At 72.5% G+C, this 55,453-nt stretch carries 58 protein-coding genes (1 of these 58 running past the window's edge); 18 read left to right on the top strand and 40 right to left on the bottom strand.

Annotated features, from left to right (window positions below):
* Both ASD06_RS10220 and ASD06_RS10215 read left to right on the top strand, forming a co-directional pair.
* On the top strand, positions 1–312 hold the 3' portion of the coding sequence (locus tag ASD06_RS10220; RefSeq protein WP_235502301.1) for an ATP-binding protein. The gene continues 132 nt to the left of window position 1, outside the view; the window shows 312 of its 444 coding nt (coding positions 133–444); its start codon lies off the left edge, out of view; the stop codon is at positions 310–312.
* Positions 303–1,061, top strand: a complete 759-nt coding sequence (locus ASD06_RS10215; RefSeq protein WP_056676704.1) for a SigB/SigF/SigG family RNA polymerase sigma factor — start codon at positions 303–305, stop codon at positions 1,059–1,061. Before ASD06_RS10220 ends, ASD06_RS10215 begins: the two co-directional genes overlap by 10 nt.
* 74 nt (positions 1,062–1,135) lie before the next feature.
* Here the strand turns inward: ASD06_RS10215 and ASD06_RS10210 are convergent, their stop codons facing one another.
* Both ASD06_RS10210 and ASD06_RS18880 read right to left on the bottom strand, forming a co-directional pair.
* Positions 1,136–1,621: a hypothetical protein gene (locus tag ASD06_RS10210; protein ID WP_157371641.1), complete on the bottom strand. Its 486-nt coding sequence runs from the start codon at positions 1,619–1,621 to the stop codon at positions 1,136–1,138.
* Between the two features lie 87 nt (positions 1,622–1,708).
* A complete protein-coding gene (locus tag ASD06_RS18880; protein WP_157371640.1) occupies positions 1,709–1,918 on the bottom strand; it encodes a hypothetical protein in 210 nt (69 codons plus the stop codon).
* Between the two features lie 96 nt (positions 1,919–2,014).
* On the opposite strand from ASD06_RS18880, the gene ASD06_RS10205 reads away from it, so the two are divergent.
* Entirely contained in the window at positions 2,015–2,263 is a 249-nt protein-coding gene (locus ASD06_RS10205; RefSeq protein ID WP_056676699.1) for a WhiB family transcriptional regulator, read from the top strand.
* 77 nt (positions 2,264–2,340) lie between these two features.
* Here the strand turns inward: ASD06_RS10205 and ASD06_RS10200 are convergent, their stop codons facing one another.
* Positions 2,341–3,807, bottom strand: coding sequence for a sensor histidine kinase (locus ASD06_RS10200; RefSeq protein WP_056676696.1), 1,467 nt, complete (start codon positions 3,805–3,807; stop codon positions 2,341–2,343).
* A 29-nt stretch (positions 3,808–3,836) separates the two neighbouring features.
* Positions 3,837–4,409, bottom strand: a complete 573-nt coding sequence (locus ASD06_RS10195) for a hypothetical protein (RefSeq protein ID WP_157371639.1) — start codon at positions 4,407–4,409, stop codon at positions 3,837–3,839.
* A gap of 89 nt (positions 4,410–4,498) precedes the next feature.
* On the opposite strand from ASD06_RS10195, the gene ASD06_RS10190 reads away from it, so the two are divergent.
* Complete coding sequence (locus ASD06_RS10190) at positions 4,499–4,822, top strand: multidrug efflux SMR transporter (protein WP_056676689.1); 324 nt, start codon at positions 4,499–4,501, stop codon at positions 4,820–4,822.
* 108 nt (positions 4,823–4,930) lie between these two features.
* On the opposite strand, the gene ASD06_RS10185 is transcribed toward ASD06_RS10190, so the two are convergent.
* Positions 4,931–9,847: an NAD-glutamate dehydrogenase gene (locus tag ASD06_RS10185; protein ID WP_056676684.1), complete on the bottom strand. Its 4,917-nt coding sequence runs from the start codon at positions 9,845–9,847 to the stop codon at positions 4,931–4,933.
* A 168-nt stretch (positions 9,848–10,015) separates the two neighbouring features.
* Between ASD06_RS10185 and ASD06_RS10180 the strand changes: the two genes are divergently transcribed.
* A complete protein-coding gene (locus tag ASD06_RS10180) occupies positions 10,016–10,504 on the top strand; it encodes a DUF2505 domain-containing protein (protein ID WP_056676682.1) in 489 nt (162 codons plus the stop codon).
* Positions 10,505–10,517: 13 nt separating this feature from the next.
* Here ASD06_RS10180 and ASD06_RS10175 read toward each other — a convergent pair whose 3' ends face one another.
* Entirely contained in the window at positions 10,518–11,585 is a 1,068-nt protein-coding gene (locus tag ASD06_RS10175) for a DUF2332 domain-containing protein (protein ID WP_162248066.1), read from the bottom strand.
* An 86-nt stretch (positions 11,586–11,671) separates the two neighbouring features.
* Between ASD06_RS10175 and ASD06_RS10170 the strand changes: the two genes are divergently transcribed.
* Both ASD06_RS10170 and ASD06_RS10165 read left to right on the top strand, forming a co-directional pair.
* Positions 11,672–13,156 carry an aminopeptidase P family protein gene (locus tag ASD06_RS10170; protein WP_056677140.1) on the top strand — a complete coding sequence of 495 codons (1,485 nt, stop codon included), beginning with the start codon at positions 11,672–11,674 and terminating at the stop codon, positions 13,154–13,156.
* Positions 13,153–13,737 carry a hypothetical protein gene (locus ASD06_RS10165; protein ID WP_056676674.1) on the top strand — a complete coding sequence of 195 codons (585 nt, stop codon included), beginning with the start codon at positions 13,153–13,155 and terminating at the stop codon, positions 13,735–13,737. The genes ASD06_RS10170 and ASD06_RS10165 overlap by 4 nt, the downstream gene beginning before the upstream one ends.
* Before the next feature lie 12 nt (positions 13,738–13,749).
* Here the strand turns inward: ASD06_RS10165 and ASD06_RS10160 are convergent, their stop codons facing one another.
* On the bottom strand, positions 13,750–14,262 hold the full coding sequence (locus tag ASD06_RS10160) for a general stress protein (protein WP_056676672.1): 513 nt from the start codon (positions 14,260–14,262) through the stop codon (positions 13,750–13,752).
* Between the two features lie 52 nt (positions 14,263–14,314).
* On the bottom strand, positions 14,315–15,514 hold the full coding sequence (locus tag ASD06_RS10155; RefSeq protein ID WP_056676669.1) for an acyl-CoA dehydrogenase family protein: 1,200 nt from the start codon (positions 15,512–15,514) through the stop codon (positions 14,315–14,317).
* 138 nt (positions 15,515–15,652) lie between these two features.
* On the opposite strand from ASD06_RS10155, the gene ASD06_RS10150 reads away from it, so the two are divergent.
* On the top strand, positions 15,653–16,018 hold the full coding sequence (locus ASD06_RS10150; protein WP_056676667.1) for a hypothetical protein: 366 nt from the start codon (positions 15,653–15,655) through the stop codon (positions 16,016–16,018).
* 78 nt (positions 16,019–16,096) lie between these two features.
* On the opposite strand, the gene ASD06_RS10145 is transcribed toward ASD06_RS10150, so the two are convergent.
* The 3 genes from ASD06_RS10145 to ASD06_RS10135 form a co-directional block, all read right to left on the bottom strand.
* A complete protein-coding gene (locus tag ASD06_RS10145) occupies positions 16,097–16,648 on the bottom strand; it encodes a Dps family protein (protein ID WP_056676664.1) in 552 nt (183 codons plus the stop codon).
* A gap of 143 nt (positions 16,649–16,791) precedes the next feature.
* Positions 16,792–17,823 carry a CoA ester lyase gene (locus tag ASD06_RS10140; RefSeq protein ID WP_082537921.1) on the bottom strand — a complete coding sequence of 344 codons (1,032 nt, stop codon included), beginning with the start codon at positions 17,821–17,823 and terminating at the stop codon, positions 16,792–16,794.
* Between the two features lie 82 nt (positions 17,824–17,905).
* On the bottom strand, positions 17,906–18,844 hold the full coding sequence (locus tag ASD06_RS10135; RefSeq protein WP_056676661.1) for a DMT family transporter: 939 nt from the start codon (positions 18,842–18,844) through the stop codon (positions 17,906–17,908).
* Positions 18,845–18,899: 55 nt separating this feature from the next.
* Between ASD06_RS10135 and ASD06_RS19365 the strand changes: the two genes are divergently transcribed.
* A complete protein-coding gene (locus tag ASD06_RS19365; RefSeq protein ID WP_200942035.1) occupies positions 18,900–19,430 on the top strand; it encodes a hypothetical protein in 531 nt (176 codons plus the stop codon).
* A gap of 106 nt (positions 19,431–19,536) precedes the next feature.
* On the opposite strand, the gene ASD06_RS10125 is transcribed toward ASD06_RS19365, so the two are convergent.
* Entirely contained in the window at positions 19,537–20,445 is a 909-nt protein-coding gene (locus ASD06_RS10125) for a PhzF family phenazine biosynthesis protein (RefSeq protein WP_056676658.1), read from the bottom strand.
* A 34-nt stretch (positions 20,446–20,479) separates the two neighbouring features.
* Between ASD06_RS10125 and ASD06_RS10120 the strand changes: the two genes are divergently transcribed.
* From ASD06_RS10120 to ASD06_RS10110, 3 genes are read left to right on the top strand one after another with little or no spacing between them, the layout of a single operon-like run.
* Positions 20,480–21,772 carry a magnesium transporter MgtE N-terminal domain-containing protein gene (locus ASD06_RS10120; RefSeq protein WP_235502300.1) on the top strand — a complete coding sequence of 431 codons (1,293 nt, stop codon included), beginning with the start codon at positions 20,480–20,482 and terminating at the stop codon, positions 21,770–21,772.
* Positions 21,762–22,328, top strand: coding sequence for a DUF1003 domain-containing protein (locus ASD06_RS10115; protein ID WP_056676651.1), 567 nt, complete (start codon positions 21,762–21,764; stop codon positions 22,326–22,328). The genes ASD06_RS10120 and ASD06_RS10115 overlap by 11 nt, the downstream gene beginning before the upstream one ends.
* Positions 22,329–22,367: 39 nt before the next feature.
* Positions 22,368–24,329, top strand: coding sequence for an ATPase, T2SS/T4P/T4SS family (locus tag ASD06_RS10110; protein ID WP_082537920.1), 1,962 nt, complete (start codon positions 22,368–22,370; stop codon positions 24,327–24,329).
* A gap of 28 nt (positions 24,330–24,357) precedes the next feature.
* Here the strand turns inward: ASD06_RS10110 and ASD06_RS10105 are convergent, their stop codons facing one another.
* Positions 24,358–24,882 (bottom strand): MarR family winged helix-turn-helix transcriptional regulator, encoded by a 525-nt coding sequence (locus ASD06_RS10105; RefSeq protein WP_056677133.1) that lies wholly within the window; start codon positions 24,880–24,882, stop codon positions 24,358–24,360.
* A 173-nt stretch (positions 24,883–25,055) separates the two neighbouring features.
* Here ASD06_RS10105 and ASD06_RS10100 point away from each other — a divergent pair, with 173 nt between their 5' ends.
* Positions 25,056–26,189, top strand: a complete 1,134-nt coding sequence (locus ASD06_RS10100) for an Mrp/NBP35 family ATP-binding protein (RefSeq protein WP_056676647.1) — start codon at positions 25,056–25,058, stop codon at positions 26,187–26,189.
* Positions 26,190–26,210: 21 nt separating this feature from the next.
* Here the strand turns inward: ASD06_RS10100 and ASD06_RS10095 are convergent, their stop codons facing one another.
* From ASD06_RS10095 to sigE, 4 genes are all read right to left on the bottom strand, one after another.
* Positions 26,211–26,612, bottom strand: a complete 402-nt coding sequence (locus ASD06_RS10095; protein ID WP_056676644.1) for a twin-arginine translocase TatA/TatE family subunit — start codon at positions 26,610–26,612, stop codon at positions 26,211–26,213.
* Positions 26,613–26,639: 27 nt separating this feature from the next.
* Positions 26,640–28,082: a S1C family serine protease gene (locus tag ASD06_RS10090; protein WP_082537919.1), complete on the bottom strand. Its 1,443-nt coding sequence runs from the start codon at positions 28,080–28,082 to the stop codon at positions 26,640–26,642.
* Between the two features lie 102 nt (positions 28,083–28,184).
* Positions 28,185–28,913, bottom strand: coding sequence for a zf-HC2 domain-containing protein (locus tag ASD06_RS10085; RefSeq protein ID WP_056676641.1), 729 nt, complete (start codon positions 28,911–28,913; stop codon positions 28,185–28,187).
* Positions 28,910–29,509, bottom strand: coding sequence for an RNA polymerase sigma factor SigE (gene sigE / locus ASD06_RS10080; RefSeq protein WP_235502299.1), 600 nt, complete (start codon positions 29,507–29,509; stop codon positions 28,910–28,912). The genes ASD06_RS10085 and sigE overlap by 4 nt, the downstream gene beginning before the upstream one ends.
* A 184-nt stretch (positions 29,510–29,693) precedes the next feature.
* Here sigE and ASD06_RS10075 point away from each other — a divergent pair, with 184 nt between their 5' ends.
* On the top strand, positions 29,694–30,326 hold the full coding sequence (locus ASD06_RS10075; RefSeq protein ID WP_056676634.1) for an O-methyltransferase: 633 nt from the start codon (positions 29,694–29,696) through the stop codon (positions 30,324–30,326).
* A 91-nt stretch (positions 30,327–30,417) separates the two neighbouring features.
* Here ASD06_RS10075 and ASD06_RS10070 read toward each other — a convergent pair whose 3' ends face one another.
* From ASD06_RS10070 to ASD06_RS18525, 3 genes are all read right to left on the bottom strand, one after another.
* Positions 30,418–30,765: a hypothetical protein gene (locus ASD06_RS10070; protein WP_056676632.1), complete on the bottom strand. Its 348-nt coding sequence runs from the start codon at positions 30,763–30,765 to the stop codon at positions 30,418–30,420.
* A 26-nt stretch (positions 30,766–30,791) separates the two neighbouring features.
* Positions 30,792–32,297: a M17 family metallopeptidase gene (locus ASD06_RS10065; protein WP_200942034.1), complete on the bottom strand. Its 1,506-nt coding sequence runs from the start codon at positions 32,295–32,297 to the stop codon at positions 30,792–30,794.
* 186 nt (positions 32,298–32,483) lie between these two features.
* Positions 32,484–32,651 (bottom strand): DUF3117 domain-containing protein, encoded by a 168-nt coding sequence (locus ASD06_RS18525; RefSeq protein WP_082537918.1) that lies wholly within the window; start codon positions 32,649–32,651, stop codon positions 32,484–32,486.
* Positions 32,652–32,831: 180 nt separating this feature from the next.
* Here ASD06_RS18525 and ASD06_RS10060 point away from each other — a divergent pair, with 180 nt between their 5' ends.
* A complete protein-coding gene (locus tag ASD06_RS10060) occupies positions 32,832–33,680 on the top strand; it encodes an enoyl-CoA hydratase-related protein (RefSeq protein ID WP_200942032.1) in 849 nt (282 codons plus the stop codon).
* A gap of 3 nt (positions 33,681–33,683) precedes the next feature.
* Here ASD06_RS10060 and ASD06_RS10055 read toward each other — a convergent pair whose 3' ends face one another.
* The 7 genes from ASD06_RS10055 to dapE are packed head-to-tail and all read right to left on the bottom strand — an operon-like array spanning position 33,684 to position 38,369.
* Positions 33,684–34,889, bottom strand: a complete 1,206-nt coding sequence (locus ASD06_RS10055) for a hypothetical protein (RefSeq protein WP_056676629.1) — start codon at positions 34,887–34,889, stop codon at positions 33,684–33,686.
* Positions 34,886–35,464, bottom strand: coding sequence for a DNA-3-methyladenine glycosylase I (locus ASD06_RS10050; RefSeq protein ID WP_056676626.1), 579 nt, complete (start codon positions 35,462–35,464; stop codon positions 34,886–34,888). The genes ASD06_RS10055 and ASD06_RS10050 overlap by 4 nt, the downstream gene beginning before the upstream one ends.
* The gene (locus tag ASD06_RS10045; protein WP_056676623.1) at positions 35,461–35,916 is read right to left on the bottom strand and encodes an SRPBCC family protein; all 456 of its coding nucleotides are present in this window, start codon (positions 35,914–35,916) and stop codon (positions 35,461–35,463) included. Before ASD06_RS10045 ends, ASD06_RS10050 begins: the two co-directional genes overlap by 4 nt.
* The gene (locus ASD06_RS10040; protein WP_056676620.1) at positions 35,916–36,191 is read right to left on the bottom strand and encodes a DivIVA domain-containing protein; all 276 of its coding nucleotides are present in this window, start codon (positions 36,189–36,191) and stop codon (positions 35,916–35,918) included. Before ASD06_RS10040 ends, ASD06_RS10045 begins: the two co-directional genes overlap by 1 nt.
* A gap of 59 nt (positions 36,192–36,250) precedes the next feature.
* Entirely contained in the window at positions 36,251–36,484 is a 234-nt protein-coding gene (locus tag ASD06_RS10035; RefSeq protein WP_056676618.1) for a hypothetical protein, read from the bottom strand.
* Between the two features lie 9 nt (positions 36,485–36,493).
* Positions 36,494–37,279: a TIGR00730 family Rossman fold protein gene (locus ASD06_RS10030; RefSeq protein ID WP_056676615.1), complete on the bottom strand. Its 786-nt coding sequence runs from the start codon at positions 37,277–37,279 to the stop codon at positions 36,494–36,496.
* A 10-nt stretch (positions 37,280–37,289) separates the two neighbouring features.
* Complete coding sequence (gene dapE / locus ASD06_RS10025) at positions 37,290–38,369, bottom strand: succinyl-diaminopimelate desuccinylase (RefSeq protein WP_056676611.1); 1,080 nt, start codon at positions 38,367–38,369, stop codon at positions 37,290–37,292.
* 57 nt (positions 38,370–38,426) lie between these two features.
* Here dapE and dapD point away from each other — a divergent pair, with 57 nt between their 5' ends.
* Together dapD and ASD06_RS10015 are read left to right on the top strand one after the other, a co-directional pair.
* The gene (dapD, locus tag ASD06_RS10020) at positions 38,427–39,380 is read left to right on the top strand and encodes a 2,3,4,5-tetrahydropyridine-2,6-dicarboxylate N-succinyltransferase (RefSeq protein WP_056676609.1); all 954 of its coding nucleotides are present in this window, start codon (positions 38,427–38,429) and stop codon (positions 39,378–39,380) included.
* A gap of 9 nt (positions 39,381–39,389) precedes the next feature.
* The gene (locus tag ASD06_RS10015; RefSeq protein WP_082537942.1) at positions 39,390–40,262 is read left to right on the top strand and encodes a hypothetical protein; all 873 of its coding nucleotides are present in this window, start codon (positions 39,390–39,392) and stop codon (positions 40,260–40,262) included.
* 98 nt (positions 40,263–40,360) lie between these two features.
* On the opposite strand, the gene ASD06_RS10010 is transcribed toward ASD06_RS10015, so the two are convergent.
* The 4 genes from ASD06_RS10010 to fdxA all read right to left on the bottom strand — a co-directional run bounded on the left by ASD06_RS10010 (position 40,361) and on the right by fdxA (position 44,132).
* Entirely contained in the window at positions 40,361–41,275 is a 915-nt protein-coding gene (locus ASD06_RS10010; protein WP_056676603.1) for an aldose 1-epimerase family protein, read from the bottom strand.
* Positions 41,276–41,282: 7 nt separating this feature from the next.
* Entirely contained in the window at positions 41,283–42,569 is a 1,287-nt protein-coding gene (locus ASD06_RS10005) for a citrate synthase (protein WP_056676598.1), read from the bottom strand.
* 118 nt (positions 42,570–42,687) lie between these two features.
* A complete protein-coding gene (dapC, locus tag ASD06_RS10000) occupies positions 42,688–43,806 on the bottom strand; it encodes a succinyldiaminopimelate transaminase (protein ID WP_056676594.1) in 1,119 nt (372 codons plus the stop codon).
* On the bottom strand, positions 43,803–44,132 hold the full coding sequence (fdxA, locus tag ASD06_RS09995) for a ferredoxin (protein ID WP_056676592.1): 330 nt from the start codon (positions 44,130–44,132) through the stop codon (positions 43,803–43,805). The genes dapC and fdxA overlap by 4 nt, the downstream gene beginning before the upstream one ends.
* 119 nt (positions 44,133–44,251) lie before the next feature.
* Between fdxA and ASD06_RS09990 the strand changes: the two genes are divergently transcribed.
* Positions 44,252–45,337: a GNAT family N-acetyltransferase gene (locus ASD06_RS09990; RefSeq protein ID WP_056676589.1), complete on the top strand. Its 1,086-nt coding sequence runs from the start codon at positions 44,252–44,254 to the stop codon at positions 45,335–45,337.
* Here the strand turns inward: ASD06_RS09990 and ASD06_RS09985 are convergent.
* From ASD06_RS09985 to ASD06_RS09945, 9 genes are all read right to left on the bottom strand, one after another.
* Positions 45,304–46,998 carry a VanW family protein gene (locus ASD06_RS09985; RefSeq protein ID WP_056676586.1) on the bottom strand — a complete coding sequence of 565 codons (1,695 nt, stop codon included), beginning with the start codon at positions 46,996–46,998 and terminating at the stop codon, positions 45,304–45,306. The two genes, ASD06_RS09990 and ASD06_RS09985, sit on opposite strands and share 34 nt — an antisense overlap.
* 10 nt (positions 46,999–47,008) lie before the next feature.
* Positions 47,009–47,536 carry a flavin reductase family protein gene (locus tag ASD06_RS09980; protein WP_200942030.1) on the bottom strand — a complete coding sequence of 176 codons (528 nt, stop codon included), beginning with the start codon at positions 47,534–47,536 and terminating at the stop codon, positions 47,009–47,011.
* Between the two features lie 9 nt (positions 47,537–47,545).
* Positions 47,546–47,920 (bottom strand): hypothetical protein, encoded by a 375-nt coding sequence (locus ASD06_RS09975; protein WP_056676580.1) that lies wholly within the window; start codon positions 47,918–47,920, stop codon positions 47,546–47,548.
* Between the two features lie 4 nt (positions 47,921–47,924).
* Positions 47,925–49,895, bottom strand: coding sequence for an AAA family ATPase (locus ASD06_RS09970; RefSeq protein WP_235502297.1), 1,971 nt, complete (start codon positions 49,893–49,895; stop codon positions 47,925–47,927).
* Positions 49,896–50,076: 181 nt separating this feature from the next.
* Positions 50,077–51,051, bottom strand: coding sequence for an N-acetyl-1-D-myo-inositol-2-amino-2-deoxy-alpha-D-glucopyranoside deacetylase (gene mshB, locus ASD06_RS09965; protein ID WP_056676577.1), 975 nt, complete (start codon positions 51,049–51,051; stop codon positions 50,077–50,079).
* Positions 51,048–52,070 (bottom strand): ABC transporter ATP-binding protein, encoded by a 1,023-nt coding sequence (locus tag ASD06_RS09960; RefSeq protein ID WP_056676574.1) that lies wholly within the window; start codon positions 52,068–52,070, stop codon positions 51,048–51,050. The genes mshB and ASD06_RS09960 overlap by 4 nt, the downstream gene beginning before the upstream one ends.
* Positions 52,067–53,116 carry an ABC transporter ATP-binding protein gene (locus ASD06_RS09955; protein WP_056676571.1) on the bottom strand — a complete coding sequence of 350 codons (1,050 nt, stop codon included), beginning with the start codon at positions 53,114–53,116 and terminating at the stop codon, positions 52,067–52,069. Before ASD06_RS09955 ends, ASD06_RS09960 begins: the two co-directional genes overlap by 4 nt.
* On the bottom strand, positions 53,113–54,102 hold the full coding sequence (locus tag ASD06_RS09950; RefSeq protein ID WP_157371636.1) for an ABC transporter permease: 990 nt from the start codon (positions 54,100–54,102) through the stop codon (positions 53,113–53,115). Before ASD06_RS09950 ends, ASD06_RS09955 begins: the two co-directional genes overlap by 4 nt.
* Before the next feature lie 139 nt (positions 54,103–54,241).
* Positions 54,242–55,453 (bottom strand): ABC transporter substrate-binding protein (locus tag ASD06_RS09945; protein WP_082537940.1); only part of this gene is annotated, 1,212 nt, incomplete at its 5' end.

Genomic DNA, 55,453 nt, shown 5'->3' with positions numbered 1-55,453 from the left:
CTCGACCTCACCCTCGACCGGATCGAGGACCTGCGGATCGCCGTCGACGAAGCCTGCACCTTGCTCGTCCACGCCCCCGGCTCGGTGCAGGCCACCGAGCAGATCAGCTGCGTGTTCCGCCTCGACGACACCGCGCTCACCGTCGACGTCACCGGCCCGCGCGCCGACCTGCCGGAGCGCACCGGCTACGCGTGGGCGGTGCTGTCAGCTCTCGTCGACTCGCTGGAGTCGGGCTACGAGGACGACGCCGCGGGTCGCCCTCGCACCTGGCTGCGCCTCGTGGTGCGGGCCGGTGCAGGGCAGTGGGCGTAAGCGAGGCGCTGCCTGACCTCGCCGCCGCGGCCGACGCCCTGGAGGAGCTGCACCGCCTGCCCGCCGACGACCCGCGGCGGGGGCCGCTGCGCGACAGGATCGTCGAGGCCCACCTGCCGCTCGTGCACTACCTCGCCGGCCGCTACCGCCACCTCGGCGAGCCGCTCGACGACCTCGTCCAGGTCGGCACCATCGGTCTGATCAACGCCGTCGACCGCTTCGACCCCTCGCGTGGCGCGACGCTCGCGACGTACGCGACGCCGACCATCGTCGGCGAGATCAAGCGCTACTTCCGCGACCGGGTGTGGTCGGTGCGGGTGCCGCGCCGGCTGCAGGTGCTGCACGCCAAGCTCGGCGGTGCCCGCGCGACCCTGGCGCAGGAGCTGGGCCGCCAGCCGACTGTGCGCGAGATCGCCGAGCGGCTCGGCGTCGACGAGGAGGACGCGCTCGAGGCGCTCGAGGCCCTGCACACGAGCTCGACGGTGCCGCTCACCGACGAGCCCGGTGACCAGGCAGTCGTCGCCGAGCTCGACCAGGCGCTCGAGGACGTGGTCGAGCGCGAGTCGCTGCGGCCGCTGCTGCACCGCCTGCCCGAGCGCGAGAAGCGCATCCTCGCGCTGCGGTTCTTCCGCGGGCTCAGCCAGCGCGAGATCGCCGACGAGCTCGGCATCTCGCAGATGCACGTGTCGCGGCTGCTCGCTCGCACGGTCGACGACCTGCGCCGCGGCGTCGACGACGCCCAGCCCTGACCGGCCCGACCCAGGCCTGCGCTCTGGATCCGCAGTGCACGAGCTGCACGCCGGGGGGTTGGGGAGCGCGGGGGTCAGAGGTCGGACGTCGCCCGCACCGTCGCGTAGCCGGTGACCACGGCGAGGATCAGGACGCCGAGACCGAGCGCCTGCTGACCCGCACCCCACATCGCCGGCACGAGCGCGAGCACGAGCAGCGCCTGCCACAGCAGGGTCGCGGTGCGCACGGCCTTGCGCCCGTGCCCGACGGCGTAGGCGACGTACAGCAACGCCAGCCCGACGACGGCCAGCAGCACGACCAGCATGGTCTCGTTGCGCTGCACGACCGAGCCGCCGGTGAGCAGCTGCACCAAGCCGAAGAGCGCGAAGGCGAGCGGCGCGATCGCCTCGAGCCCCACCAGCACCCGGGCGAGCAGCCGCCACGGCGCGCGCGGGTCCGGCCCGCCCGCGCCACCGGCTGAAACGATCCGGGAGCCGTCGCCACCGTCGTCCGCACGGCCGTTCGGGTGGTCGGGCGCTGCGGACGGCGGGTCGAGGGGGTCGTCGGCAGCCATGGGCACCACGACACGCTAGCGTGTCCAATCGCACCGTGCGTGACCGGATGAGCCCTGATCACCTACGCTGTGTGATGCATGCCTCGGTGTCCATCACAGAACGATCACGGATACCCCTTGTGCGGCGAGCACGCGAGGTGTGAGGCTGGAACACCGGCGATCTTCTGCGCGTTGCTCTGGTATCTCGCTCGTGAAGCCCTTCACAAGCATCCGACGTGCGGAGTCGCCGTCCGGCGCGCACCATCGTCGGGAGAGCACGACGAGCATGAGCACGACCAGCACGAGCACGACCAGCAAGAGCACGAACCCCGCACCGCACGAAACAGCACCACCTGCTCGCCACCGGAGTCGAGCACGGCCGTGCCGACACCCCCGCACAACGACAGGAGATCGATCCCGATGGACTGGCGCCACCGCGCTGCCTGCCTCGACGAGGATCCCGAGCTGTTCTTCCCGATCGGAAACACCGGACCCGCCCTGCTGCAGATCGAGGAAGCGAAGGCCATCTGCCGTCGCTGCCCCGTCATGGACACGTGCCTGAAGTGGGCGCTGGAGTCCGGGCAGGACGCCGGTGTGTGGGGTGGCCTGTCGGAGGACGAGCGCCGCGCACTCAAGCGACGCAACGCTCGAGCCCGCCGGGCGGTCTGACCCCGCACCCTGTAGTTCGCTGACGACGCCCCGGCCGGTATCGGCCGGGGCGTCGTCGCGTGCGCTCCATGCCCGGCCTACTCCTCGAGCGGCCGCGGCCGCAGGTCGAGCCGGACGTCGGTGCCGCCGCCGAAACGCTCGTCCCAGCTGATCTGCCCGCGCAGCTCGGTCACCAGCGCCCGCACGATCTGGCTGCCCAGGCCGCCGGGGTCGGGTTGGGCGCCGAGCCCCGCGCCGTCGTCGCTCACGTGCACCTCGAGCCGGTCGTCGCCGTCGGACGTCGTGCGCTCGGCGGTCACCGTCACGACGCCGTCTCGACCGGCCAGCCCGTGCTCCACCGCGTTCTGCACCAGCTCGGTGAGCACCAGCGACAGGGCCGTGGCGTCCTCGGCGCGCATCCGGCCGAACCGCCCCTCGTGCCGCGTGCGCACCGCTCCTCCGGGCCGGGCCACCTCCACCAGGGTCGACAGCCCGCGCGCCGCCACCTCGTCGAAGTCGACGGTCTCGTCGTAGCCGGTCGACAAGGTCTCGTGCACCAGCGCGATGGCGGCCACCCGTCGTTCGGCCTGGTCGAGTGCCGTCCGGGCGGCCGGGTCGTCCATCCGCCGCGACTGCAGGCGCAGCAGCGCGGCGACGGTCTGCAGGTTGTTCTTCACCCGGTGGTGGATCTCACGGATCGTGGCGTCCTTGCTCAGCAGCTCGCGCTCACGGCGTCTCAGCTCGGTGACGTCACGCACGAGCAGCAGCGCGCCGTCGCGCTTGCCCTCGACCGTGAGCGGGATCGCCCGCACGCTCAGGCCGGTGCCGGACGCCTCGACGTCGGCCCGCCACGGCGCCTTGCCGGTGAGCACGAGCGGCAGCCCCTCGTCGACCTGCTCGCGTCCGCGCAGCAGCGCCGTCGTCACCTCGGCGAGCGACTGACCCACCAGTGATCGGTCGTGCCCGAGCCGGTGGAACGCCGACACCGCGTTCGGGCTGGCGTACGTGACCTCACCGTCGACGTCCAGGCAGATCAGCCCGTCGCCCACCCGCGGGGCGCCCCGGCGAGAGCCGGTCGGCGCGCCGCTCACCGGGAACCCGCCGCTCGCCACCATGCCCGCGAGCGCGTCGGCGCACGCCAGGTAGGTGAGTTCGAGCCGGCTCGGCGTGCGCATCGTCGACAGGTTCGTGTGCCGCGACAGGACGGCGAGCGTGCGGCCGTCACACACCACCGGGATCGTCTCCTCGCGCACCGGCACGTCGTCGCGCCAGTCGGGGTCGCGCTCGCGGCAGATGCGCTGCTCGTCGTACGCGCGGTCGATCTGCGGACGCCGGCCCCGCGCCGCCACCTGCCCGACGACGTCCTCGACGAACGCCGTCATACCCGTGGTCGGGCGCACGTGCGCGACGGCGAGCCAGCCGTCCGGCACCGACACCCACAGCACCAGGTCGGCGAACGACAGGTCCGACAGCAGCTGCCAGTCGCCGACCAGGAGGCGCAGCCACTCGGCGTCCGCGTCGCTGAGCTCGGTGCGCTGGCGCAGCAGGTCGGTCAACGAGGCCACGTGAGGAGCCTACGGCCGCTGCCGCCGGTCTACTCCAGACGGTCAGCGGGTGGGCGAGCGACGGCGTCGTCGGGGTTGTAGATCAGCCCGAGATGGAGCCCGTAGACCCAGTGGAAGATGAAGACGCTGATGATGTAGCTCCAGCCGAAGTTGCTGCTGAAGAACCCGGCCTCGGAGCCGCGCGCCGGCGCGTACACCAGCGGCGTCATGATCAGCAGCGCGACGACGGCCAGCACCGTGCCGAAGACCAGGCCCTTGAGGAGGTTCCCCGTGGCGGTCGACCTGAACGGCAGGAAGGGGGCCAGCGCGATCGCGTACACGAGAGCGAAGAGCACGCCGTCCACGTAGTGCGCCATCCCTCCGATGACGAACTGGACGACCGGAGAAGCCTTGGGTACGTAGACCAGGCCGTTCGCCGTCGGCCAGTCCATCCGGCTCAGCCCGAAGTCGCCGAGCCAGAAGCCCACGATCGTGCCGATGTGCACGGCGACGAGGCCGGCGATCAGTGCCGACCACACCCGGTGCCTCGTCGCCCAGGCACGCCACGCCGCGACTGCGGTCGCGCGCTCCCGGTCGGTCGCCGCCGACGCAACAGTGGACACGTCACTCACCTCGCTGTTCGAAGGGCCCGAGCACGTCAGTCCTAGCCCTCGAGCGAGATGCCCGCAATTCGATGCGAGACGATGGGCCCATGCCCTGGCTGCTGCTCTCCCTCGCGATCGCCACCGAGATCGCCGCCACCGTCTCGCTCAAGGCCAGCGAGGGCTTCACGCGCCTCGTGCCGTCGATCATCGTGGTGGTCGGGTACGTCGCGAGCTTCGCGCTGCTGGCGCGGGCCTTGCGCACCATCGAGGTGGGCGTCGCCTACGCCATCTGGTCGGCCGTCGGGACGGCGGCCGTGGCGGTGCTCGGCATCATGCTGTTCGGCGAGAGCGCGACCCTCGCCAAGGCGTTCTGGATCGGCGTCATCGTCGTCGGTGTCGTCGGCCTGCAGGTCAGCGGCGCCAGCCACTGAGCGCTAGCGTCGCTTGGTCGCCGCCCGACCCCCGCCGACGCCGCCACCACCCACGCCCACGTCGGTACGCCGAACGCCCCCACTCGAGCTCCCTGCACCGACGACGGGTCAGGCCGACGCGCTGTTGCTGCGCACCACCCCGCGCAGACCGCGCAGCGCCACCGACAGCGCGGCGATGCCTGTGCGGTCGAGGTGGCTGACCTCGCCCACCATGTCGCGCACGCGGTCGAGGGTGGCGCGGTTCGACCGCTCCCACTCCGCGATGCGCTTCTCGGTGTCGAGGCCGTCGTCGCTCGTGGTGAGCACCGAGACGGTGAGCTGCTCGAGCGCGGCGTACAGGTCGTAGCGCAGGGCGGCACGGGCCAAGGCGTCCCAGCGGTCGTCACGCGGCAGGCGCGTGATCAGGCCGAGCATGGTGTCGACCTGGAACCGCTCCGACAGCATGAAGTACATCGGGGCGACGCGGTCGACCGGCGTCTCGGTCTCGTACCCGATCTCGGCGATGTCGAGCAGCGAGTAGACGTCGAGCAGCGAGGCGCAGTCGACGGCGAGGTCGTCGGGCACACCGAGGTCCGTGAGCTCCTTGGTCCGCCGCTGCAGCCGGCGCTGCTCCGCGCCCACCAACAGCTCAGGAACGTTGGGGCGCAACGCATCGACGACGACCGAGAACCGCTCGATCTCGGCACCGATGTCGGTGATCGTGGGCCGCGTCTGCAGCAGCCAGCGCACGGCGCGGTCCATCAGCCGGCGGAACTCCAGGTACAGCGCGGTCTGCGCCCGCGTCGGCACCCGGTTGTCGAGCTCCTCGACCCGCGCGACGAAGTCGTGCAGCCGGAACACCTCGCGCGCGACGACGTACGCCTGCGCGACCTGCACGGTGGACGCCGCGGTCTCCTCCTGCACCCGGAAGGCGAAGGTGATGCCGCCGCGGTTGACCATGTTGTTGACCAGCGAGGTCGTGACGATCTCGCGGCGCAGCGGGTGCTGGTTGAGCCGGTCGCCGTACCGCTCGACCACCTGGGGCGGGAAGTACGAGCGAAGCGTCGCGGCGAACCACGGGTCGTCGGGCAGCGAGCTGGCCAGCAGGTCATCGGCGAGCGTGATCTTCGAGTACGCGACCAGCACCGAGAACTCCGGCGAGGTCAGCCCGAGGCCTTCGTCCTGACGGCGCGCGATCTCGGCGTCGCTGGGCAGGAACTCGATCTCCCGGTTCAGCTCGCCCCGCTTCACCAGCGAGCGGATGAGCCGCGCGTGCACCGGCAGCATGGCGTGCGCCTGCTCGCGGGCGTTGCCCAGCAACACGTTCTGCTCGTAGTTGTCACGCAGCACGAGCTCGGCGACGTCGTCCGTCATGTCGGCCAGCAAGGCGTTGCGCTGCTTGGTGGTGAGGTCGCCGTCGGCCACGACCGCGTTGAGCAGGATCTTGAGGTTGACCTCGTGGTCGGACGTGTCGACGCCGGCCGAGTTGTCGATGGCGTCGGTGTTGATGCGCACGCCATGGCGCGCCGCCTCGATGCGACCGAGCTGGGTGAGGCCGAGGTTCCCGCCCTCGCCCACCACCCGCACCCGCAGGTCGTTGCCGTTGATGCGGATGGCGTCGTTGGCGCGGTCGCCGACGTCGGCGCTGGTCTCGCCGGACGCCTTCACGTACGTGCCGATGCCGCCGTTCCAGAGCAGGTCGACCGGTGCGCTCAGGATCGCCTTCATGAGCTCGGCCGGCGTCATCGACGTCGCCTTCTGACCGATCCCCAGCGCCGCAGCCGCCTGCGAGCTCACCGGGATCGACTTCGCCGACCGCGGCCACACGCCACCACCCTCGCTGATGAGCGAGCGGTCGTAGTCTTCCCACGACGAGCGCGGCAGGTCGAACAGCCGGCGGCGCTCGGCGAACGACGTCGCGGCGTCCGGCGTCGGGTCGATGAACACGTGTCGGTGGTCGAAGGCCGCGACGAGCCGGATGTGCTCCGACAGCAGCATGCCGTTGCCGAACACGTCACCGCTCATGTCTCCGACGCCGACGACCGTGAAGTCCTCGCTCTGGGTATCGAGGCCCAGCTCGCGGAAGTGCCGCTTCACCGACTCCCAGGCGCCGCGCGCGGTGATGCCCATGGCCTTGTGGTCGTAGCCGGCCGAGCCGCCGGACGCGAACGCGTCACCGAGCCAGAAGCCGTAGTCGATGGCCACCGAGTTCGCGATGTCACTGAACGTCGCCGTGCCCTTGTCGGCCGCGACGACCAGGTACGTGTCGTCACCGTCGTGCCGGACCACGCGCTGCGGCGGCACCACGCTCGCCGCCTCGCCGGTGCCCACGATGTTGTCGGTGACGTCGAGCAACGCCGAGATGAAGGTGCGGTACGCCGCCTTGCCCTCCGCGAGCCACGCCTCGCGGTCGCTGGAGTCGGGCAGCTGCTTCGGCACGAAGCCACCCTTGGCCCCCGTGGGCACGATGACGGCGTTCTTCACCATCTGCGCCTTCACCAGGCCGAGGATCTCGGTGCGGAAGTCCTCGCGGCGGTCGCTCCAGCGCAGGCCACCGCGGGCGACGGCGCCGAAGCGCAGGTGCACGCCCTCGACCCGCGGGGAGTACACCCACATCTCGAACGCCGGCCGCGGCTCGGGCAGGTCCGGCACCGCGTGCGGGTCGAGCTTGAAGGCCAGGTAGCTGCGGGGGTGCCCGTCGGCGTCCACCTGGAAGTAGCTGGTGCGCAGGGTCGCGCGAACGACGCCGAGCAAGGCGCGCAGGATGCGGTCCTGGTCGAGGCTGGCCACGTCGTCGAGCGCACCCGTGATCTCCTCGACCAGCGCGTCGCAGGTCTCACGTCGCGCGTCGGCATCGGCGGCGCCGCCGAAGTGGTCGGGGTCGAACCGCGCCTCGAACAGGCGCACCAGCAGCCGCGCGATGTCGACGTTCGACAACAGGCACGCCTCGACGTACTCCTGGCTGAACGTCAGGCCCGCCTGGCGCAGGTACTTGGTGTAGGCGCGCAGCACGCTGGCCTGGCGCCAGGTGAGCCCGGCCCCCAGCACCAGCGCGTTGAAGCCGTCGCTCTCGGCGCGCCCCGACCAGACCGCGGCGAAGGCCTCCTGGAACGCGGCGCGGGCCGACTCGGCCTGGTCGCGGTCCCACCCCTCCCCACCGCCGTAGCGCAGCCCGAAGTCGTAGACGTGCACCATTCCGCCGTCGGGCAGGTCGAGCTCGTACGGCCGCTCGTCGACCACCTCGACCCCGAGGTGGCTGAACACCGGCAGCACGCGCGTCAGCGACAGCGGCTCGGCGCGGTAGAACTTGAACCGCCGCTCGTCAGCCGGGCGACCCGGCTCCTGGTAGAGGTTCATCCGCGCCTCGTCCGGCGCGTCCGCCCCCGTGGCGGGCCCCTCGGTGACCGCGCAGACGTGCCGCAGGTCGGCCACCGCCACCCGAGCCGGGAAGTCCTCCTTGTAGGCCTCGGGGAAGGACTTGCCGAACTTCGCGAGCAGCCGGGCGGCCTCCTCCTCACCGACGTCGGCCCGCAACGACTCCGCGAAGTCCTCGTCCCACGTGCGCGTCGCCTCGACGAGCCGGCTCTCGAGCTCCTCGACGTCGACGTCGGGGATGTGCTCACCGTCTGGCACGCGCACGACGTAGTGCAGGCGCGCCAGCACCGACTCCGACACCCGAGTGGTGTAGTCGACGGTCTCGCCGTGGAACGCCTCGCGCAGGATCTCCTCCATGCGCAGCCGCATGTGCGTCGTGTAGCGGTCGCGCGGCAGGTACACCAGGCACGACATGAAGCGGCCGTAGTCGTCGCGGCGCAGGAAGAGCCGGGTGCGCCGGCGCTCCTGCAGGTGCAGCACGCTCGTGGTGATGGCGTACAGGTCGTCGACGCCGATCTGGAACAGCTCGTCGCGAGGGTAGGTCTCGAGGATCTCGAGCAGGTCCTTGCCGCTGTGGCTCTCCATGGCAAAACCGGTGCGGCGCAACAGCTCCTGCACCTTCGTGTCGATCACGGGAATCCGCGTGACCGACTCGGTGTAGGCCGCCGACGTGAACAGCCCGAGGAACCTGCGCTCCCCGATGACCTGGCCGTCGGCGTCGAAGTTCTTGACTCCGACGTAGTCGAGGTACGCCGGGCGGTGCACGGTCGACCGGGAGTTGGCCTTGGTGAGGATCAGCACCCGCGGCTCACGGGCCCGGGCCCGCACCTCGTGCGACATGCGGCCGAAGCTGCCCGAGACCTTCTGGTCGTAGCGCAGGATCCCGAGACCGGTGCCCGACTGCGCGCGCAGCACCTCCTCGCCCGCCTCGTCCTCGTCGAGCAGGTACTCGCGATAGCCGATGAACGTGAAGTTGTCGTCAGCGAGCCAGCTGAGCAGCCGCCGCGCCTCGGCGACCTCGGCAGAGTCGACGCCGGCCGGCGGGGTGTCGGCGAGCTCGGCGGCCAGGCGCTGGGCCGCGTCGCGCATCTTCGGCCAGTCCTCGACGGCGTCGCGGACGTCCTCGAGCACCCGCCGCAGGTCGGCAGTGAGCTGCCCGAGGTCCGCCTGGTCGGTCTCGCGGTCGATCTCCAGGTGCATCCACGACTCGCGGGAGCAGTCGTACGGCAGGTCGTCGGTGGGGCCGACGCCGTCGACGATCTCCTGCAGGTGCCCTGCAGCGTCGCGACGCACGGTGAGCACCGGGTGAACGACGAGGTGGATGGCGCGCCCGACCCGCGACAGCTCGGCCGTCACCGAGTCGACGAGGAACGGCATGTCGTCGGTGACGATCTCGACGACGGTGTGGCCGCTCGACCATCCGTGCTCGTCGACGGTCGGCGTGAACACGTGGACGTTCGCCGTGCCGACGGGCCGCTCGCGGGCCAGCTCGTACTGGCTGGCCGCCGCACCGAGCAGGTCCTCGGGACGCCGCGCGTCGAGGTCGTCGTCCGACACGTGGCGGTAGTAGCGGGCGAGGTAGGACGCCGTGGCGTCCTGCTGCGACCGCTCGGCGAGCGCCGACGCCTTCTCGAGAAGCTGCGACCTGGACCCCGCTGGCGAGTGCGCCATGACTCCCGTGACCTTTGTCGTGACCCGTGAGGTACGCGCCGTTGCGTACCTCCAGCGACCCTACCCCTGCCCTTCGCAGGCGTCAGGGCGGGTGGCGGGTCGCGCGCGATCGTCACACGATCGCCGTAGCGTAGGCGCGTCCGCCGACCGCCCCGCAGGAGCCGCCCCGTGAAGTTCCGAGCCGACATCCGCTATGCCGCCGACCCTGACCGCGTCTTCGAGATGCTGCTCGACCCGGCATTCCACGAGAAGGTCTGCCTGGCCACGGGCGCGCTCGACCACAGCGTCGACGTCGAACCAGCCGATGGCGGAGCGACGATCACGACGACGCGCAAGCTGCCGGCCGATGGGCTGCCCGACTTCGTGCGCACCTTCGTCGGCGAGACGCTTGACGTCATGCGCGTCGACCACTGGGGCTCACCGGGGAGCGACGGGACGCGGCGCGGCACGATCGTCGTGGAGATCCAGGGCACGCCCGTGCGCCTCACCGGCACGGTCACCATGCACGCGGGCGGACCCGGCACCCTCGAGGAGGTCGAGGGCGACCTCAAGGCCGCGGTGCCGCTACTCGGCGGCAAGATCGAGCGCGCAGCCGAGCCTGCCGTGCGCGCTGCGGTGTCGAAGGAGCAGGAAGTCGGCAACGAGTGGCTCGGCTGAGCCCTCGAGACAGCTAGCCGACGCGGACGCCGTCGTGCAGCGTCACGGGCAGCCCGTGGTCGTGCACACCGGCGACGAGCGTGCGGGCACCGTCGGGGGCGCCGCCACGCCAGACGTCGACGGTGAGCTGGGCGCCGGCCTCGGCGGCCCCGTACTCCATGGCGACGTGCGCGAGCCGCGGCAGGCGGCGTCCGGCCTGGTCGAGCGCCGCCTGCACGCGCGCGAGCTCCTCGGCGGGCCAGTACATGCGGGTGATCGACTGCCACACCACCGTGAGCACGTCGTCGTCCGGTCGCTCGGCGAGGACCTGCTCCAGCCACTCACCCGCGGACGCCGCCTCGACGCGCGGCGGGTCGGTGCGGGCGATGGCGAGGGCAGTCTGCAGGCGCTCGAAGCGGTGCGCGTGGTCGGGCCAGACGTACGACGACAGCAGCGTCGCGCCCTCGGGTGCGCCGGCGTCGACCGGCGACAGGTCGCAGCCCCGGCGCTCGACCAGCTCGAAGGACGCGGGCTCGACCGGGCCGTGGGCGCCGTCGAGCAGCAGCGGTGACGCCTCGTCACCGAGCACTCGACCGTCGTCGAGCCGGACGGCGTACCGGTCGACGAGCAGGTTCAGCCCCGCGCTCGCACCGACCTCGAGCAGCCGCACGCGGCCGGTGCCGGTGCGCCACACGGCGTCCGCGAGCCCGACCGCGAGGGCGGCCGCCCGACCCACCTCGTTGGTCTGGGGGGCGAGCGCGAGCCCGTCGCGCAGCTCGTCGACGTGGTCAGCGATCACCGTCTGGGCCACGGGCCAGGCGTCCTCGGGCGCGAGGGTGCCGCCGACGTTGCGGTAGTAGGCCGCCAGAGCGGGCGCCTCGCCGCGCAGCACGACACGGTGCAGGCCGGCGAGCAGGCGCAGCTGCACCACCGACCCGGGCTGCGCGTGCTCCCAACCGGCGCACACCGCGCGCACCGGGCCGCCGGCGTCCCAGTCGTCGGCCATGGCGGTCATGAGCGCCGCGTAGAGCGGTGAGCTGCACACGGCGGCGTGCTGCCGGAAGCGGTCCGACAGCAGCGCCGCGTCGTCGAAGCGCGTCATGGTGCCCATCCCAGCAGACGCGGCGTCGCGGCGGCGCGGGCAGTACCCGGTACACCGATGCGCGGCCGTAGTGCACCATGGGTCGGGTGAGCGAGCAGCAGCCGAAGAAGACCGACCACCGCACCCGCCCGACGTCCGAGGCGTTCAAGAGCTTCATCGCCGGAGGCTGGGCGCCCCGGCCGAGCGAGCTGCCGGCGCGGGCCGACGTCGCGACGTACGCCGCGCAACGCCGCGCCGCGGTGTCGCAGGCGTTCGCCGGCGAGCGGGTCGTCGTGCCGGCCGGCGGGCTGAAGGTGCGCTCGAACGACACCGACTACGTCTTCCGGCCGCACTCGGCCTTCTCGTACCTCACCGGTCTGGGCGCCGACCGCGAGCCCGACTCGGTGCTGGTGCTCGAGCCGGTCGAGGGTGGCGGCCACGAGGCGGTGCTGTACTTCCGCCCGCGCGCCGGCCGCGACACCGAGGAGTTCTACGCCGACGCCCGCTACGGCGAGCTGTGGGTCGGCGTGCGGCCGAGCCTGGAGGAGATCGAGGCCGAGCTCGCCATCACCGCCCGGCACCTCGACGAGCTGCCCGAGGCGGTCAAGAAGGACCTCGGCCTGCTCACGGTGCGCGTCGTGCGCGACGCCGACCCCGACGTCACCGCCACGATCGACCAGGCGCGCGAGCAGTCGCAGGAGCGCGACGTCGAGGCCGACCGCCAGCTCGACGACGAGCTCGGCGTCTTCCTGTCGGAGATGCGGCTCACCAAAGACGAGTGGGAGATCGAGCAGATGCGCCTCGCCTGCGCCGCGACCGCGGACGGCTTCGAGGCCATGGTGCGCAGCTTCCCGGACGCCGTAGCCAAGGGCCGGGGCGAGCGCTGGGTCGAGGGCCAGTTCGGGCTCGTCGCACGACACTCCGGCAACGGCGTCGGCTACGACTCGATCGTCGCCGCGGGTGACCACGCCTGCACGCTGCACTGGATCCGCAACACCGGCGACGTGCGCGACGGCGACCTGCTCCTCATCGACGCCGGCGTCGAGGTCGACTCCCTCTACACCGCCGACGTCACCCGCACGCTCCCGGTGAACGGCCGGTTCAGCGAGGTCCAACGCAAGGTCTACGAGGCCGTGCTCGAGGCCCAGGAGGCCGGCATCGCCGCGGTGAAGCCGGGCAACAAGTTCAAGGACGTGCACGAGGCCACGATCCGCGTCATCGCCGCCAAGCTCGTCGAGTGGGGCCTGCTGCCCGTCGACGTCGAGGCCACTCTCGGCGACGAGGGCGGTCACCACCGCCGGTGGATGGTGCACGGCACGAGCCACCACCTGGGCATCGACGTCCACGACTGCGCTCAGGCTCGTCGCGAGCAGTACCTCGAGGCCGAGCTGAAGCCCGGCATGGTGCTCACGGTCGAGCCGGGCCTGTACTTCAAGGCCGACGACGAGCTCGTCCCGCCGGAGCTGCGCGGCATCGGCGTGCGCATCGAGGACGACGTGCTCGTCACCGAGGACGGCTGCGAGAACCTGTCGTCGGCCCTGCCCCGTACGCCTGACGACGTCGAGCGCTGGATGGCGCAGCTGCTGCCGTGACCCTGCCGAGCCTGCCCGACGTCCCGCGCGAGCGGCGCCGGACGGCCACCGTCGTCGCGGTGGGCGCGTTCGCCGTCCTCTGCCTGCTGGCGCTCGTGCTCGGCCTGAAGGGGCTCTTCGCTCCGGCCGAGAGCAGCATCCTGACGTCCGTGCCGCCGCCGCAGCCCTCGAGCTCGGCGTCGGCCGCGGCCGGCACGTCGTCCACTGCGGCCGCGCCGTCGCCCAGCGCGACGGCGCAAGCCTCCGACGACCGGGTCGGGTTCAGCTCGCCATCGGGCAACATCCGGTGCGAGATCAGCTCGCAGGGCGCACGGTGCGACATCGCGGACCACAGCTGGACGGCGCCCGCCAAGCCGGCGTCGTGCACCGGCGCATGGGGCGACGCCCTGCAGGTGACGGCGCAGCAGGCGAGCTTCGCCTGCACCTCAGCCGCCCCGGTCGACGGCAAGGCCCTCGGCTACGGCAGCTCGGTCAGCCGCGGTGACTTCCGGTGCGACAGCGACAAGGACGGCGTCACCTGCGTGCACCGACCCAGCCGCCACGCCTTCTCGGTGGCCCGCGCCGCCTACCACCTGCGCTGAGCCACCGACCGGTCAGAGGGGCTGCTGCGGCCGCCCCGGCATCTCGGCCAGCAGCTGCTGCGCCTGCGCAAGCAGCCGGTGCTCCACCAGCACCTCGTGGCGGGTCGCCACGACCTGGGTCACCGAGGTGAAGTCGCGGCGCCCGCCCGTGGCGGCGTAGCCGGCGAGCCCCATGGCCATGCCGAACATCACGCCGATGAGCACGCCGGTGAGGATCGCCGCGAGGGCGCTGCCGCCGCTGCTGAACAGGCTGAGCAGCAGGCCGACGAACAGGCCCATCCAGGCGCCGGACGCCGCCCCCGCCAGCGCCGCACGCGACCACGTGAGGCGCCCGGTGACGCGCTCGACCTGCTTGAGCTCGGTGCCGACGATCATGCAGTTCTCGACGGGGAACTCGTGGTCGGACAGGTAGTCGACGGCGCGTTGGGCCTCCTCGTACTTGTCGAAGACCCCGAGGGACTGCGGGAAGTCGAGGGTGAGGACGGCCCGTCCTCCGGGACGCGGGCGCGGTGTGGTTCCAGCCATGTGATCATCCTCCCCTGAGCGCGGCGGCAGCGCACCTGTACGGCGCGGCCGGTCAGCCGAGCTTGTAGTCCTCGAGTAGCCGGCGACCGATGATCATCCGCTGGATGTCGGCCGTGCCCTCGCCGATGAGCAGCATCGGCGCCTCGCGGTACAGCCGCTCGATCTCGTACTCCTTGGAGTAGCCGAAGCCACCGTGGATGCGGAAGGAGTCCTCCACGACCTGGGCGCAGTACTCGCTGGCGAGGTACTTGGCCATGCCGGCCTCGAGGTCGTTGCGCTGCCCGGAGTCCTTGCGGCGCGCGGCCATCACCATCATCTGGTGCGCCGCCTCGACCTTGGTCGCCATCTCGGCGATGCGGAACAGCACGGCCTGGTGCTCGGCGATCTTCTTGCCGAAGGCCTCACGCTGCTGGGCGTAGGCCGTGCCGAGCTCGAAGGCGCGCATCGCGACACCGCAGGCCCGGGCGGCGACGTTGACGCGGCCCACCTCGACGCCGTCCATCATCTGGTAGAAGCCCTTGCCGGGCTCGCCGCCGAGGATCTGCTCGGACGTCGTCCGGTAGCCGTCGAAGACGAGCTCGGTGGTGTCGACGCCCTTGTAGCCCATCTTCTCGATCTTGCCGGGCACCGTGACGCCGGGCGCCGTCTCGCCGAAGCCGGGCTCCTTCTCGACGAGGAACGTCGTCATGTTCTTGTAGACCGACTCCGCGCCGGTGTCGGTCTTGGTGAGCACCGCCACGAGGTTGGCCGAGCCGCCGTTGGTGAGCCACATCTTCTGGCCGTTGATGGTCCAGTCGCCGGAGCCGTCGTCCTGCACGGCCTTGGTGCGGATGCCGCTGACGTCGGACCCGCAGCCCGGCTCGCTCATCGAGAACGCGCCGCGCACGTCGCCGGTGGCCATGCGCGGCAGGTACTTCTGCTTCTGCTCCTCGGTGCCGTGCTGCAGCAGCATGTAGGCCACGATGAAGTGGGTGTTGATGATCCCGCTGACGCTCATCCAGCCGCGCGCGATCTCCTCGACCGTGAGCGCGTAGGTGAGCAGCGACTCCCCCAGGCCGCCGTACTCCTCGGGGATCATCAGGCCGAAGATCCCCATCTCCTTCATGCCCTCGACGATCTCGGTGGGGTACTCGTCGGCGTGCTCGAGCCGGGTCGCGACGGGGATGACCTGCTCGTCGACGAACTCGTGCACCAGCTTCAGCAGCTCGAGCTGGTCTTCGGTGAGTCCTTCGGTGTGCTGCAGGCGGCCCATCGGTCGGCTCCTTCGTCGGCGGGATGGCTACCGGCGAGTATCCCGGCTCCGCTCGTGCGGCGACAGCCGATGTGACCAGCGTTACGGGCCTGTGGACGACGGCGGCGGCCGGCCGCGCCAACCTGCAAGGCTCGAGTCATGGCTGGCAACGTCTCACTCCGCACCCGGTGGCCGACCCGGCACGTCGAGCTCGACCACGACGTGCCGGGCTTGTCGGTGTGGGCGGTCTGGTCGCCACGCGAGGGCCTGCACTTCGTGGGGCACCACCTGATGCGCGGTGACGACGCACCCTTCGGTGACGCCGAGTACGAGTACGGCGTGTGGCTCACGCGGGCCGAGACCGACGAGCTCGCGCGGCTGCTCGGCGTGCGGCCGCGCCGGCTGCTGCGGGCGCTGCGCGAGAGGGGCCGCGCGGTGGTGCGCCGGGGCGAGCAGCGGTGGGTGCGCGACCACCTGGGGCCGCAGGCGACGTCGCTCGACACCTACCTGCGGCCGCTCGGCTGACGACTCGCCCAGCGCAGTAGTGGCCCATCGGGAGGAGGCGCGGTGGGCCACTACTGCGGTCTCGGTGGCCGTGCGCGGTCAGCCGGCCTGCTGCGCGGCCTCGGTCTCGGTCGTCGCGCCGGACGTCGACAGCTCGCCGCCGAGGTTCTCCAGGTGGGCGCGCACGAACCAGTGGAACAGCTCGAGCTGGCGCAGCTGGCCGATGACGAGGTCCTCGGTGACGGGGTCGAGGTCGGCGGTCTGCTCCTGCGCCTTGCGGTGGTCGGAGATGACACCCGCGAAGACGAGGTCGAGGGCCCCGAGGTGCTCCTGCGTCGTGGCGCGGCCGAGCGAGTAGTCGTCCCAGGAGCGCTGCGAGACGATCGCGCCCGGCGTCCCCTGCGGCGCGACGCCGAGGGTCGCCATGCGCTCGGCGGCCTCGTCGACCATGGCGCGCACGGCGTCGATCTGGGGGTCGAGCATCTCGTGCACGGCGATGAAGTTCTGGCCGATCACGTTCCAGTGCACGTGCTTCAAGGTGAGCGCGAGGTCGTTGAGGGCGTTGAGGCGGTCCTGCAGGATCGCCCCCACGGTGGCGGCGTCGTCCTGGCTCAGGCCCGGCACGGTGAATCGCGGCGTCTGGTCAGCCATGGCTTCCTCTCGGTCGGGATCGTCGTCCCACGCTAGGTCGGCGCCCCACCGCTCGCCCGATCAGAAGCGCTTGCCGGGGGCCAGCTGCTGCAGCCAGACGCAGCGGGTCAGCCCCGCTAGCCCCGCTGGCCCCGCTGGCCCCGTCAGTCCTCCGGCGGCGTCCAGCGCTCGCCGCGCGTCATGCCCGCGGCCCGGCCCTTGGCCGAGATCACGAGCGCCATCTTGCGCGACGCCTCGTCGATCATCTCGTCACCCAGCATGACGGCGCCGCGCGCGCCACCGGCCTCGGACGTGTAGTGCTCGTAGGCGTCGAGGATGTTCTCGGCGTGGTCGTAGTCCTCCTGCCGCGGGCTGTAGACCTCGTTCGCCGCGTCGATCTGGCCGGGGTGCAGCACCCACTTGCCGTCGAAACCCAGTGCGGCAGAACGGCTCGCGACCCGAGTGAAGCCCTCGACGTCGCGGATCTGCAGGTACGGCCCGTCGATGGCGAGCTTGTCGTAGGCCCGCGCCGCCATGAGGATCTGCATGAGGATGTAGTGGTAGGCGTCGCCGACGTCGTAGCCCTGCGGCTGCTCGCCCACCACCAGCGACTTCATGTTGATGCTGGCCATGAAGTCGGCCGGCCCGAAGATGATCGTCTCCACGCGCGCAGACGCCGCGGCGATGGCGTTGACGTTGGTGAGGCCCAGCGCGTTCTCGATCTGCGCCTCGATGCCGATGCGGCCGACGTCCAGCCCGTTGGCGGTCTCGACCTGGGTGAGCAGCAGGTCGAGGGCCACGACCTGCTCGGCGGTCTGCACCTTGGGCAGCATGATGCAGTCGAGGTTCGCGCCGGCGCCCCCCGCGATCTCGAGGACGTCGGCGTACGTCCACTTCGTCGTCCAGTCGTTGACGCGCACGGTGCGCACCTTGTCGCCCCAGCCGCCCTCGTTGAGCGCGGCGACGATGTTGGCGCGTGCGCCCTCCTTGGCGATGGGGGCCACGGCGTCCTCGAGGTCGAGGAACACCTGGTCGGCGGGCAGGCCCTTGGCCTTGTCGATCATCTTCGTGCTCGACCCGGGAACGGCGAGGTTCGACCGCCGCGAGCGGTGCGGACGCACGAGGGCGGCCGCGGTGCCGGGGGTGGCGTGCGGCCCGTTCGGCAGCGCGGTGGGCAGGGCGGTCGAGGCGGTCATCGCGAGCTCCCGTTCGCTGGGGGTGCGCCCGAGGCGGGCTGATCTGCCGCGAGGTTACCGACGGGTCACCGGCCTGGCACTGTCACGCGTCCGTGACGTTGCCCACCTCGAGCGCGGCCTGCACCCGCCGCTGCGACGTGCGAGCGCGGACGACGAGCGCCAGCCCCAGCAGCACCAGAGCAGCACCTGGCAGCGTCGCGAGCGGCGGCGGCTGGTGCCAGAACGCCCACGCGAGCAGCGCGGCCCCCGGTGTCTCGAGCAGGATCGCGAGGGCCACGGTGGTCGCTCCCGCCGTCCGCAGCGTGCGGTTGAGGATCGAGTGCCCCAGCAGCTGGGCGCTCAGCATGAGGACGACGAGCTCGACCCAGGTGCGCGTCGAGTAGCCCGACAGGGGTTGACGCGCGATCAGCGTCACCGGCAGCAGCACCAGCGCGCACACGGTGTAGGCGACCGAGGTGTAGGTCGCCGTGCTCGTGGTGCGCCGCACGGACGAGCCCAGCAGCGTGTAGCCCGCCGCGGCCGCGCCCCCGCCCAGGGCGAGCGCGTCACCGAGCAGCGCACGCGACGACGCGTCGGCGTCCACCCCGGTGATCACGACGACACCGGCGAAGGCGAGCAGCGCCCCGAGCACCACGCCGCGGCTCGGACGGCGTCCGGTGAGCCGGTCGGCCAGCAACGTCCACAGCGGCGTGGTGGCGACGAGGGCGGTCGAGGCGGTGACGCTCGTCATCCGCAGGCTCGGCACCCACAGCCCGAAGTGCAGCGCCAGCGCGAGGCCGGACAGCACCGCGACGGCGAGGACGCGGTGCTCGTGACGCAGCAGCCGGACGAGCTCGGCGCGGCGGCGCACCAGCGTCCAGGGCACGACCACCGCCACCGCCAAGGCGTTGCGCCAGAACGCCACCGCGAGCGCCGGAGCCGCCGTGGTCGCCGCGATGGGCGCCGAGAACGACACCGCCACCACACCCACCGCCAGCAGGAGCGCCGTCGTCGTCGCGCTGTCGTGGTCGGGCTCGCTCACACGACGGACTGTCTCACGCTCGGTGGAGCGACCCTGGTGTGGCAGGCTGCCAGGCGTGAGCGAGCAACCGGCTGCCACCGACGCGATCCTCGCCGAGGCGGCGACCAAGAGCGGGCTGGTGTGGCTGCGACCGCGCGGGCAGGCGCGGGCGTGGCCGGCGTGGCACGTCTGGCACGAGGGCGCCGTCGTCGTGGTCAGCGGCCCGGGCGAGCAGGACCTGCCGCCACTCGACGGCGACCTCGACCTGCTGCTGCGCAGCAAGGACACCGGCGCCCGCATCCTCACCGTGCCGGCTCGCGGCGAGCGGCTCGACCCGGACGACGAGCGCTGGGCGCCTGCCGTCGAGGCACTCGCCGGCTCGCGGCTCAACTCCCACCTGCTGCCGGCCCAGCTGCCCGCGCACTGGCGCGAGGTCGGCGCGGTGGTGACGCGCGTCGAGGCGGCCGGGGCCCCCACCGAGCAGCCGGGCGACTACTCGACCGACAGCCACGCCGCGCCACCGCCGCCGACTCCCGCGACGACGGCCGGCTGGCGGCCGTTCCACCTGCGTGGCCGGCGCCGGCGCCGCCTCTTCCGCCGCTCCTGACGGGCGGAATTCCCGCAGGTACCCGCAGATACCCGCCGATTTCCGGTAGGCGCGGCCCGAAACGCCCTCCTGGAACCGGCTCCTGGCGGGTATCTGCGCAACCAGGTCAGCCGGGGCGGGCGATGGCGCCGCGCGCGACCGGGACGACGAACCCGGCCACCTCGCACCGGACGGCTCGCCCGTCCAGGGCCTCCACCGCGCACCACAGAGCCGACGGCCGTCCGATCTGCGCACCCTGCCGGACGTCGTACTGCGTCCGCCCGTCGGGCAGCAGCCCGGCCGCCACCAGCGCCGCACTGAGCCCGAGGGCGGCCGAGCCGGTGGCCGGGTCCTCCGGCACGCCGATGTCGTCGGCGAAGACCCGCACGTGCGCCCTGTCGCCCTCCCACGCCGCGACGACGATCCCCCCGAGCGGCCCGGTCAGCTCCTCGCGCAGCAGCGCCCCCGCGCGCCGCAGCCCGGGCACGTCGGCGACGCACCGCGCCACGGCGTCCGGCCGCACGAGCAGGTAGCAGAAGTCGAGGCCGGTGCCGGCGACCCGCGTGGGCGGCCCGGCCAAGTCGGACGCCGCCAGTCCCACCGCGGCCAGCGCGGCCAGCGCGGCCTCTGCGTCCACCGGCTCGCTCACCCGAGGCTCTCCCCCGGTGAGCCGCACTCGCCCGTCGCCGTCGAAGCTCACCGGCATGGTGCCCGCAGCGCAGCTCTGCTGCAGCGCATCGGCCGTCACCATCCGCCGCCGCCGCAGCGCCCACGCCGCCCCCAGCGACGGGTGACCAGCGAAGGGCAGCTCGGTCACCGGCGTGAAGATCCGCAGGTCGTAGGCGCCGTCGCCGCGCGCCGTCGGGAACGCGGTCTCGGACAGGTTGAACTCTCGCGCCAGTGCCTGCAGCGCCTGCGCGCTCAGCCCGTCGGTGCCGTGCACCACCGCCAGCGGGTTGCCCGCGAACGCGCGGTCGCTGAACACGTCGACGACGTCGTACTCGAGCTCGTACCCCTCGCGGTCAGCGTCCTGCACGCCCCGCAGAGTATGCGGCGCTAGCCTGACCCGCGTGAGCGGCGCACCTTCACGGGTCTTCATCGCGCGCATGTCCGGCCTCGCCGTCTTCGATCCCCACGGCGACCAGGTGGGCCGGGTGCGCGATGTCGTCGTCGTGTTCCGCACCGGGCGCCTCGCCCCGCTCGCGGTCGGCCTGGTGGTCGAGGTGCCTGGACGCCGCCGCGTGTTCCTGCCGATGACGCGCGTCACGAGCATCGACGGCGGCCAGGTGATCATGACCGGCGTCGTCAACATGCGCCGGTTCGAGCAGCGGCCCAGCGAGACGCTCGTGCTCGCCGAGCTGCTCGACCGAGCCGTCACGCTGCGCGACGGCACGGGCCAGGTGGTCGTCGAGGACGTCGCCATGACCCAGCTGCGCACCCGCGACTGGGTGGTGAGCAAGGTCTTCGTGCGGCGCGCCGAGCACCACCGCGGTCTCGGTGGGCGGCTGCGCCGGCGCGGCGAGAGCTTCCTCGTCGACGCCGACCAGGTCACCGGCCTGTCGATCGAGGGCACCGGCCAGGGGGCGGCGAACCTGCTGGCCACCTTCGGCTCCCTCAAGCCCGCCGACATCGCCGACGTGATCCACGACCTGTCACCCAAGCGCCGCGTCGAGGTCGCCGCGGCCCTGGGCGACGAGCAGCTGGCCGACGTGCTCGAGGAGCTGCCCGAGGACGACCAGGTCGAGATCCTCACCCAGCTCGAGAACAAGCGCGCCGCCGACGTCCTCGAGGCCATGGAGCCGGACGACGCCGCTGACCTGCTCTCCGAGCTGCCCGCCGACACCGCCGAGCAGCTGCTCGGCCTGATGGAGCCGGAGGAGGCAGCCCCGCTGCGGCGCCTGCTCAGCTACGACGAGGACACCGCGGGTGGTCTCATGACCAGCGAGCCGGTGATCCTCGGGCCTGACGCCACCATCGCGGAGGCACTGGCCGTCGTCCGACGCGCCGAGCTCAGCCCGGCGCTCGCCGCGAGCGTGTTCGTGTGCCGGCCGCCGCTCGAGACGCCCACCGGCCGCTACCTGGGCCTCGTGCACATCCAGCGCATGCTGCGCGAGCCCCCCCACGTCCCGGTGGGCGGCATCATCGACAAGGACATCGAGGCGCTCGGCCCCGGCACGACCCTGGCCCAGCTCACCCGCTACCTGGCGACGTACAACATGGTGAGCGCCCCCATCGTCGACGACGACGGTCACCTGCTCGGCGCCGTGACGGTCGACGACGTCCTCGACCACCTGCTGCCGGAGGACTGGCGCGACGAGGACGACGGCACGGACCCGGCGCGGGCGGTGCGCCATGGCGCGTGAGCGCAGCCGCACCCCGCGGCTGGACCAGCCGCGCGAGAGCCGCCGGACGCTGATCGCGCGGCCGCAGGTCGACCCAGAGACCTTCGCGCGGTTCGCGGAGCGCTTCGCGCGCTTCATGGGAACCGCCCGGTTCCTCGTCTACATGACGGGGTTCGTCGTGCTCTGGCTGGCGTGGAACACGTTCGCCCCGGCGTCCGTGCAGTTCGACCCGCGCGCGCTGAACTACACGCTCCTGACGCTGATCCTGTCGCTGCAGGCGTCGTACGCCGCCCCGCTGATCCTGCTCGCGCAGAACCGCCAGGACGACCGAGATCGCGTGCTCGGCGAGCAGGACCGCGCCCGAGACGAGCGGGGCCTCGCCGACACCGAGTACCTCACCCGCGAGGTCGCGGCCCTGCGCATCGCGCTGCGCGAGGTCGCCACGCGGGACTTCGTGCGCTCCGAGCTGCGGGCGGTGCTCGACGAGCTCGAGGAGCGCGACCGCGCCGCCGCGGGCTCCGCGCCTGACACCGACGACCTCCCAGCGGCCGACACGGAGCCAGCCGATCGCGGCTGAGCGCTTCACCCGAACGGTGCTTGTGCCGATGCAGGGTGCATGTCGTCGATGTCGCCGTCCTCGCCTGCCCTGAACGTGCCGCAGCAGCCCGTGGCCGGCGCGGCCCCGTTCACCGCGCGACCGCTGGACGTCGAGGAGGTCGGCGCCCGCCGCCGCCGGCTCGGCGAGGTGCTCATCGACGAGCAGCTGATCACCGCCGCGCAGCTCGAGGCGGCCCTGCAGGCTCAGCGCAGCACCGACGGCCCGCGCCGCCGCCTCGGCCAGGTCGTCGCCGACCTCGGCTACGCCACCGAGCGCGAGGTCGCCGAGGCCCTCGCCACGCACCTCGGCCTGGAGTCCGCCGACCTGTCGCGCATCGTGCCGGCGCCCGACGTCGTCCGGATGCTGCCGCGCGCCGTGGCCGACCGCACCGGCGTCCTGCTGCTCGACCGCCACCCCGAGGGCGGCCTGATCGTCGCGACGTCCGACCCCACGAACGTGCTCGCGCTCGACGACGTGAAGATGTACACCCGCGCGCCCGAGCTGTACGTCGTCGTGGCGCCCGCCACGCAGATCAAGGACCACCTCGCCCGCGCGTGGTCGCTGGCCGCCGACGACTCGGTGACCATGATCGCCGACGAGGTGCAGGAGACGGCGAGCGCCGACGAGCTGCAGAGCGCCACGGGGTCGACGGACGACGCCCCGATCGTCAAGCTGGTCAACCAGGTGCTCGCCGACGCCGCTCGCCTGCGCGCGTCCGACATCCACATCGAGATGCAGCGCGACGGGCTGCGCATCCGCTACCGCGTCGACGGCCTGCTGCGCGACGTCATGACCGCACCCAAGCGCCTCGGCCCGTCGGTGGTCAGCCGCGTCAAGATCATGTCCGGCCTCGACATCGCCGAGCGGCGGGTGCCGCAGGACGGCCGCAGCCGCATCGTCGTCGACGGCCAGGCCATCGACACCCGCGTGAGCACCCTGCCCTCGCTGCACGGCGAGAAGATCGTGGTGCGTCTGCTCACCCGGGCCGACAACGTGCCCTCGCTGGCCTCGCTCGGTTTCGAGCCCGAGCAGCTCCAGCTGTTCACGTCCGCGCTGTCGGTGCCGCAGGGCCTCGTGCTCATCACCGGCCCGACCGGATCGGGCAAGACGAACACGCTCTACGCGGCGATCCACGAGACGATGACGCCGGACAAGAACATCGTCACCCTCGAGGACCCCATCGAGGTGCAGCTGCCCGGCATCACGCAGGTGCAGGTCAACCTCAAGTCGGGCATGACGTTCGACGCCGGCCTGCGCTCGATCCTGCGCCAGGACCCCGACATCGTCCTCGTCGGCGAGGTGCGTGACGCGCTGACCGCAGAGCTGGCGCTCAAGGCCTCGCTCACCGGTCACCTGGTGCTCACGACCCTGCACACCAACTCCGCCGTCGCCGCGCTGACCCGCCTGGTCGACATGGGCGTCGAGCCGTTCCTCGTGGCGTCGTCGCTGACCGCCGCGGTGGCCCAGCGCCTGGTGCGCAAGCCCTGCGACTCGTGCGCAGAGGGCTACATCCCGGACGAGGGGACGCTGGCGCTGCTCGGCCTGAGGATCGACGACATCCTCGACGCCACACCGCTCAAGGGCGCCGGGTGCCCCGACTGCGGCGGCACCGGCTACCGCGGGCGCACCGCCGTCTACGAGGTGCTCGAGGTCGACAACGCCATGCGCACGGTGCTGATGACCTCGGCCACCGAGGCGGCGGTGGGAGCCCAGGCTCGCGCCGTCGGCATGATGACGCTGCGCGCCTCGGCGCTGGAGAAGGCCAAGCGCGGCGAGACGACGTTCGAAGAGGCCGTGCGCGTCACCCACGCCGACCACACGGGCGGCAAGCACTGCCCGTCGTGCGAGCGTGGCGTGGAGTCCGGCATGCTGGCCTGCCCCTGGTGCGGGGTCTCGCTCGACAGCAGCTGCGGCTCGTGCGGCCGTCAGCTCGACCCCGAGTGGAAGCTCTGCCCCTGGTGCCGGACGCCGGCCTCCTAGCCGCCTAACCGACTAGCCGCCTAACCGACTAGCCGCAGCCCTCGCCGTCCTCGCCTCCCGGCGACCCGTCGCTGTCGGCCAGGCGAGCGCTGGCCGCACCCCAGGCCTGCAGCTCCTCGACGGAGAGCCGGTCGACGACGTACCGCGTGATGCCGTCGAGGTGCGTCGGCGAGGCGGCCTTGAGCCGCTCGAAGCCCGCGTCGGTGAGCACCGCGAGCACCCCGCGGGCGTCCTGCGGGTCGGCCTCACGTCGCACGTGACCGTCGCGGACCATGCGGTCGACCAGGCGGGTGACACCGCTGCGCGAGAGCAGCACCCGGCTCGCGAGGTCGGTCATCCGCAGGCGGTGACCCGGCGCCTCCACGAGCTGCACCATGACGTCGTAGACGGCCAGGGGCACGCCGTGCCCCGCCATCAGGTCGGCTTCGAGCCGGCGGACGACCGTCGCGTGCGCTCGCAGGAAGGCCCGCCAGGCGAACAGCTCGTCGTCCGCGGGCCGGCGCCGCACCGGCTGGGTGTCGAGGCGGTCGATGACGTCGCCTTCTGCACTCATCGAGTCTGCGGTCGTGCGTGAGGTCCCCGGGTCCACGACCGCCACCTTAGGGGAACCTCACCGCGCACCGGGACAGATCCGGTCAGTCGGTGAGCAACTGAGGCATTGCGGCGTTCAAGGGGCCGTCCGACCCTGCGCGGGAAGGGTCGGTGGTCGGCGCCTAGCATCGGGGCATGGCACTGCCCACCCAGGACGAGTTCCTCGCCGCGCTGTCGAGCGTCAACGACCCCGAGATCAACAAGCCCATCACCGAGCTGGGCATGGTGCGCGACGTGGTCGTGTCCGACGACGGGTTGGTGACCGTCGGGGTGTTCCTCACGGTCTCGGGCTGCCCGCTCAAGGAGACCATCACCCGCGACGTCACCGCGGCTGTCGGAGCGCTCGAGGGCGTGCGTGAGGTCAAGGTCGACCTCGACGTCATGTCCGACGACCAGCGCCGAGCGCTGCGCGAGCAGCTGCGCGGCGGCCAGGCCGAGCGCGAGGTGCCGTTCGCCAAGGCCGGGTCGCTGACGCGCGTGTACGCGGTGGCGTCCGGCAAGGGCGGCGTCGGCAAGTCGTCGGTCACCGTGAACCTCGCCGCGGCGATGGCGGCCGACGGACTGCGGGTCGGCGTGGTCGACGCCGACATCTACGGCTTCTCGGTGCCGCGCATGCTCGGCGTCGAGCAGCGGCCGACCCAGGTCGACGACATGATCCTGCCGCCGCAGTCGCTGGGCGTGAAGGTCATCTCGATCGGCATGTTCGTGCCCGCCAACCAGCCGGTGGTGTGGCGCGGCCCGATGCTGCACCGCGCGCTGCAGCAGTTCCTGTCCGACGTCTTCTGGGGCGACCTCGACGTCCTGCTGCTCGACCTGCCGCCCGGCACCGGCGACATCGCCATCTCGGTGGCCCAGCTCATCCCGAACGCCGAGATCCTCGTGGTCACCACGCCGCAGCGCGCGGCCGCCGAGGTGGCCGAGCGCGCCGGCGCGATCGCGCTGCAGACGCACCAGCAGATCGTCGGCGTGATCGAGAACATGTCGTGGCTCGAGCAGCCCGACGGCTCGCGCGTCGAGCTCTTCGGTGCCGGTGGTGGCCAGGCCGTCGCCGACTCCCTGACCCGTTCGGTGGGCGCGCCGGTGCCGCTGCTCGGGCAGGTCCCCCTCGATGTCGCGCTGCGCGAGGGCGGCGACTCCGGCGCGCCGGTGGTGCTCTCCGCACCCGACTCGGCTGCGGCCGTGGCGCTGCGCGGCGTGGCGCGCACGCTGAGCCGGCGGGCGCGTGGGCTGTCGGGCCGCTCGCTCGGCCTCACTCCCACCGGCCGCTAGCCACGCGCCGGCCCGCGCCGGTCAGGTCGCGTCGGCGTCGAAGGCACTCGACGGCGCCGTGCCCCGTGGTGAGGCCGCACCCTCGGACGACGTCAGGTCGCTGGTGTCATCGGCGGCCTGCATGCGCGCCGTGGGCTGCTTGACGTCGTTCAGCCCGAACGGGTCGTCGTCGCCGTCCAGCAGGGCCTCGCGCACGATCCGCCGCGGGTCGTACTGCCGCGGGTCCAGGGCCTTCCAGTCGACGTCGTCGAACTCCTCGCCCATCTCGGTGCGCACCTGCTCGCGAGCGCGGACGGCGAAGCCGCGCGCCTCGCGCACTAGTCGGCCCAGCTGCTGGGCGTACTGCGGCAGCCGCTCAGGGCCGAGCACGACGAGCGCGACCACCACGAGGATGAGGAACTCGCCGCCGTTGATGTCGAACACGACTCCATCATCCCCCCTGGCGCCGGGTCAGTCGCTGGAGGCCTGCAAAGTCATCTTCACCGTGCGCTCCTTGCCACCCGACCGCACGGTCAGCGTGACCACGTCCCCGGGCGCCTGCGAGCGGATCGCGACCACGAGCGCGTCGGAGTCGCTCATCGGGCGGCCGTTGAACTTCGTGATCACGTCACCTGGCTTGATGCCCGCCTTGTCGGCGGGGCCGCCCGGGCTCACCGGGGGTTGACCCGCCTGCGACTCACTGGCCACGCGCACGCCCTCACCGGTGTAGGTGCGGTCGAGCAGCACGCCGATGATCGGGTGCTCGGCCTTGCCGGTCTGGATGAGCTGCTCGACCGTGCGGCGCGCCTGCTGGCTCGGGATGGCGAAGCCGAGGCCGATGTTGCCCGACTGCCCGCCGAGGGCGCCCGTGCCGGGCACGCGCGCGATGGCGGAGTTGACGGCGATCACCTGGCCCTGCAGGTTCACCAGCGGGCCGCCGGAGTTGCCGGGGTTGATCGCGGCGTCGGTCTGGATCGCGTTGATGAAGGCGGGCGCGGAGTCGCTCTCACCCGCCGACACCGGCCGGTTGAGCGCGCTGACGATGCCGGTGGTCACCGTGCCCTGCAGGCCGAGCGGCGCGCCGATCGCGATGACCTCGTCGCCCACCACGACCGAGTCGGAGTCGCCGAACTCCAGCGCCGGGAGGCCGGTGCGGGCCACCTTCAACGCCGCCAGGTCGTACGACGCGTCGGAGCCGACGACCTTGGCCGGCTCGTGCGAGCCGTCGGGGAACACCACCGTGATGGTGCCGCCGCCCTTCGCCCCCGCGACGACGTGGTTGTTGGTGACGATGTAGCCGTCGGAGCGGATCACGAAGCCCGAGCCGGTGCCTGCGCCGTCCGCGCCACGCACCTCGATCGACACGACGCTGGGCAGCACCTTCTGCGCCACGCCCGCGATCGACGACGACGACCGCGACGTCGTGCCCGGCGTGGGCGTCGGCAGCGACACCGAGCGGTTGGGCTGGCCGAGCCCGGCGCGTGCCGACCACCAGCCCCCGGCCGCTCCCCCGAGCAGGCCGGCCACCAGCGCCAGCAACACGGCGCCGGCGACGATCGCTGCGACGGGCAGGCGGGAGGGCTCGGGTGCCGGGCGTCCGAGGCCGTCGCCGGGCGTCTGCCAGCTCACCGGGACGACGGCCGTGTCGCCGTACGGGTGCGGCACGCCGTGGGCCGCGGGGCCGTACGGAGGCTGCGGCTGGGGCTGCGGCTGGGGCTGCGGCTGGGGCTGGGGCTGGGGCTGCGGCTGCGGCGCGTCGTGCGGGGACGGCACCGGCGGGTCGGGCTCACCAGGGTGACCGGGCGTCCACCACTGCGGCTCGTGCGGCTGGTCCGGCTGCTGCGGCTGGTCCGGCTGCTGCGGCTGGTGCGGCTCCTCACGCGACGGCGCGTCACCGGACGGCGGCTGGCTCATCGAGGCTCCTTCACGCGGCACGCACCCCCACGGCGTGGGACGGTCGCCCACGATCCTTCCCTATCCCCCGCGGCGCTGCGCGACGGCCCCGGACGCACGGGCTCAGTGCCCGGCGAGCGCCACGACGGCCTGGTGGGCGACGACGCCGCGCGCGGCGGGCGCGTCGAAGCGGTCGGCCGCGGTACCCCAGCCGCCCCCGGTGCGCGCCGACGGCATGACCGGCACGAAGCCGGCGTTGAGCACGCTGCCGCCGGCGAACCCGCCGCCCGGCTGCAGTCGCGGCGAGGGCTGCACGGTGAGCTGGGCGACCGGCGTCCGGGTGGTGGGTCCGGACGACGACGCGCCCGCCGTCAGCACGCCCGCGGCCACGAAGCCCATGCCCAGGGCGCCGGCGGCCACGACGAACGTGCGCGTGCGCCGGGCCCGCGCGCCGACGCCGGCCGGACGCCGCGAGCCGCCCGGCCGCGCGGTCGGGCCGGTGCCGGGAGAACCGGCGCGCGGCGGGTAGGTGGGAGGCGGGTAGGTGGGTGGCACGAGCGGCACCGGTGTGGGTCGTGGCATGCCCGGGCCGGGGCCGAAGCGCGGGGGCACCGGGTCCCCCGGCTCTCCCAGGGAGTACAGCGCGGCCATGAGCCCGGCCGACGGCTGGGGCTGGGGCAGCGAGTGCAGCCGCTCGATGGTCAGCCGCTCGACGTCGAGCGCGTCACGGCAGGCGCGGCAGGTGAGCGTGTGCGCGAGCGCGCGGTCGCGCACGTCGTCGCGCAGCGAGCCATCGGCCAGGGCCGAGACCCGCTCGCCGAGGCAGGGAGTCGAGGTGCTGCGGGAGATCACGACGCCCCCTCCCCGAGCTCGCTGAACGGTGCCGTGCCCTCGCTGGCCACCTCGGTGCCGGGGCGCCGGCGGTGGGCGAGGGCCTCGCGCAGCTGGGCGCGGCCGCGGTGGATGCGCGAGCGCACGGTGCCGAGCTTGACCCCCAGCGTGACCGCGACCTCCTCGTAGCTCAGACCCTCGATGTCGCACAGCACGACGGCGGCCCGGAACTGCGGGGCCAGGGCGTCGAGCGCGGCCTGCACGTCGTCGTCCAGGTGCGTGTCGTCGTACACGTGGGACGGGTCGGGCTCGCGGCCGGCGAGGCGGTCGTGCGCGTCGTCGGCGAGGGCGTCGAAGCGGATGCGCTTCTTGCGGCGCACGCCGTCGAGGAACAGGTTGGTGGTGATGCGGTGCAGCCAGCCCTCGAAGGTGCCGGGCGTGTACGACGACAGGCTGCGGAAGACCCGGACGAAGACCTCTTGCGTGAGGTCCTCGGCGTCGTGGACGTTGCCGGTGAGCCGGTAGGCGAGGCGGTAGACGCGGCCGGAGTGCTCGCGCACGACCTCCTCCCACGTCGGAGGAGTCCACGGGGCGCGCTCGGGTGAGGTCTCGCCCATGGCGTCACCTCCGGACCGAACGACGTTCAGCGTCCCTACCATGATCCCCTGTCTCGCCCCGATCACCGAATTGGCGGCCCGGTTGCCGCAGTCGACCGGTCAACGCTCCGGCCGGGTGCCCGGTTCCCGGCACTAGGGTGGTGGTCGCGGTTCGCACCATTCCTTCACGACCTGGGAGGTCGTCATCAGCGGTCAGAAGCCGGCCACGTGGGCTTACGCCGAGGCCTTCATCGCCGAGGACGACGTCATCGAGCGCGCCCGCGCGCGGGGCGAGGAGCTCGGCTGCACCCCGGTGAGCCCCGGCGTCGGCGCGGCCCTGCGGCTGCTGGCGGCGAGCCTGCCCGCGCGCTCGGTGGTCGAGATCGGCACCGGCGCGGGTGTCTCCGGCCTGTGGCTGCTGCAGGGCATGCCCGCCGACGGCGTGCTCACCACCATCGACGTCGAACCGGAGCACCAGCGCGCTGCGCGTGAGGCGTACGCGGAGGCCGGCGTGGCGAGCAACCGGGCGCGGGTCATCACGGGCCGGGCGCTCGACGTGCTGCCGCGCCTCACGGACGGCGCCTACGACCTCGTGCTCTGCGACGCGGCCAAGCCCGAGTACGACGACTACCTCGAGCAGGCGGTGCGGCTGCTGCGGCGCGGTGGCGTGGTGGCCTTCGACAACGCCCTGTGGCACGACAAGGTGGCCGACCCGGCGCAGCGCGACGAGACCACGACGGCGATCCGCGAGCTGGGCAAGCGGGTGCGCGCCGACGAGCGGCTCGTGCCCGCGCTGCTGCCCACCGGCGACGGCCTGCTGCTCGCCGTCGTCCGCTAGCCCAGCCGGCTCACCCGCAGTTACCCGCCGAAGTCCGGCTGTGCCGGCCCTGCGAGGGGTCTGCGCGCCGGTTCTTGGCGGGTATCTGCGGTCAGGCGGACGCCGGGCCGGGGCCGGCCGTGAAGCCCGCGCCACCCTCGGCGACGGCCACGACCTCGAACGGCTCGATGAGGGCCGGCGCGCTGCCGATCAGCTGCGATCCGGGGTTGTCAGCCCCGGTGCCGGCGAACTGCTCGGCGAACGCGTCGCGCGCCTGCGCCGTCGCCCACACGTAGGTGCCTTCGAACCACTCGCCCTCGCGCATCCGCCAGGTCTTGAAGGCCAGGCCGTCCATGCCGGTGAAGCGCGCCAGCGACGTCCCGCAGACGTACTCGCGCAGCTGCTGCGCGACGTCGGGGCCGGCGTCGGTCAGCGACCAGCGCACCGTGAGTCCGTGCATGAGAGCTCCTTCGCAGCAGGTGAGGGTCAGCGCAGCTTCTCGAGCCAGCGCACGATGAGCCGGACGCCGTAGCCGGTGCCGCCGCGACTGAGCACGCCCGCGTCGCGCTCGCTGCGGCCCGTACCGGCGATGTCGAGGTGCACCCAGCGCCGGTCGCCGACGAACTCGCGCAGGAACAGCGCCGCGATGATCGAGCCGCCGCCGACGCCCTTGACCGTGGCGATCTGGCACACGTCGGCGACGTCGGAGGCGATGGCCGAGCGGTAGTCGTCAGCCAGCGGCATGCGCCACACCCGCTCGTCGCTGGCCTCCCCGGCCTGCTCGAAGGCGGCGGCCAGCCGGTCGTCGTTCGCGTACAGCGCCGCGTGCGTGCGCCCGAGGCCCTGGGTCGCGGCGCCGGTGAGCGTGGCGATGTCGACCACCACGTCGGGGTCGAGGTGCTCGTCGGCGTAGGCGAGCGCGTCGGCCATCACCAGGCGGCCCTCGGCGTCGGTGTTGCGGATCTCGGTGGTGGTGCCGCCGTAGTGCCGGACGACGTCGCCGGGCCGGTACGACCCCGCGCCGATCGCGTTCTCGGCCAGCGGCAGCAGGCCGGTGACGCGGGCCCGCACCCCGAGCTGCGCGCATGCCTTGAGAACGGCGAGCACCACACCCGCGCCGGTCATGTCGGTCTTCATCGAGATCATCGACTCGCGCGGCTTGAGCGAGATGCCTCCGGTGTCGAAGGTGATCCCCTTGCCCACGAGCACCACGTGCGGCGTGCGGGCGGTGGTCTCGGCCGGCGTGTAGCCGAGCTCGACGAGCCGCGGTGGCCGCTGGGCAGCCCCTCCGACGGCCAGCAGGCCACCGAAGCCCTGGTCGCGCAGCTGCTTGTGGTCGCGCACGGTGCAGGTGAGCCCCACCTCGGCGGCGACCCGACGCGCCCTGCCGGCCACCCACGCCGGGCCCTTGGTGGACGACGGCGTCTGGGCGAGGTCGCGGGCCAGCACGGCCGCCTCGGCCACGACGAGCGCCTGCTCGAGGTCTGCGGTGGCCACCCGGCCCACGACGTCGACGCGGCGCAGCGGCGGACGCGGGCCCTCGGACACCCCTGAGCGCGGCGGTGTGTACGAGCCCAGCACGAACCCCTCGACCATGGCGCGGGCCTGCGCGCTGCCCGCCGACCCGAGCGTGGTGACCATCCGGTCGAGCCCGCGGTGCTGACGCGCGAGCGCCGCGGCCGCGAGGCGCACCGACGACGCCTCGCCGCGTCCCACGCCGACGAGCACCACCCGCTCGACGTTCGGGGACGTCGGACCCGGCGCCCACGGCACGCGCACGACCTCCGCCTCCGCGCCACGGAAGCGCTCGCGCGTGAAGGTGGCCTCCAGGTCGACGCCCAGCAGGTGCGCGACCTCGACGACGCCGACCGTGGCCTGCGGACCGTCGTCCCCGCTGCCCACGGGCAGAGCCAGGACGTCGACCGGCCCACCGCCGTCACGCACGACGTCGGCCAGCTTGCCGCCAGCCGCTCTGATGCGGGGAGCGCGCACCACGCCTCCTTCACGCCTCGGTTTCACGCCTCGATCTGATGCTTCAGCTTCATGCTTCGTCGCCCGGGTCGGCCCGCTGCGGGCCGGTGCTGGGACGCCTCCGACCCTATGACCTTCCCCTGGACGCACGACCGGGCCCCTCCCCGCGAGGGGAGGGGCCCGGTCGGAGGGCGTGAACCCGTCGGCTCAGGCGGTCGCACCCTTGAGCGCGTCACCGAGCGCGTTGGCCTCGTCGGGGGTCATCTCGACCACCAGCCGGCCGCCGCCGTCAAGCGGCATGCGCATGACGATGTCGCGACCTTCCTTGGTCACCTCGAGCGGACCGTCCCCAGTCCTGGGCTTCATGGCGGCCATTCGCCGACCCCTTTCGCTGTTCGCGGACGCCGCTGACCGCCAGGGTGGTGAGCGGTCACGGCGAGTAGCCAGGGCCTAGTATCCCGCGTGATCGCCGTGGGTGGAAATCGTGATCACTCCACCCGCCGTGATCATGCACGCCGGACCACCCGACGACCCCCGACGACGAGGACCGTGACCGTGAGCGACGCCACCAGCCAGCCTGCCGAGCAGCAGCCCCCCGCTGCTCCCGTCGAGACCGTCCGCGACGGTGCGGTGGCCACGATCCGCCTGCTGCGGCCCGAGGCGATGAACTCCCTCGACCGCGCCACCAAGGTGGCGCTGCTGGGGGCGCTGCAGAGCGTCGCCGACGACCCCGAGGTGCGCGCCGTCGTCCTCACCGGCACCGGCCGCGCCTTCAGCGCCGGTCAGGACCTGCGCGAGCACGTGGCCGACCTGCGCGCCGCCGGCTCCGGCGACGACGCGTCGTCGTTCGCCCTCGGCTCCACCGTGCGCGAGCACTACAACCCCATCGCGACGCTCATCGCGACCATGCCCAAGCCCGTGATCGCCGCGGTGAACGGCGTCGCGGCGGGCGCCGGGGCGTCGTTCGCGTTCGCCGCCGACGTGCGGCTCGTGGCCGAGAGCGGCGGCTTCAACCTCGCGTTCAGCGCCATCGCGCTGTCGTGCGACTCCGGGTCGTCGTGGTGGCTGCCGCGCCTCGTCGGCGTCGCCAAGGCCAAGGACCTCCTGCTGTTCCCGCGCACCGTGCGCGCGCAGGAGGCCCTCGAGCTGGGCCTGGCCACCCGCGTCGTGCCGGACGACGAGCTGCCGGCCGCGGCGGCCGAGCTGGCCCAGCAGCTGGCCGCCGGGCCGACGCTGGCCTACGCCTCGATCCGCCGGGCCGTCGTCTTCTCGGCGACCCACGACCTCGCCGAGTCGCTGGAGCACGAGGCGCAGCTGATGGACCTCACGGGCGCCAGCGGCGACCACCAGCGCGCGGTCGAGGCGTTCGTGGCCAAGCAGCCGCCGACCTTCCTGGGCCGCTGAGCCTCACGGCGGGAAGTCGGTGGGCGGGTGGAAGAGCAGCAGGTCGTCGATCCAGTGCACCTGCCACCACAGGCCGACGAGGGCGAGCGCGGCCAGCAGCCACCGTGAGCGCAGCGCGGCGGCCACGATCGCCCACAGCGGGAACAGCATCAGCAGGTACCGGAAGGTGCTGGTCCACGGCTCGGTGACCGCCAGCAGGTAGGCGGGGTAGGCGAGGGTCCAGGCCTGCAGCTCGGGGCCTACCCGGCGTCCCCACGGCGAGAGCACGACGGCCACGAGCACCACGGCGCCGAGCGCGAGGTACCACGGGCCGCGGTCGCCCCACAGCAGCCGGGCGATGCCGAGCGCCTGGTGGAACGGCTGGACGACGCCCCCGCTGCGCCACGCCGCCTGGGTGCGCTCGTAGGCGTCGGCCGAGCCTACGGCCAGGCCGACCAGCGCGGGCCACAGCAGGCTCGACGCCGCGCTCAGCAGCCCGAGCCCGACCACCTGCAGCGCCTGCCCGGCCGGGAACGGCTCGCGGCCGCGGGCGCGGGCGCGGGCGCGCCACCGCACCACGAGGTGCACGAGCACGACCACGGCGAACGGCGCGACGATGGGTCGCGTGAGCGCCAGCGCCAGGACGGCGAGCGCCGACCAGCCGTAGCGCCGCTCGAGCAGCCACCAGGTGGCCAGCGCGAGCAGCAGCAGGGCCAGGCTCTCGCTGTAGCCGATCTGCAGCACCGGGGCCGCGGGGAAGGCGCAGAGGAGCACCGCACCCCACAGACCGACCCGACGACCGGCGACGCGCTGCAGCACCTTCATCACGACGTAGACGGCGCACGCGCCCAGCACCAGGTTGAGCGCGACCGCGGCGGGCGAGAACGGCAGGCCGGTGACGGCCATGACGGCCTTGACGGTGTACGGGAAGCCGGGGAAGAACGCCCAGGGGTTCTGCTGGACGTTGCCCAGCTGGTCGACGGGCAGGCCGTCGGGGTAGCCGCTCTCGGCGATGATCTTGTACCACTGCGCGTCCCAGAGCTGGGCCATGTCGAAGTAGTTCGAGTGCGGCCCCGTCCAGATGCTCGGTGCCTGCTCGGTGGCGGCACGCGCGATGAACACCGCGCCCCACACGCGCGTGGCGACGTACACGGCGAGGAGCTTCGCGACGTCCGGCAGGCCGCGCACGCGGGCGAGCGGACGGCTGGACGGACGGGTCGTGACGCTCATGCAGCGGTCACGTGGCAACCCTCGACGTGGTCGTCGACCAGTCCGCAGGCCTGCATGGCGGCGTAGGCGGTGGTGGGCCCGACGAACACGAAACCCTTGCGCTTCAACGCTTTGGACAGCGCGGTCGACTCCGGCGTGACGGCCGGGACGTCGCTCAGCGCCGGCAGGCGACGTGGCCGGCGGGCCGGCTGGTACGCCCACACGAGAGCGTCGAGCCCACCGTCGGCGCGCAGGTCGACGACGGCGCGTGCGTTCGTGACGGCAGCGCGGATCTTCGCGTGGTTGCGCACGATCGCCGCGTCGGCCATCAGTCGGGCGACGTCGTCGTCGTCGAAGCGGGCGACGACGTCGGCGTCGAAGCCGGCGAAGGCCGTGCGGAACGCCTCACGCTTGCGCAGGATGGTCAGCCACGAGAGGCCGGACTGGAACGCCTCCAACGTGATGCGCTCGAACAGCGCGCGCTCGCCGCGCACCTGCTGCCCCCACTCGGCGTCGTGGTAGGCGGTGTAGTCGGGGGTGCTGCCGGCCCAGGCGCAGCGCGCGAGGCCGTCGTCGCCGACGACCAGCGACGTCATGCGCGCTCGGCCTCGCGCGCCACCTTGCGCAGCATTGCCCCGAACGCCCGGGCGCCCGCCCAGCGGGTCACCGCGCCCGCGAACGGCAAGCGGCGCACACCTGCCACCTCGATGTCCTCCACCCACGTCAACCGGCACCGCGTGGCACCCACGGGCTCGACCACGAAGCCGGCCTCACCCAGCACGACCCGCCCGCTCTTGCGGACGGTGCAGCGGCCGGGCTCGACAGCCGTCGGCGGCTGCCAGAGGGTCACGGTCATGGGGTCGTCGAAACCCAGGGGGCCCACCGCCGTGCGGCCCACGAACGACGCTCCCACACCGTCCGGCCGCGCCGACGTCGTGCGCACGCGCGTGAGCGGCACCCAGCGGCCGTGCGAGGGCCAGTCGGTGAGCAGCGCCCACACCTGGTGCGCCGACGCGGCGACGTCGCGATCGACCCGCACCCGCGTCATCAGGCGTTCCGCAGCCGCTCGATCTCGGCGTCGCGCTCGGCCAGCGCGTTGCTGAGGCGGTCGAGCACCGCGTCGACCTCGTTCATGCGGTAGCCCCGCAGGCCCACCGAGAACCGCACGGCCGACACGTCGTCGACCGTGACCGGCCCGTCCGGCAGCGGCGCCTCGGGCACGCTGGACTCGGCGTCCGGCAGCCCTCCGCGGACGACGCCGGCCGCCACCGCGCCGACGCCCGCCACGACGGCGAGCACGATGAGGATCTGGAGCAGGGTCACGCGGTCATGGTGTCACGCGCTACCGACGGGCGGGACGAGCGACATCGAGGTCGTCGTCGTCAGCCTGCCGCTGCCGCCTGGCCCGCCGCGGGCACGAGGGCGGCACTGAGCGCGCGCACGAGCTCGGGCACGTCCTCGCTCGCCAGCCGCACCGTCGCGACGCACGTGGTGTCCTGCCAGATCGACAGCACGACGCGACCGGCCTCAGGGTGCGAGCTGACCCGCAGCGCCCGGCCCGCGGCGTCGCGCCCGAGCAGCACCGTGCCGCGGTGCGGCAGCGGCGAGACCGTCATGGCTCATGGTCACCCCGCGCTGCCGGCGGTGTCCACCGGTTCGACGCCGCTCGTCTCCCCCAAGCCGTCGTTGGCCTCGACGATCACCTGCACGGCGTACTCGACGTCGTCGGTCACGGTGAGCAGGTCGATGTCGCGCTCGTTCACCGTGCCGTGGTCGAGAGCCGCCTGGCGCATCCAGTCGATGAGCCCGCCCCAGTAGCTCGTGCCGAGCAGCACGATCGGGAAGCTCGTGACCTTGCGGGTCTGCACGAGCGTGAGCGCCTCGAACAGCTCGTCGCACGTGCCGAAGCCGCCCGGCAGCACCACGAACCCCTCGGCGTACTTCACGAACATCGTCTTGCGCGCGAAGAAGTACCGGAAGTTGATGCCGAGGTCGACGAACTCGTTCAGGCCCTGCTCGAAGGGCAGCTCGATGCCGAGGCCCACCGACACGCCGCCGGCTTCGGCCGCGCCGCGGTTGGCCGCCTCCATCGTGCCCGGGCCTCCGCCCGTGATCACGGCGTAGCCGGCCTCGGCCAGGCGCCGCCCCACCTCGACGCCCAGCTCGTACGTCGGAGTGCCGGGCACCACGCGCGCCGACCCGAACACGCTCACCGCCCGACCGAGCTCGGCGAGAGCGCCGAAGCCCTCGACGAACTCGCTCTGGATGCGCATGACCCGCCACGGGTCCTCGTGCACCCAGCTGGTCGAGCCGCGCGTGTCGAGCAGGTGCTGGTCGGTGGTGCTTCCGGGTACGAGGTGCCCGCGCAGGGTCACCGGGCCCTGGCGGTACGACCGCTGCTCGCTCGTCATGCCCCGAACGCTATGCCAGCCAGGCGGTGAGCGCCTGCAGGCACCGGCGCACCTCCTCGCCGTTCACGAACTCGTCATCGGCGTGCGCCTTCAGGGGGTCGCCGGGGCCGTAGTTCACGGCGGGCACGTCGAGCTCGCTGAAGCGCGCGACGTCGGTCCAGCCGTACTTCGGCAGCGGCTCGGCACCGATGGCCTCCACGAACGCGCGCGCCATCGGGCGGTCGAGTCCGGGCCGCGCCCCGCCGGCCGCGTCCGTGACGACGACCTCGTAGCCGGTGAACAGCTCACGCAGGTGCTTCTCGGCGACCGCGACGTCCTTGCTCGGCGCGAAGCGGTAGTTCACCGTGACGACGCAGCGGTCGGGGATCACGTTGCCCGCCACGCCGCCCTCGATGCGCACCGCGCCCAGGCTCTCGCGGTAGACCAGACCGTCGACCTCGACCTCCTGCGGCTCGTAGGCCGTGAGCCGCCCCAGCAGCACGGCCGCCTCGTGGATCGCGTTGTGCCCCATCCAGGCCCGCGCCGAGTGGGCGGCCTTGCCGGTGGCCGTCACCTCGACCCGGATGGTGCCGTTGCAGCCACCCTCGATCCCTGCCGACGTCGGCTCGAGCAGCACCGCGAAGTCGGCGGCCAGCAGCTCGGGTGACGTCCGCGCGATGCGGCCGAGGCCGTTGCGCGCCGACTCGACCTCCTCGCCGTCGTAGAACACGAACGTGACGTCGCGGTTGGGCTCGCGCACGGTGGCCGCGAGCGCGAGCTGGACGGCGACGCCGCCCTTCATGTCGACGGTGCCGCGCCCGATGAGGCGCTCACCCTCGACGCGCACCGGCAGGTTCGGCGTCGACGCGAGCGGCACGGTGTCGAGGTGACCGGCGAGCAGGACGCGTTCGGCCCGGCCGAGCTGGGTCCGCGCGATGACGGCGTCACCGTCGCGCAGCACCTCGAGGTGGCCGAGCCCGCGCAGGGCCGCCTCGACGGCATCGGCGATCGGCCCCTCGTGTCCGCTGACCGACTCGATGTCGCACAGCGCGCGGGTCAGCTCGACGACGTCGAGGGAGTCGGCGGACAGGTCGATGAGGGGCGCGCTCATGGGCACCGACCCTAGCCACGACCGGACCACCCAGCCCACCCAACTACCCTGGAGCCCATGACCGACACGCGAGCCGCCTGGGCCCACGGACTGGCCACCTCCACCGACGACGGCACCGTCCTCGACGTCTGGTACCCCACGCCGGCGCTGGGCGCGGCGCCACAGCCCGCCTCGCCGCACGACGTGCCGGCCGAGCTGGCCGCGCTCGAGGGCCAGGACCCTGCCCGCGGCGTGCGGCTGCACGTCGTGCGCACCGAGATCGACCTCGACGCCGCACCGGCCGACCCCGCTGACGCCTACCTGCGTCTGCACCTGCTCTCGCACCGGCTGGTGCAGCCTCACGGCCTCAACCTCGACGGCCTGTTCGGGGTGCTCACCAACGTCGTGTGGACGTCGGCCGGGCCCTGCGCCGTCGAGGGCTTCGAGGCGACGCGGATGCGCCTCATGGCCACTCACGGTCGCGTCACCGTGTACGGCATCGACAAGTTCCCGCGCATGGTCGACTACGTCGTCCCCTCCGGGGTGCGCATCGCCGACGCCGACCGCGTGCGCCTCGGCGCCCACCTGGCCAGCGGCACGACGGTGATGCACGAGGGCTTCGTGAACTTCAACGCCGGCACGCTCGGCACCTCGATGGTCGAGGGGCGCATCGTGGCCGGCGTCGTCGTCGGCGACGGCACGGACGTCGGGGGTGGCGCGTCGATCATCGGCACGCTCTCGGGTGGTGGCAAGGACGTCGTGTCGGTGGGCGAGCGCTGCCTGCTGGGCGCCAACTCCGGCATCGGCATCAGCCTCGGTGACGACTGCGTGGTCGAGGCGGGCCTGTACGTCACCGCGGGCACGAAGGTCACCGTCGTCGACGGCGAGCACGCCGGCACGGTCGTCAAGGCACGCGAGCTGTCGGGCACCTCGAACATGCTGCTGCGGCGCAACTCCACCACGGGTCGGGTCGAGATGGTGGCCCGCCCGGGCACCACGGTCGAGCTCAACGCCGTGCTGCACGCCAACTAGGTGCCGCTCGTGAGGTTGTCGCACCGCGGCCGGCTGGTGCTGAACTCGGTGCTCGCCCTGGCCACCGTGGGTGTCGCGCTGGTCGTGGTGCTCGGCTGGAAGTCCGCGACCCGCCCGTTCCAGCCGGCCGCGTGCCAGGCCACCGCGGCGGGGTCGACGTTCCAGGTCTCGCCCGAGCAGATGGCCAACGCGGCCACGATCGCGGGCATCGCCGTCAAACGGCACCTGCCGGCCCGGGCGGCGACCATCGCGCTGGCCACGGCGCGCCAGGAGTCGAAGTTCATCAACGTCGACTACGGCGACCGCGACTCCCTCGGCCTGTTCCAGCAGCGCCCCTCCCAGGGCTGGGGCACGCCGGCCCAGGTGCGCGATCCCGTCCACGCCACCAACGCCTTCTACGACGCCCTCGTGAAGGTGCACGGCTACCAGTCGATGGAGATCACGAAGGTGGCCCAGAAGGTGCAGCGCAGCGCCTACCCCGAGGCCTACGCCGACCACGAGCCGGAGGGGCGGGTGCTCGCGTCCGCGCTCACCGGCCACTCGACCGCCGCGCTGACCTGCCGCCTCGGTGACGGCTTTCGTCCCGGCGGCGCGACCGGACTGAAGCGCTACGAGCAGGCCCTGCCGCACGAGCAGGCCCCGGTGCGCGTCAGCCGGATCGCCGGCGTGACCGGCGTGCGGCTCGCGGTCACCGACCCGACGCTGGCGTGGTCGCTGGCCCAGTGGTCGGTGGGGTCGGCCGAGCGCTTCGGCGTCACGCGGGTCTACGTCGACGGGCGCGTCTGGGACCACCGCAGGCCCGACGACGGCTGGCGCGCGTCACCGGAGGGCGGCCGAGGCGTCGTCGTCCTGTTCACCGACGCCGACCTCCCCCGCCCCTGACCTCTCCCCCCAGCTGGCAAATTCTTGGGAACTTGTACGTCTGAAGGGGTTCAGGCGTACAAGTTCTTGGGATTTTGCCGCAGGGCGCCGGGGGCGCATCAGAGGAGGGTGGCGCCCCAGGTGGCGGACGTCGAGGCGCCCGGCTCGAGGGCGATGACGCGGTCGCCGGTGGCGAAGGCGTTGGGCGGGCATGTCATGGGCTCGACGCCGACGCCGGTGCGACGACGCTGCGGCGAGAGCGTGTCACCGGTGAAGATCTCGAGCAGCGAGTACGCCTCGTCGACCCACAACCCGGCCGTGCGCCCGTCGGGCCCGGTGAGCTGCGCCCACGCCCGGCCGTCGGCGTCGCGCGTGAGGTCCTCGAAGGCGTAGTCGACCTCGAGGCCACCGAGGCGCCGAGGAGACCGGAAGTCGTAGTCGGTGCCCTCGACCGGCTCGGTGCCGGTAGGCAGCTGGCGCTCGTCGTCGGTCAGCACGCGCGTGACACCGTCGACGCGCAGCTCGCACTCGTCGACCCGCACGTCGGAGCCGGGCGAGAGGTAGGGGTGCTGGCCGATGCCGACCGGGCAGCGGGCCGAGCCGAGGTTCTGGGCGGTCGTCGTCACCTGCAGGCCGCCGTCACCGAGGCGGTACTCGACGCGTACGGCGAGGTCGAACGGATAGCCCTGCATCGGCTTGATGCGCAGCTCCATCGTCACGGCCGAGGCCTCGCGCTGCACCGCGTGCCAGCTGCGCCAGAGCCCGAAGCCGTGGATCGCGTTGTGCTTGTCGGGCTCGGTGAGCGCGCACTGGTACGTCGAGCCGTCGAACGCGTACTCGCCGTCCGCCAGCCGGTTCGGCCAGGGCACGAGCGGCTGGCCGTGGGCGCCGTCGCACATCGCGTCGAGCGGGTAGAACTGCAGCACCTCGCGGTCGCCGTCCCAGAAGCCTCGCAGGCCTCCACCGACCTCGACCACCACCGCGCGCAGGTCACCGTGGACGATCTCGTGCTGGGCTCCGGAGGGTGCGGTCATGGCGGCCTCAGCGAGCGTCGACGGGCCGGTAGGCGCGCTCGGTCTCGCCGACGTACAGCTGGCGCGGGCGGCCGATCTTCGTCTCGGGGTCGCTGATCATCTCGCGCCACTGCGCGATCCAGCCGGGCAGGCGGCCCAGGGCGAAGAGCACCGTGAACATCCGCGTCGGGAAGCCCATCGCCTTGTAGATCAGGCCGGTGTAGAAGTCGACGTTCGGGTAGAGCTTGCGCTCGACGAAGTAGTCGTCCTTGAGCGCGATCTCCTCCAGCCGCAGGGCGATCTCGAGCAGCTCGTCGCCCCCGGCGAGCTGCTGCAGCACCTGGTCGGCCGTCTTCTTGATGATCGCGGCGCGCGGGTCGTAGTTCTTGTAGACGCGGTGGCCGAACCCCATGAGACGGACGCCCGCCTCCTTGTTCTTCACCTTCGTCATGAAGCCGTCGACGTCGTCGTCGCTGTCGCGGATGCCCTCGAGCATCTCGAGGACGGCCTGGTTGGCACCACCGTGCAGGGGGCCGAAGAGCGCGTTGATGCCCGCGGAAACCGAGGCGAAGAGGTTGGCCTGACTCGAGCCCACCAGCCGCACCGTCGACGTCGAGCAGTTCTGCTCGTGGTCGGCGTGCAGGATGAACAGCTGGTCGAGCGCCCGGCTCAGCACCGGGTCGACCTCGTAGGGCTCGGCCGGGAAGCCGAACGTCATGCGCAGGAAGTTGTCGACGAGCCCGAGGTTGTTGTCGGGGTAGAGCATCGGCTGCCCGACGCTCTTCTTGTACGCGTACGCCGCGATCGTCGGCAGCTTCGCCAGCAGCCGCACCGTCGAGATCTCGACGTGCTCGGGGTCGAAGGGGTTGAGGCTGTCCTGGTAGAAGGTCGACAGCGCCGAGACGGCCGACGACAGCACCGGCATGGGGTGTGCGTCACGCGGGAAGCCCTCGAAGAAGCGCTTGAGCTCCTCGTGCAACAGCGTGTGCCGGCGGATGCGCTGGTCGAACTCCTCCAGCTCGGCGGTGGTGGGCAGCTCGCCGTAGATGAGCAGGTAGGTGGTCTCGAGGAAGGTGGACTTCTCGGCCAGCTGCTCGATCGGGTAACCGCGGTAGCGCAGGATCCCCTGGTCGCCGTCGATGTACGTGATGGCCGACCGGCAGGCTGCGGTGTTGACGAAGCCGGGGTCGAGGGTGACGTGGCCGGTCTGCTTCAGCAGCTGGGAGATGTTGTACGCGTCCTCGCCGTCCGTCGCCGCCTCCCCAGGGAAGGTCAGCTCGCCACCGGCGTGCTTGAGAGTCGCGTCGTCAGCCATGTCGTGTTCGCTCCTTCGTCCCTGCCGCACCGCACAATTCCTCCTGGACGCTACCGGGGGGTAGCGGGGGTCCACCAATCCAGGGTGCGGCGACCACCCCCGACGGCGGCTCGCAGCGCTATCTCGACGTCGAGGCGTCGCCACCGGAAAGTCGTTGTGCCGCAGCGGCGATCCGCTCGTCGGATGCCGTGAGCGCCACCCGGACGTGACGTGCGCCACCCGGGCCGTAGAACGTGCCAGGAGCCACCAGGATGCCCGCCCGGGCCAGCCGGTCGACGCTGGTCAGCGCCGGCTCGTCCGCGGTGGCCCAGAGGTACAGACCGGCCTCGGAGTGGTCGATGACGAAGCCGGCCTCGCGCAGCGCGGGCGCCAGGACGTCGCGCCGCCGCCGGTAGCGCTCCTTCTGCTCGGCCACGTGCGCGTCGTCGTCGAGCGCGGCCTTCATGGCCCGCTGCACCGGCCACGGCACGATCATCCCGGCGTGCTTGCGCACCGCCAGCAGACGCTGCACCAAGGCGGGGTCGCCGGCGACGAACGCCGCGCGGTAGCCCGCGAGGTTCGACTGCTTCGACAGCGAGTAGACGCTGAGCAGACCTTCGTGCGAGCCGCCGCAGACCTCGGGGTCGAGGATGCTCGGCACCGGCTGGTCGGCCCACTCGCCCTCCCAGCCGAGCTCGGCGTAGCACTCGTCGCTCGCCACGACGACGCCGCGCGCGCGGGCCCACGCCACGACCTTGGCCAGGTGCGGCGTGCCGAGCACCCGACCCGTGGGGTTGGACGGTGTGTTGAGCCACAGCAGCGACACGCGTGCCGGCCCGAGCTGGGCCGTGCCGTCAGCCGGCAGCGGTGTCGCACCGGCGATGCGCGCACCCACGTCGTAGGTGGGGTAGGCGACCCGCGGGTGCGCGACGACGTCGCCGGCGCCCAGCTCGAGCAGCGTCGGCAGCCAGGCGACGAGCTCCTTGGAGCCGATGGTCGGCAGGACGCCGTCTGGGTCGAGGTCGGGCACGCCGCGTCGCCGGGCGTACCAGGCGGCGACGGCCTCACGCAGGTCGGGCGTCCCCCACGTCTGCGGGTAGCCCGGCGCGTCGGAGGCCTCGCGCAGCGCCTGCTGGACGACGTCGGGCGTCGGGTCGACGGGCGTGCCCACCGACAGGTCGACGATGCCGCCAGGGTGCTCCCTGGCCAGCGCCGCTGCGCCCGCCAGGGAGTCCCAGGGGAAGTCGGGGAGCCTCACCCCTCGGGCGTCGCCTGCGGGGGCAGCGCCGACACGATGGGGTGGTCCTTCGGGATCAGGCCCAGCTTGGCCGCACCGCCGGGCGAGCCGAGGTCGTCGAAGAACTCGACGTTGGCGGTGTAGTAGTCCTTCCACTGCTCGGGGACGTCGTCCTCGTAGTAGATGGCTTCCACCGGGCACACCGGCTCGCACGCACCGCAGTCGACGCACTCGTCGGGGTGGATGTACAGCGACCGCTCGCCCTCGTAGATGCAGTCGACAGGACACTCCTCGATGCAGGCCTTGTCCTTGACGTCGACGCAGGGCTGGGCGATGACGTACGTCACGTGCGGTCCTCCTCGTGCGGACGGCGCTCTGCCGCCTGGGTTCGCTGGCGCGGTGGCGCGACCAGGTCTGCGCCTAGTATCGCGGACACCACCGACTCACGTGCACTGGGAGGGTACTCGTGTCGGCACGACTCGGCCCCCGCATCGGGCCCGACCAGGTGGGCCAGCGCGTCGTGATCCGCCGCGGGCTGGGCCAGGGCCGCTTCGCCGACGTCCTCGGGGAGCTGCTGTCGTGGGACCGCGACGGCGACGGCGTGGCCCGCGTGCTCACCCGGCACGGTGAGGTGTCGGTGCCGCTGGGCCAGGTCGTCGCCGGCAAACCGGTGCCGCCACCGCCCGTGCGCCGCGGCGCGCCCCACCGCGCGATCGGCTGGGAGGGCCTGGAGGACGTCGCGGCCGACGGCTGGCGTCCGGTCGAGCTCGAGTGGCTGGGCGTGCGCGGCCAGGGGTGGCGGCTACGGGCGGCCGAGGGGTTCACCGGGCGCGCCAACTCGGTGCTGCCGCTGGGCGATCCCGGGATACCGCTCGACGCCGCGGTCGACGCCGCCGAGCGCTGGTACGCCGACCGCGGTCTGGGCACGCGCTTCTGCGTGCCCTGGCCGCTGGACGCCCCGGTGCTGGCCGCCGACGAGGCTGGCCAGCGCGCCCGCGACACCACGCTCGACGCGGTGCTGCGCGAGCGCGGCTACGCCCTCGACACCCCCACCCTGGTGCTCACCGCCGCCGTGCGCGACGTCGCCCGCGCGGTGCTGCAGCCCGGTTCGCCCGGCGTCCCGCCCGGCCTGCGCCTCACCGTCGACGACGCACCGGACGACGCCTGGCTGGCCGTGTACCGCTACCGCGGCCAGCCGCTGCCCGAGGTCGCACGGCGGCTGCTGCTGTCGGCGCCCGCCCAGGCCTTCGTGTCGCTGCGCGATGACGACGGCACGGTCGCCGTCGGCCGCGCCGCCTCGTCGCGGGGCTGGACCGGCATCACGGCGATGGAGGTCGTCGAGCCCTACCGCCGCCGTGGGCTCGCTCGGCTGGTGCTCGGTGCGATCGCCGAGTGGGGGCTGGCCCGAGGTGACCGCTCGGCCTACCTGCAGGTCGCCGAGCACAACGCGGCCGCGCGCAGCCTGTACCGCGCGGTCGGCTTCGCCGAGCACCACGGCTACCACTACCGCGTGCGCCCTCAGCCGCAGACGACGTGGTCCTCGGGGATGTAGCGGGTGAAGAACCGCTCCGTGCGCACGTCGCGACCGTCGCGCTTGAACACGCGCGTGACCGTGACGTCGAAGCCGACGCTCGGCGACTGAGCGACGCACTCGCCGTCCGTGTCGCGGATCGTCTTGGGCTGCTTGACGTTCGTGCGCGGGCCCTTGGTGGCTGCGATGTCCCAGACCTTGGTGCCGTAGAACGACACCGTCACCGCGCTGTCGGTCACGCGCGTCTTGATGAGGATGCCGTGGCCGGAGTCGTTGCGGAACTTCTGGTCGACGTTCGGCCACGAGATCGTGGCCTCGCGACCCTCGGGGTAGCGCGAGATGTAGAACGAGTGCGGCTTGTGGGTCACCGTGTCGAGGCCGGCGAAGAACACCGCGTTGAACAGCGTCGTCGACACCTGCGAGATGCCGCCGCCGTAGTCTCGGGTGAGCCGCCCGCCGTTGATCACCGGGGCCTGCTGGTAGCCCTTCTCCTTGGTGCGCTGGCCGAGCGCGGCGTTGAGGCTGAAGGTCTCGCCCGGCTTCACGATGATGCCGTCGAGGGTCTGCGCCGCGAGCCGGATGTTCGCCGTCCGCGGCGGGTTCACCGGGAAGGCCGTGGTGAACGTCGAGACCTGCTCGACGATCCCGAGGGCCTTGAGGTCCGCGCTCGTGACCTCGGGCTGCTGCACCTTCGCCGTGACGGTGGCCGACCGGCTCGGCGCGGTGAGCGCGGGCAGCACGTCGGCCGCGAGCCGTTGGGGGTCGATCCGGACGCCGGCCCGGCTGGCGGTCGTCACCACCCGCCCGTTCTCGACGTCGATCGTGGCGTCGCGGGGGGCCGACTCCAGCCGAGGGTCGAGGTCCAGCAAGGCCTTGCGCAGCGCAGCCCCGTCGACGGCGGCCTCGAGCCGGCCGCTCTTCGCTGCGAGCGACAGCGTCGGCGCGAAGACGGCCACCGGGACGCGCACCGACCGCTCGCCGACGACGACGCTGAGCGGCCCGGACGTCGCCGGCTTCGCGAAATCCTCGAACGCTCGCCGCAGCTCACCCGGTGCCACCGCAGGCTCGTCGAGCCGGGCGGGCAGCCGCACCGGGCCACCGTCGACCCAGTGACGCGCCAGGACGTCAGCGGCAGCGGCGCGGTCGAGGCGGCGGCCCTCCGCGCCCGTCACGAGCTGGGCGCCCCCAGCCGCGAACCGGATGGCGCCGTCGACGCCCTCCTGGTCGAGGCGCTCAGCCAGCGCCTGCGTCGCCGCCGCGAGCGCCGCGTCGTCGCGCGTGGTCACCGGCTCAGCCGGCCCGGCACCGGTCAGGTGCTCCCACAGTCGCGTCGGCCTGAGCGAGAAGCCCACGAGCCGGGCGGCGGTGGCCCGGGCGTCGACACCGAGGCCGGCGTCGTCGGGCACCACCTGCGCCGAGCCCTGCCCGGCCGTCACGGTGAGCGGCCGCGCGGCTCGTTCGCTGAACGCGCGGCTCAGCCGCTGCTGGGTGGTGGTGCGGTCGAGGCCGCCGACGTCGACTCCGGCGACGGTCGTGCCGCGGGCCGTGCGCGTGCCGGCCCAGGCCGCGGTGGCGAGGTAGGTCAGCACCAGCAGCACCGCCAGCGCCAGGCCCGCCGACACCGCCGTCGGGAGCCGGCGCTCGGCGGGAGCGTCGTCCACCTCACGCTCGTCGATCGCCATGGTGGGGGCCCTATCCGAGGTGGGTGTAGCTGCCGCGGTGGTACAGCAGCGGGGCTCGGGGGTCGTCCGGCAGCTCGATCGCCAGCACCTCGCCGACGACGATGGAGTGGTCACCGCCCGGGTGCACCGCCGTCGTACGGCACTCGAGCGTCGAGAGCGACTGGTCGAGCAGCGCGACGCCGGTCGCTCCGCGGTGGTGAGCCACGCGGTCGAGCTGACCGTGCAGCGGGCGGCCTCGGGTCGCGAGCCACTGCGAGGTGACCCGCGCGGTGTCGTCGAGCACGCTGACGCCCCAGACCCCCGCCTCGAGGACGGCGTCGTGGAAGCGCGCGTCCTGCTCGACGCAGATGAGCACGAGCAGCGGGTCGAGCGAGACCGACGTGAAGGCGCTGGCCGTCATGGCGTGGTCGATGCCGTCGACCACGGTGGTGGTCACCGTGACGCCGGTGGCGAAGCGAGCCATGGCGCGGCGGAACCGCGAGACGTCCGAGGGGTCGCTCAGAGCCGGCTGGGGCGACGGCGCGCTGGGTGTGCTCACGCTCCGACCCTAACCGCGCGCCCGCCGGCCGCGCCCACCCGGCGCGGTCAGCCCGGCAGCCAGGACGGCGAACCCGACCACCAGGAACGCGTACCCGCGGGCGTTGGCGGGCACCAGCACGTCACCCTCCGGCCGTCGCAGGGCGGCGGCGAAGGTGACGACCAGCCAGGTCAGCAGCCCGGCAGCGCGGGCGACGGGCCCGACCCCCCACGCCCGCAGCAGCAGGGCCACGGCCGCGGTGAGTCCCACCGCCACGGCGACGCCCACCGGCCAGCGGCGCTCGGTCCACGTCGCCTGGTGCGCGACCACCGCCAGCAGCGCCGCGACGGCGAGCGTCAACACGGTGGTCGCGACGTGCCCGACCGCCCGCCTGCGCTGACCCACGCGGTCAGCGTACGCGCGGCTGCTGCCCGGTGAGGTCGATGACGACGCCGTCGCCGGGTGCGTCCGCGAGCGACACCGCCGGGGCACCGCCTGCGGCGTGGCGAGCCTGCGCGGTGCTGAGCACCTCGGTGATCTGCGGCCCGATGAGCTCGTGGCGCTCCAGCAGCGCGTCGCGCAGCGCCTCGACGAGGTGGCGGTTGCTGCTCATGAGCTCGCGCACCAGGCGCTTCTGCTGCTGCAGCAGGTCCTCGACCATGCGGCGTCCCTCGGAGTCGCCGAGCACGCGCCCCACCAGACCGGAGTCGGTGAGCGAAGAGCCCTGCACGGCGGCGTAGGAGACGAGCGTGTCGACCATCCCGGCGGCACCGACCATCTGGGCCGCCACGTTGGTGGCGTAGACCAGGTCGCCTCCGGGGCCGGTGGAGACGTCGCCGAAGAAGATCTCCTCGGCCACCTGGCCGCCCATCGCCACCTGGATCAGCGCGCGCAGCTCGGCGCGCGAGCGCGTGTAGACGTCCTCGGTGTCACCGTGCGCCAGCAGGCCGAGGGCGTCGCGGCGCTTGACGATGGTGAGCACCTCCAGGCGTCGCTGCGGCGCGACGAGCCAGGCGATGGTGGCGTGGCCCGCCTCGTGCGTGGCGATGAGCCGCTCCTCGTGCGCGGTGTAGCCCACCGGCTGGGCCAGGCCGATCTCGGTGATCATGCGAGCGTGCTCGAGGTCGGCCCACGTCATCGCCGTGCGGCCGGCCTCCAGCGCCCGCACGAGGGCTTCGTCGAGCAGACCCTCGAGCATCGCCGGGCTGTACCCCTGGGTGATCGCGGCCAGGGCGTCGCGGCGCTCCTGGCCGTCCAGCTCGCCGGCGTGGGCCTTGCGCGCGAGGTAGTGGTCGATGATCTGGCGCCGGCCGGACTTGCCCGGCAGGTCGAAGCTCAGGCGCTGGTCGAACCGGCCGGGGCGCAGCAGCGCCGGGTCGAGCCGGTCGGCGGTGTTGGTCGAGGCCAGCAGGAGGATGTTCGCCCAGGGCAGGCCCGGACCCTTCAGCTGGCGGTGGCTCGGCAGCGCGAGGTTGGCCAGGTCGGTGAGCCGCCCACGCAGCTTCTGCCCCGCAGTGGGCTGGTCGAACGACTGCATCTGCACGAGCAGCTCGTTCACCGTCATCTGGCTGTCGCCCGGCCCCTGGAACGCGTGGGTCACCGCGGCTGGTGTGGCCGTGGGAGCGCTGAACGGCAGGCCGGTGAGTCCCCCGCAGCCCACGACCTCGCCACGCAGCGAGGGCGCGGTCGTCATAGCGGCCCCGCTGGTGCCCGGGCGGCGCAACGCGATGGCGTCGAACTCGTCGATGAAGCCGATGGCGCCGCCGTACTGACGCGAGGCCTTGCGCAGCGCCTTGAAGAAGCTGCGGATCTGTCGCTGCGACGCGCCCTGCAGGCTCGACTGGAAGGACGTCGCGCTCGCCATCAGGAACGGGACACCTGCCTCCTTGGCCAGGGCCTTGGCCGTGTGCGTCTTGCCCGTGCCGGGGGCACCTTCGAACAGCACCCCGCGGCGCGGGCGCCCGCCCATCTGCGTGGCGAAGGTGCGGTGGGCGAGGAACAGGTTGAGCGTGCGCACCACCTCGGCCTTGACGACGTCGATACCCACGACGTCGTCGAGCCCGACGTCGAGCTGCTCGGGGCGGATGACCGTGTGGGGCGAGCGGCCGGTGACGAAGGTCGAGGCCAGCACGGCGAAGATGAGCACCAGGAAGAACGCGCCGCTCATGAGGTACAGCGGGTCGACCGCCGGCAGCCGGGGCCAGCCCACGGGGTCGCCCGCGAGCAGCCGCCACCACAGCCACACCGCGACAGCGCCGAGCACCGCAGCAACGCGCAGCAGGCGCTTTTGGCGGGTGCGCTCGCGCGTGCGGGACACGTCGGCACCGCGCAGCGGCGTGCTGCCTGCGACCTGGGCGAGCAGGTTCGAGCTGTCAGCCACGACGAGTCCCTTCATCGCGGGCGCACCGTGCTGCGCCACCGGGGTACTCACCTTCGCGCATCCGCGGCCTCGCCGCGTGCCGGGTCACCCGCTCGGGGCTGCGACACGCACGCAGCGTGACGGAGTGGCGCGATCGGTGACGCTGCGTCCGTGGTGACGCGGCCGCCCGGGCACCACGGACTCAGTCGCGCGGTGCGCCGATGTCGAGGCCGGCGAACAGGTCATCGGCCACCCGCCCGCGCGTGGCGGCTCGCGGCCCACGCACCCGGCGGAAGCCCTCGCGGCCGGTGAGCCGGCGGGCGACGTCGTTCGACAACGCGAACCACGGCGGCTCCACCCGCACCTGCGTGACGTGGCTGCGCAGCGCAGCCACGACGGCGTCGAGGTGCTGCGGCGCCTCGACGACGACGTCGAGCAGGTCGTCAGGGACGACGGCCGGCGGGAACGGGTCGCTGGCGCCCGACGCCGTCATGCCCTCAGGCAGCCGGCCGTCCGCGGCGGCGGCGAGCACCGCTCGGCGCTCGGCATCGGCCCACGACTGCGCCACCTGCACCCAGTGCACCGCCGGCACCATCCACCCCGGCCGCGCGGCGTCGCGCTCGGCCAGCTCGACGGCCCGCATGGTCACCCGGTGCGCCATGACGTGGTCGGGATGGCCGTACCCACCCTGCGGGTCGTACGTCACCACCACCTGCGGGCGCACGTCGCGCAGGACGTCGGCCAGCAAGCCGGCGGCCTCATCGAGGTCGGCGCGCGCGAAGGCTGCGGGGTGCGCGGCCTGGGCGTGGGCGGCGTCGAGGCCGCCAGCGATCCCGGGCTCGAGCCACTCCATGCCCGAGTCGCGCCAGCGACCCCCGCCGAGCACGCGGTGATCACGGACGCCGATCGCCCGCATGGCGGCGGCGAGCTCCGCCGCCCGGTGGTGGGCCAGGGCGGCGTCGTCGCGTCCCTCGAGGTGCTTGAGCTCGCGAGGGATCACCTCCCCCTGCTCGCCCAGCGTGCACGTCACCAGCGTCACCTCGACGCCCTCGGCGACAGCCTGGGCCATGGTGATGCCGGTGGTCAGCGTCTCGTCGTCCGGATGAGCGTGAACGAGGACGAGCCGGCGTCCGGGCAGGTGCCCGAGCGCCGGCTCGCCGTCGAACGCGTAGCTCACCCTGCGACGGACTCCGACTCCATGGCGGTGGCCGGCTTCGCGTCGTGCTCCGGGAAGTGGCAGGCCACCGTGTGGCCGGGCGTCAGCTCGCGCAGCAGAGGCACCTCGGTGGTGCAGCGGTCCTGCGCCTTCCAGCACCGGGTGCGGAACACGCAGCCCGACGGCGGGTCGCTCGGCGAGGGCAGGTCGCCCTGCAGGATGATCCGGTCGCGCGTGCTCTCGGTGTCGGGGTCGGGCACCGGCACCGCGGACATCAGGGCGTTGGTGTACGGGTGCAGCGGGCGACCGTAGAGGTCGTCGGCCGACGCGAACTCCACGAGGTGACCGAGGTACATCACCGCGACGCGGTCGGAGATGTGGCGCACGACCGACAGGTCGTGGGCGATGACGACGTACGACAGGCCGAACTCGTCCTGGATGTCCTCGAGCAGGTTGACGACCTGCGCCTGGATCGAGACGTCGAGAGCCGACACCGGCTCGTCGGCGATGATCAGCTTCGGCCGCAGCGTCACAGCCCGCGCGATGCCGATGCGCTGACGCTGGCCGCCCGAGAACTCGTTCGGGTAGCGGTTGTAGTGCTCCGGGTTGAGCCCCACCCGCTCCATGATGTCCTGCACCGCGGCCTTCACGCCGCCCTGGGGCGTCACACCCTGCACCTGGTAGGGCGCGCCGATGATCGTGCCGACCGTGTGCCGCGGGTTCAAGGAGTTGTACGGGTCCTGGAAGATCATCTGCATCTCACGACGCAGCGGGACCATCTCCTTGCGCGACAGGTGCGTGACGTCGCGCCCGTTGAACTCGATCTTGCCGCCCGTGGGCTGCAGCAGCTTGAGCATGGTGCGGCCGGCCGTGGACTTGCCGCAGCCGCTCTCACCGACGAGTCCCACCGTCTCGCGCTCGCCGACGGTGAGCGTGACGCCGTCGACGGCCTTGACGTCACCGACGTGGCGCTTGAGCAGGCCCTGGCGGATCGGGAAGTACTTCTGAAGATCGGTGACCTTCAGGATGGGGTCGCTCACGCGCCCTCCTTCTCGGTGGTGCCCACGGACAGCAACTTCAACCGCTCGGCCGCGAGGCGGTCCTTCTCGGACGGCGACAGGTGGCAGCGCGCCGAGTGGCCGTCGGCCACCTCGTCCAGCGCGGGCCGCACGGTGTCGCACAGGTTGTCGGGCACGAACTGGTGGTACTCGCAGCGCGGCCGGAACACGCACCCCTGAGGCAGGTTGATGAGCGACGGCGGCTGGCCGGGGATCGGCTCGAGCCGTGCGCCCGCCTGCTGGTCGAGTCGGGGCAGCGAGCTGAGCAGGCCCCAGGTGTACGGCATCTTCGGGCGGTAGAAGATGTCGCGCACCGACCCGCGCTCGACGACCCGGGCGCCGTACATGACCGCGACGTCGTCAGCGGTCTCGGCGACCACGCCGAGGTCGTGGGTGATCAGGATGATCGCGGTGCCGAACTCGTCCTGCAGCGTCCGCAGCAGGTCCATGATCTGCGCCTGCACCGTCACGTCGAGCGCCGTCGTGGGCTCGTCGGCGATGAGCAGGTCGGGGTCGTTGATCAGGGCCATCGCGATCATGACGCGCTGGCGCATACCGCCCGAGAGCTGGTGCGGGTACTCCCCCGCCCGCCGCTCGGCGTTCGGGATGTTGACCTTGTGGAGCAGCTCGATGGCGCGCTTCTGAGCGTCGGACTTGTTGAGGTCTTGGTGCACCTGCACGGCTTCGACCAGCTGGCTACCGATCGTGTAGAAGGGGTGCAGCGAGCTGAGCGGGTCCTGGAAGATCATCGCCATGCGCTTGCCGCGCAGCTCGCGCAGGCGTGACGCGCTGGCGCCGACGATCTCCTCGCCGTCGAGCCGGATCGAGCCGGTGATGTCCGTGCGCCGGGGGTTGTGCAGCCCCATCACGGCGGCGCTCGTGACGCTCTTGCCGGAGCCGGACTCACCGACGATGGCGAGCGTGCGGCCCTTGTCGACGTCGAAGGAGACGCCGTCGACCGCGCGCACGACGCCGTCCTCGGTCTTGAAGGAGACGTGGAGGTCGTCGACCTCGAGGAACGGGCTCATACCAGCCTCACTCTGGGGTCGATGACCGCGTAGAGCAGGTCGACGATCAGGTTGGCGACGATGATGAACGTGGCGGCAAGCAGCACAGTACCCATGATGAGCGGCAGGTCGGACTGCGTGACCGAGTTGAGGGCCAGTGAGCCGAGACCCGGCAGCGCGAAGATCTGCTCGGTGATGACCACACCGCCGAGCAGGGTAGCCAGGTCGAGGCCGGCGGCCGTCACGATCGGCGTCAGGCCCGAGCGCAGGCCGTGCTTGCCGATGACCAGGCGCTCGGACAGTCCCTTGGCCCGCGCGGTGCGGATGTAGTCCTCACCGAGGGTCTCGAGCATCTGGTTGCGCGTCAGCCGGGAGTAGAACGCGGCGTACACCAGGGCCAGCGTGATCCACGGGAGGATGAACGCCTTGACGTAGGCGACCGGGTCGTCGGAGAACGGCGTGTAGCTGGCGTAGTCCATGATGCGGAACTTGAAGAACACGAAGTACTGCAGCACCAGACCGATGAAGAACGTGGGGAACGAGTAGCCGATCAGCGCGCCGCCCATGGCGACGCGGTCCGGCCAGCGGCCGCGCTTGAGGGCCGCGAGAACGCCGATCGACACGCCGCTGATCAACCAGAGCACCAGCGCTCCGATCGACTCTACCGCCGTGACCGGGAGGCGGTTCTTGATGAGCGTCGTAACGCACTCGCCGCGGTTGAACGAATAGCCCAGCGAGGGCGCCTTGCACTCGAACGTCTGGGTGCCGGAGCCGTAGGTGCGGCCAGCGACGATGCCCTTCACGAACTGGCCGTACTGGACGTACAGCGGCTTGTCGTAGCCGAGCCTGATGCGGTTCTGCTCGATCACCTGCGGGCTGCACGACTTGCCGCACGTCAGGGACGCGGGGTCGGCCGGCAGGGCCTGGAAGAGCAGGAAGACGATGACGCTCAGGGCGACGAGCATCAGGATCATCGCGACGACACGCCGGATGATGTAGGTCCCCACGGGAGCCTCCGGTTCTGGGCAGCGGGAAACCGGGCACCGTGGCCCGGTTCGGGGCTCGGGGGCGGGCGGTGTGCACCCGCCCCCGAGCTCGGTCGAACGTGAAGCGGACTGTCAGCTCGCTAGCTCAGCGAGCAGCAGGTCACTTCTTGACGTACAGGTCGCCGTAGCTCCAGGAGCCGTAGGGCGACCACAGGTAGACCTTGCCACCGTCACCGGAGGCCGAGCCGACCTTGGAACCGGAGAGGCGCTGCTCGCGGCCGAAGCGCGTCGGGAGGACCCACGCCTGCTGCATGGCCTCCTTGTTCAGCTCCTTCCACATCTCGCCCTGCTTGGCGCGGTCGGTCTCGCCCTTGGCGGCCTTGGCCTTCTCGTTGAACGCCTTGTCGTCGGCCCGCGAGAGGTTGAAGCCACCCGTGGGGGTGAACAGCTCGGGGATGACGGTCGAGGCGTTCAGCCAGTCCGGGCCCCAGCCGGCAGAGGCGAGAGCCTCTTCCTTCGTCGGGTCCTGGACGATCGAGTAGTACTCACCCGGGGGCAGCGGCGACAGCTTGAGCTTGATGCCGGCCTTGGCCAGCGACGCCTGCAGCGAGGCAGCGGACTTGTCGTTGTCCGGCGTCTTCGCGTACTGGTAGGTGAGCGGCGGCATCGGCTCGCCGGACTCCTGGATCAGCTGCTTGGCGAGGTCCGGGTTGCCCGTGTCGGGCACCTTGCCGCCGTACATGCCGTCCCACATGCCCGACTTCGCGTAGTCGGCGGGCAGGTTGGGCTTGATGACGCCGTCGGCCAGGTCACCGGCGAACGAGCCACCGGCGATGGTGCGCAGGGCCGCGCGGTCAGCGGCGACCAGGATCGCCTGGCGGTGCTTGACGTTCGGCACCTTCTGCGTGTTGATCGCGATGTAGCGCACGTAGGGGTCGAACTCGTTGACGCGACGCGACTCGAAGCGCGGGTCGTTGAAGACGGTCGTCAGCGAGGCGGTGTCGAGCGAGTCGCGCGAGATCGCGGTCTGGTCCTCACCCGCGTCGGCCATCATGCGCTGGTCGATCGTGGTGGACTCGATCGAGAACTTCACGACGATCTTGTCGGGGTACGCCGGGCGGTAGGAGTCGGTCGAGGCGCTCCAGTTCGGGTTGCGCTCGAGGACGAGCTGCTGGCCCTTGGTGTACTCGGTGATCTTGTACGGGCCGTCCGACACGACGGAGGTGTCGTACTTCTCACCGGTGTCCTTGGCCTTCGGCACGGCGGCGAAGGACGACAGCGTCACGGTGTAGTTGAAGTCACCGGCCGGCTGGTTCAGGTGGAAGGTGATCGTCTTGCCGTCCGACGAGCACTCGACGGCCTTGTCGAACGA

Origin of the sequence: Angustibacter sp. Root456, assembly GCF_001426435.1 — a bacterium.
GTDB lineage: Bacteria > Actinomycetota > Actinomycetes > Actinomycetales > Angustibacteraceae > Angustibacter.
The sequence above is the reverse complement of the archived record's forward strand: the minus strand, read 5'-3'. Positions and strand labels throughout refer to the sequence as shown.

Coding starts and splice junctions, on each gene's coding strand:
- ASD06_RS10205 (WP_056676699.1), top strand. CDS start 2,015: ATGGACTGGCGCCACCGCGCTGCCTGCCTCGACGAGGATCCCGAGCTG.
- ASD06_RS10190 (WP_056676689.1), top strand. CDS start 4,499: ATGCCCTGGCTGCTGCTCTCCCTCGCGATCGCCACCGAGATCGCCGCC.
- ASD06_RS10185 (WP_056676684.1), bottom strand. CDS start 9,847: ATGGCGCACTCGCCAGCGGGGTCCAGGTCGCAGCTTCTCGAGAAGGCG.
- ASD06_RS10175 (WP_162248066.1), bottom strand. CDS start 11,585: ATGACGCGCTTCGACGACGCGGCGCTGCTGTCGGACCGCTTCCGGCAG.
- ASD06_RS10160 (WP_056676672.1), bottom strand. CDS start 14,262: ATGGCTGGAACCACACCGCGCCCGCGTCCCGGAGGACGGGCCGTCCTC.
- ASD06_RS10155 (WP_056676669.1), bottom strand. CDS start 15,514: ATGGGCCGCCTGCAGCACACCGAAGGACTCACCGAAGACCAGCTCGAG.
- ASD06_RS10150 (WP_056676667.1), top strand. CDS start 15,653: ATGGCTGGCAACGTCTCACTCCGCACCCGGTGGCCGACCCGGCACGTC.
- ASD06_RS10145 (WP_056676664.1), bottom strand. CDS start 16,648: ATGGCTGACCAGACGCCGCGATTCACCGTGCCGGGCCTGAGCCAGGAC.
- ASD06_RS10140 (WP_082537921.1), bottom strand. CDS start 17,823: ATGACCGCCTCGACCGCCCTGCCCACCGCGCTGCCGAACGGGCCGCAC.
- ASD06_RS10115 (WP_056676651.1), top strand. CDS start 21,762: ATGGCGCGTGAGCGCAGCCGCACCCCGCGGCTGGACCAGCCGCGCGAG.
- ASD06_RS10110 (WP_082537920.1), top strand. CDS start 22,368: ATGTCGTCGATGTCGCCGTCCTCGCCTGCCCTGAACGTGCCGCAGCAG.
- ASD06_RS10105 (WP_056677133.1), bottom strand. CDS start 24,882: ATGAGTGCAGAAGGCGACGTCATCGACCGCCTCGACACCCAGCCGGTG.
- ASD06_RS10100 (WP_056676647.1), top strand. CDS start 25,056: ATGGCACTGCCCACCCAGGACGAGTTCCTCGCCGCGCTGTCGAGCGTC.
- ASD06_RS10090 (WP_082537919.1), bottom strand. CDS start 28,082: ATGAGCCAGCCGCCGTCCGGTGACGCGCCGTCGCGTGAGGAGCCGCAC.
- sigE (WP_235502299.1), bottom strand. CDS start 29,509: ATGGGCGAGACCTCACCCGAGCGCGCCCCGTGGACTCCTCCGACGTGG.
- ASD06_RS10070 (WP_056676632.1), bottom strand. CDS start 30,765: ATGCACGGACTCACGGTGCGCTGGTCGCTGACCGACGCCGGCCCCGAC.
- ASD06_RS18525 (WP_082537918.1), bottom strand. CDS start 32,651: ATGGCCGCCATGAAGCCCAGGACTGGGGACGGTCCGCTCGAGGTGACC.
- ASD06_RS10055 (WP_056676629.1), bottom strand. CDS start 34,889: ATGAGCGTCACGACCCGTCCGTCCAGCCGTCCGCTCGCCCGCGTGCGC.
- ASD06_RS10050 (WP_056676626.1), bottom strand. CDS start 35,464: ATGACGTCGCTGGTCGTCGGCGACGACGGCCTCGCGCGCTGCGCCTGG.
- ASD06_RS10045 (WP_056676623.1), bottom strand. CDS start 35,916: ATGACGCGGGTGCGGGTCGATCGCGACGTCGCCGCGTCGGCGCACCAG.
- ASD06_RS10035 (WP_056676618.1), bottom strand. CDS start 36,484: ATGACGGTCTCGCCGCTGCCGCACCGCGGCACGGTGCTGCTCGGGCGC.
- ASD06_RS10030 (WP_056676615.1), bottom strand. CDS start 37,279: ATGACGAGCGAGCAGCGGTCGTACCGCCAGGGCCCGGTGACCCTGCGC.
- dapE (WP_056676611.1), bottom strand. CDS start 38,369: ATGAGCGCGCCCCTCATCGACCTGTCCGCCGACTCCCTCGACGTCGTC.
- dapD (WP_056676609.1), top strand. CDS start 38,427: ATGACCGACACGCGAGCCGCCTGGGCCCACGGACTGGCCACCTCCACC.
- ASD06_RS10010 (WP_056676603.1), bottom strand. CDS start 41,275: ATGACCGCACCCTCCGGAGCCCAGCACGAGATCGTCCACGGTGACCTG.
- ASD06_RS10005 (WP_056676598.1), bottom strand. CDS start 42,569: ATGGCTGACGACGCGACTCTCAAGCACGCCGGTGGCGAGCTGACCTTC.
- ASD06_RS09985 (WP_056676586.1), bottom strand. CDS start 46,998: ATGGCGATCGACGAGCGTGAGGTGGACGACGCTCCCGCCGAGCGCCGG.
- ASD06_RS09955 (WP_056676571.1), bottom strand. CDS start 53,116: ATGAGCCCGTTCCTCGAGGTCGACGACCTCCACGTCTCCTTCAAGACC.